Annotated in this window: 59 protein-coding genes (2 of these 59 only partly in view); 25 read left to right on the top strand and 34 right to left on the bottom strand. The window is 46.7% G+C overall.

Features of this window, described 5'->3' with window-relative positions:
- Positions 1-168 carry the 3' end of a DUF3014 domain-containing protein gene (locus tag ACW73I_RS10790; protein WP_458029325.1) on the top strand. The gene continues 690 nt to the left of window position 1, outside the view, so the window shows 168 of its 858 coding nt (coding positions 691-858); its start codon lies beyond the left edge, outside the window; the stop codon is at positions 166-168.
- A gap of 46 nt (positions 169-214) precedes the next feature.
- Here ACW73I_RS10790 and moaC read toward each other — a convergent pair whose 3' ends face one another.
- On the bottom strand, positions 215-697 hold the full coding sequence (moaC, locus tag ACW73I_RS10785) for a cyclic pyranopterin monophosphate synthase MoaC (RefSeq protein WP_458029323.1): 483 nt from the start codon (positions 695-697) through the stop codon (positions 215-217).
- Positions 698-745: 48 nt separating this feature from the next.
- Between moaC and ACW73I_RS10780 the strand changes: the two genes are divergently transcribed.
- Together ACW73I_RS10780 and ACW73I_RS10775 are read left to right on the top strand one after the other, a co-directional pair.
- On the top strand, positions 746-979 hold the full coding sequence (locus tag ACW73I_RS10780; protein ID WP_458029322.1) for a MoaD/ThiS family protein: 234 nt from the start codon (positions 746-748) through the stop codon (positions 977-979).
- 1 nt (position 980) lies between these two features.
- Complete coding sequence (locus ACW73I_RS10775; protein ID WP_458029320.1) at positions 981-1,436, top strand: molybdenum cofactor biosynthesis protein MoaE; 456 nt, start codon at positions 981-983, stop codon at positions 1,434-1,436.
- 102 nt (positions 1,437-1,538) lie between these two features.
- Here ACW73I_RS10775 and ACW73I_RS10770 read toward each other — a convergent pair whose 3' ends face one another.
- From ACW73I_RS10770 to trxA, 4 genes are all read right to left on the bottom strand, one after another.
- Complete coding sequence (locus ACW73I_RS10770; protein ID WP_458029319.1) at positions 1,539-2,654, bottom strand: glycoside hydrolase family 5 protein; 1,116 nt, start codon at positions 2,652-2,654, stop codon at positions 1,539-1,541.
- A gap of 14 nt (positions 2,655-2,668) precedes the next feature.
- Positions 2,669-4,369, bottom strand: a complete 1,701-nt coding sequence (locus ACW73I_RS10765) for an ABC transporter ATP-binding protein/permease (RefSeq protein ID WP_458029318.1) — start codon at positions 4,367-4,369, stop codon at positions 2,669-2,671.
- A gap of 172 nt (positions 4,370-4,541) precedes the next feature.
- Positions 4,542-5,798 (bottom strand): transcription termination factor Rho, encoded by a 1,257-nt coding sequence (rho, locus tag ACW73I_RS10760; protein WP_458029317.1) that lies wholly within the window; start codon positions 5,796-5,798, stop codon positions 4,542-4,544.
- Positions 5,799-5,976: 178 nt separating this feature from the next.
- Positions 5,977-6,303 (bottom strand): thioredoxin TrxA, encoded by a 327-nt coding sequence (gene trxA / locus ACW73I_RS10755; protein ID WP_458029316.1) that lies wholly within the window; start codon positions 6,301-6,303, stop codon positions 5,977-5,979.
- Positions 6,304-6,404: 101 nt separating this feature from the next.
- Between trxA and rhlB the strand changes: the two genes are divergently transcribed.
- A complete protein-coding gene (gene rhlB, locus ACW73I_RS10750; protein WP_458029315.1) occupies positions 6,405-7,742 on the top strand; it encodes an ATP-dependent RNA helicase RhlB in 1,338 nt (445 codons plus the stop codon).
- On the opposite strand, the gene yrfG is transcribed toward rhlB, so the two are convergent.
- Positions 7,672-8,337: a GMP/IMP nucleotidase gene (gene yrfG, locus ACW73I_RS10745; protein WP_458029313.1), complete on the bottom strand. Its 666-nt coding sequence runs from the start codon at positions 8,335-8,337 to the stop codon at positions 7,672-7,674. The genes rhlB and yrfG overlap by 71 nt on opposite strands.
- Before the next feature lie 118 nt (positions 8,338-8,455).
- Here yrfG and nudE point away from each other — a divergent pair, with 118 nt between their 5' ends.
- Positions 8,456-9,007 carry an ADP compounds hydrolase NudE gene (nudE, locus tag ACW73I_RS10740; RefSeq protein ID WP_458029311.1) on the top strand — a complete coding sequence of 184 codons (552 nt, stop codon included), beginning with the start codon at positions 8,456-8,458 and terminating at the stop codon, positions 9,005-9,007.
- 13 nt (positions 9,008-9,020) lie between these two features.
- Here nudE and ampD read toward each other — a convergent pair whose 3' ends face one another.
- A complete protein-coding gene (gene ampD / locus ACW73I_RS10735; protein ID WP_458029309.1) occupies positions 9,021-9,563 on the bottom strand; it encodes a 1,6-anhydro-N-acetylmuramyl-L-alanine amidase AmpD in 543 nt (180 codons plus the stop codon).
- A 96-nt stretch (positions 9,564-9,659) separates the two neighbouring features.
- On the opposite strand from ampD, the gene nadC reads away from it, so the two are divergent.
- Positions 9,660-10,493: a carboxylating nicotinate-nucleotide diphosphorylase gene (nadC, locus tag ACW73I_RS10730; protein ID WP_458029308.1), complete on the top strand. Its 834-nt coding sequence runs from the start codon at positions 9,660-9,662 to the stop codon at positions 10,491-10,493.
- A gap of 57 nt (positions 10,494-10,550) precedes the next feature.
- Here nadC and ACW73I_RS10725 read toward each other — a convergent pair whose 3' ends face one another.
- Positions 10,551-11,063, bottom strand: coding sequence for a hypothetical protein (locus ACW73I_RS10725; RefSeq protein WP_458029307.1), 513 nt, complete (start codon positions 11,061-11,063; stop codon positions 10,551-10,553).
- A 259-nt stretch (positions 11,064-11,322) separates the two neighbouring features.
- Between ACW73I_RS10725 and ACW73I_RS10720 the strand changes: the two genes are divergently transcribed.
- A complete protein-coding gene (locus tag ACW73I_RS10720; protein ID WP_458029306.1) occupies positions 11,323-11,925 on the top strand; it encodes a peroxiredoxin C in 603 nt (200 codons plus the stop codon).
- A 197-nt stretch (positions 11,926-12,122) separates the two neighbouring features.
- Here the strand turns inward: ACW73I_RS10720 and trxC are convergent, their stop codons facing one another.
- Complete coding sequence (gene trxC / locus ACW73I_RS10715) at positions 12,123-12,557, bottom strand: thioredoxin TrxC (RefSeq protein WP_458029305.1); 435 nt, start codon at positions 12,555-12,557, stop codon at positions 12,123-12,125.
- Positions 12,558-12,730: 173 nt separating this feature from the next.
- Here trxC and ACW73I_RS10710 point away from each other — a divergent pair, with 173 nt between their 5' ends.
- Both ACW73I_RS10710 and ACW73I_RS10705 read left to right on the top strand, forming a co-directional pair.
- Complete coding sequence (locus ACW73I_RS10710) at positions 12,731-13,462, top strand: PhoU domain-containing protein (RefSeq protein ID WP_458029304.1); 732 nt, start codon at positions 12,731-12,733, stop codon at positions 13,460-13,462.
- Between the two features lie 219 nt (positions 13,463-13,681).
- On the top strand, positions 13,682-14,476 hold the full coding sequence (locus tag ACW73I_RS10705; RefSeq protein ID WP_458029303.1) for a UDP-2,3-diacylglucosamine diphosphatase: 795 nt from the start codon (positions 13,682-13,684) through the stop codon (positions 14,474-14,476).
- 236 nt (positions 14,477-14,712) lie between these two features.
- On the opposite strand, the gene ACW73I_RS10700 is transcribed toward ACW73I_RS10705, so the two are convergent.
- On the bottom strand, positions 14,713-14,892 hold the full coding sequence (locus ACW73I_RS10700; protein ID WP_458029302.1) for a hypothetical protein: 180 nt from the start codon (positions 14,890-14,892) through the stop codon (positions 14,713-14,715).
- A gap of 203 nt (positions 14,893-15,095) precedes the next feature.
- Between ACW73I_RS10700 and ACW73I_RS10695 the strand changes: the two genes are divergently transcribed.
- The 3 genes from ACW73I_RS10695 to ACW73I_RS10685 all read left to right on the top strand — a co-directional run bounded on the left by ACW73I_RS10695 (position 15,096) and on the right by ACW73I_RS10685 (position 18,499).
- The gene (locus ACW73I_RS10695; RefSeq protein WP_458029301.1) at positions 15,096-16,019 is read left to right on the top strand and encodes a polysaccharide deacetylase family protein; all 924 of its coding nucleotides are present in this window, start codon (positions 15,096-15,098) and stop codon (positions 16,017-16,019) included.
- Positions 16,016-16,861, top strand: coding sequence for a GNAT family N-acetyltransferase (locus ACW73I_RS10690; RefSeq protein ID WP_458029300.1), 846 nt, complete (start codon positions 16,016-16,018; stop codon positions 16,859-16,861). Before ACW73I_RS10695 ends, ACW73I_RS10690 begins: the two co-directional genes overlap by 4 nt.
- A 63-nt stretch (positions 16,862-16,924) precedes the next feature.
- Complete coding sequence (locus tag ACW73I_RS10685) at positions 16,925-18,499, top strand: FAD-binding oxidoreductase (RefSeq protein ID WP_458029298.1); 1,575 nt, start codon at positions 16,925-16,927, stop codon at positions 18,497-18,499.
- Positions 18,500-18,721: 222 nt separating this feature from the next.
- Here the strand turns inward: ACW73I_RS10685 and ACW73I_RS10680 are convergent, their stop codons facing one another.
- Complete coding sequence (locus tag ACW73I_RS10680; RefSeq protein WP_458029296.1) at positions 18,722-19,120, bottom strand: TraR/DksA family transcriptional regulator; 399 nt, start codon at positions 19,118-19,120, stop codon at positions 18,722-18,724.
- Positions 19,121-19,383: 263 nt separating this feature from the next.
- Between ACW73I_RS10680 and ACW73I_RS10675 the strand changes: the two genes are divergently transcribed.
- Both ACW73I_RS10675 and ACW73I_RS10670 read left to right on the top strand, forming a co-directional pair.
- On the top strand, positions 19,384-19,974 hold the full coding sequence (locus tag ACW73I_RS10675; RefSeq protein WP_458029295.1) for a nucleotidyltransferase family protein: 591 nt from the start codon (positions 19,384-19,386) through the stop codon (positions 19,972-19,974).
- The gene (locus ACW73I_RS10670) at positions 19,971-20,759 is read left to right on the top strand and encodes an XdhC family protein (RefSeq protein ID WP_458029293.1); all 789 of its coding nucleotides are present in this window, start codon (positions 19,971-19,973) and stop codon (positions 20,757-20,759) included. Before ACW73I_RS10675 ends, ACW73I_RS10670 begins: the two co-directional genes overlap by 4 nt.
- Before the next feature lie 81 nt (positions 20,760-20,840).
- Here the strand turns inward: ACW73I_RS10670 and sodB are convergent, their stop codons facing one another.
- The gene (gene sodB / locus ACW73I_RS10665) at positions 20,841-21,422 is read right to left on the bottom strand and encodes a superoxide dismutase [Fe] (protein WP_458029292.1); all 582 of its coding nucleotides are present in this window, start codon (positions 21,420-21,422) and stop codon (positions 20,841-20,843) included.
- 118 nt (positions 21,423-21,540) lie between these two features.
- Here sodB and ACW73I_RS10660 point away from each other — a divergent pair, with 118 nt between their 5' ends.
- Positions 21,541-22,011 (top strand): CYTH domain-containing protein, encoded by a 471-nt coding sequence (locus ACW73I_RS10660; protein WP_458029291.1) that lies wholly within the window; start codon positions 21,541-21,543, stop codon positions 22,009-22,011.
- A gap of 120 nt (positions 22,012-22,131) precedes the next feature.
- Positions 22,132-22,764: a hypothetical protein gene (locus ACW73I_RS10655; RefSeq protein ID WP_458029290.1), complete on the top strand. Its 633-nt coding sequence runs from the start codon at positions 22,132-22,134 to the stop codon at positions 22,762-22,764.
- A gap of 23 nt (positions 22,765-22,787) precedes the next feature.
- Here the strand turns inward: ACW73I_RS10655 and mepA are convergent, their stop codons facing one another.
- Positions 22,788-23,648, bottom strand: coding sequence for a penicillin-insensitive murein endopeptidase (gene mepA, locus ACW73I_RS10650; RefSeq protein ID WP_458029289.1), 861 nt, complete (start codon positions 23,646-23,648; stop codon positions 22,788-22,790).
- A 440-nt stretch (positions 23,649-24,088) separates the two neighbouring features.
- Between mepA and mtgA the strand changes: the two genes are divergently transcribed.
- Complete coding sequence (gene mtgA, locus ACW73I_RS10645) at positions 24,089-24,808, top strand: monofunctional biosynthetic peptidoglycan transglycosylase (RefSeq protein WP_458029288.1); 720 nt, start codon at positions 24,089-24,091, stop codon at positions 24,806-24,808.
- Between the two features lie 9 nt (positions 24,809-24,817).
- Here mtgA and yjgA read toward each other — a convergent pair whose 3' ends face one another.
- The gene (gene yjgA, locus ACW73I_RS10640; RefSeq protein ID WP_458029286.1) at positions 24,818-25,408 is read right to left on the bottom strand and encodes a ribosome biogenesis factor YjgA; all 591 of its coding nucleotides are present in this window, start codon (positions 25,406-25,408) and stop codon (positions 24,818-24,820) included.
- A gap of 651 nt (positions 25,409-26,059) precedes the next feature.
- Between yjgA and rdgC the strand changes: the two genes are divergently transcribed.
- A complete protein-coding gene (gene rdgC, locus ACW73I_RS10635) occupies positions 26,060-26,968 on the top strand; it encodes a recombination-associated protein RdgC (RefSeq protein WP_458029285.1) in 909 nt (302 codons plus the stop codon).
- A complete protein-coding gene (locus ACW73I_RS10630; RefSeq protein ID WP_458029284.1) occupies positions 26,968-27,915 on the top strand; it encodes a L,D-transpeptidase family protein in 948 nt (315 codons plus the stop codon). The genes rdgC and ACW73I_RS10630 overlap by 1 nt, the downstream gene beginning before the upstream one ends.
- Before the next feature lie 63 nt (positions 27,916-27,978).
- On the opposite strand, the gene ACW73I_RS10625 is transcribed toward ACW73I_RS10630, so the two are convergent.
- Positions 27,979-28,257: an Lpp/OprI family alanine-zipper lipoprotein gene (locus ACW73I_RS10625; RefSeq protein ID WP_458029283.1), complete on the bottom strand. Its 279-nt coding sequence runs from the start codon at positions 28,255-28,257 to the stop codon at positions 27,979-27,981.
- Between the two features lie 82 nt (positions 28,258-28,339).
- Positions 28,340-28,894, bottom strand: a complete 555-nt coding sequence (locus ACW73I_RS10620; protein WP_458029282.1) for a L,D-transpeptidase family protein — start codon at positions 28,892-28,894, stop codon at positions 28,340-28,342.
- A gap of 73 nt (positions 28,895-28,967) precedes the next feature.
- Here ACW73I_RS10620 and ACW73I_RS10615 point away from each other — a divergent pair, with 73 nt between their 5' ends.
- Positions 28,968-30,602: an alpha-D-glucose phosphate-specific phosphoglucomutase gene (locus ACW73I_RS10615; RefSeq protein ID WP_458029281.1), complete on the top strand. Its 1,635-nt coding sequence runs from the start codon at positions 28,968-28,970 to the stop codon at positions 30,600-30,602.
- A gap of 269 nt (positions 30,603-30,871) precedes the next feature.
- Here ACW73I_RS10615 and hemE read toward each other — a convergent pair whose 3' ends face one another.
- The 9 genes from hemE to ACW73I_RS10570 form a co-directional block, all read right to left on the bottom strand.
- Complete coding sequence (hemE, locus tag ACW73I_RS10610; protein WP_458029280.1) at positions 30,872-31,936, bottom strand: uroporphyrinogen decarboxylase; 1,065 nt, start codon at positions 31,934-31,936, stop codon at positions 30,872-30,874.
- 63 nt (positions 31,937-31,999) lie between these two features.
- Positions 32,000-33,430: an AAA family ATPase gene (locus tag ACW73I_RS10605; protein WP_458029279.1), complete on the bottom strand. Its 1,431-nt coding sequence runs from the start codon at positions 33,428-33,430 to the stop codon at positions 32,000-32,002.
- 97 nt (positions 33,431-33,527) lie between these two features.
- On the bottom strand, positions 33,528-34,610 hold the full coding sequence (gene aroB, locus ACW73I_RS10600) for a 3-dehydroquinate synthase (RefSeq protein WP_458029277.1): 1,083 nt from the start codon (positions 34,608-34,610) through the stop codon (positions 33,528-33,530).
- Complete coding sequence (locus tag ACW73I_RS10595) at positions 34,591-35,136, bottom strand: shikimate kinase (protein ID WP_458029276.1); 546 nt, start codon at positions 35,134-35,136, stop codon at positions 34,591-34,593. The genes aroB and ACW73I_RS10595 overlap by 20 nt, the downstream gene beginning before the upstream one ends.
- Before the next feature lie 88 nt (positions 35,137-35,224).
- Positions 35,225-35,950, bottom strand: a complete 726-nt coding sequence (gene pyrF, locus ACW73I_RS10590) for an orotidine-5'-phosphate decarboxylase (protein ID WP_458029275.1) — start codon at positions 35,948-35,950, stop codon at positions 35,225-35,227.
- A gap of 110 nt (positions 35,951-36,060) precedes the next feature.
- Entirely contained in the window at positions 36,061-37,761 is a 1,701-nt protein-coding gene (locus ACW73I_RS10585) for a glycosyltransferase family 4 protein (protein WP_458029274.1), read from the bottom strand.
- A gap of 166 nt (positions 37,762-37,927) precedes the next feature.
- Positions 37,928-39,544, bottom strand: a complete 1,617-nt coding sequence (gene xrtD / locus ACW73I_RS10580) for a VPLPA-CTERM-specific exosortase XrtD (RefSeq protein WP_458029273.1) — start codon at positions 39,542-39,544, stop codon at positions 37,928-37,930.
- 365 nt (positions 39,545-39,909) lie between these two features.
- Complete coding sequence (locus ACW73I_RS10575; RefSeq protein WP_458029272.1) at positions 39,910-40,662, bottom strand: WecB/TagA/CpsF family glycosyltransferase; 753 nt, start codon at positions 40,660-40,662, stop codon at positions 39,910-39,912.
- A 4-nt stretch (positions 40,663-40,666) separates the two neighbouring features.
- Complete coding sequence (locus ACW73I_RS10570) at positions 40,667-41,476, bottom strand: glycosyltransferase family 4 protein (protein ID WP_458029271.1); 810 nt, start codon at positions 41,474-41,476, stop codon at positions 40,667-40,669.
- Positions 41,477-41,609: 133 nt separating this feature from the next.
- Here ACW73I_RS10570 and ACW73I_RS10565 point away from each other — a divergent pair, with 133 nt between their 5' ends.
- A complete protein-coding gene (locus ACW73I_RS10565; protein WP_458029270.1) occupies positions 41,610-41,894 on the top strand; it encodes a hypothetical protein in 285 nt (94 codons plus the stop codon).
- Positions 41,895-42,010: 116 nt separating this feature from the next.
- Here the strand turns inward: ACW73I_RS10565 and ACW73I_RS10560 are convergent, their stop codons facing one another.
- From ACW73I_RS10560 to ACW73I_RS10520, 9 genes are all read right to left on the bottom strand, one after another.
- Complete coding sequence (locus tag ACW73I_RS10560) at positions 42,011-42,577, bottom strand: serine O-acetyltransferase (protein ID WP_458029269.1); 567 nt, start codon at positions 42,575-42,577, stop codon at positions 42,011-42,013.
- Positions 42,578-42,744: 167 nt separating this feature from the next.
- On the bottom strand, positions 42,745-43,863 hold the full coding sequence (locus tag ACW73I_RS10555) for a glycosyltransferase (protein WP_458029268.1): 1,119 nt from the start codon (positions 43,861-43,863) through the stop codon (positions 42,745-42,747).
- Between the two features lie 51 nt (positions 43,864-43,914).
- Entirely contained in the window at positions 43,915-45,036 is a 1,122-nt protein-coding gene (locus ACW73I_RS10550) for a glycosyltransferase family 4 protein (RefSeq protein ID WP_458029267.1), read from the bottom strand.
- Entirely contained in the window at positions 45,002-46,180 is a 1,179-nt protein-coding gene (locus tag ACW73I_RS10545; RefSeq protein ID WP_458029266.1) for an O-antigen ligase family protein, read from the bottom strand. The genes ACW73I_RS10550 and ACW73I_RS10545 overlap by 35 nt, the downstream gene beginning before the upstream one ends.
- Positions 46,181-46,281: 101 nt before the next feature.
- Positions 46,282-47,634: a putative glycoside hydrolase gene (locus tag ACW73I_RS10540; protein WP_458029265.1), complete on the bottom strand. Its 1,353-nt coding sequence runs from the start codon at positions 47,632-47,634 to the stop codon at positions 46,282-46,284.
- On the bottom strand, positions 47,631-49,145 hold the full coding sequence (locus tag ACW73I_RS10535) for a lipopolysaccharide biosynthesis protein (protein WP_458029264.1): 1,515 nt from the start codon (positions 49,143-49,145) through the stop codon (positions 47,631-47,633). The genes ACW73I_RS10540 and ACW73I_RS10535 overlap by 4 nt, the downstream gene beginning before the upstream one ends.
- 27 nt (positions 49,146-49,172) lie before the next feature.
- Positions 49,173-49,661 carry a hypothetical protein gene (locus ACW73I_RS10530; RefSeq protein ID WP_458029263.1) on the bottom strand — a complete coding sequence of 163 codons (489 nt, stop codon included), beginning with the start codon at positions 49,659-49,661 and terminating at the stop codon, positions 49,173-49,175.
- A 606-nt stretch (positions 49,662-50,267) separates the two neighbouring features.
- Complete coding sequence (locus ACW73I_RS10525) at positions 50,268-50,555, bottom strand: DUF4351 domain-containing protein (protein ID WP_458029262.1); 288 nt, start codon at positions 50,553-50,555, stop codon at positions 50,268-50,270.
- A gap of 23 nt (positions 50,556-50,578) precedes the next feature.
- Entirely contained in the window at positions 50,579-51,460 is an 882-nt protein-coding gene (locus tag ACW73I_RS10520; RefSeq protein WP_458029261.1) for an Rpn family recombination-promoting nuclease/putative transposase, read from the bottom strand.
- A gap of 316 nt (positions 51,461-51,776) precedes the next feature.
- Here ACW73I_RS10520 and ACW73I_RS10515 point away from each other — a divergent pair, with 316 nt between their 5' ends.
- From ACW73I_RS10515 to topA, 4 genes are all read left to right on the top strand, one after another.
- Positions 51,777-52,817, top strand: a complete 1,041-nt coding sequence (locus ACW73I_RS10515; protein WP_458029260.1) for a LysM peptidoglycan-binding domain-containing protein — start codon at positions 51,777-51,779, stop codon at positions 52,815-52,817.
- A gap of 67 nt (positions 52,818-52,884) precedes the next feature.
- Positions 52,885-53,979 (top strand): DNA-processing protein DprA, encoded by a 1,095-nt coding sequence (gene dprA, locus ACW73I_RS10510; protein ID WP_458029359.1) that lies wholly within the window; start codon positions 52,885-52,887, stop codon positions 53,977-53,979.
- An 8-nt stretch (positions 53,980-53,987) separates the two neighbouring features.
- Positions 53,988-54,455, top strand: a complete 468-nt coding sequence (locus tag ACW73I_RS10505; RefSeq protein WP_458029259.1) for a DUF494 family protein — start codon at positions 53,988-53,990, stop codon at positions 54,453-54,455.
- Between the two features lie 16 nt (positions 54,456-54,471).
- Positions 54,472-56,676: the 5' portion of a type I DNA topoisomerase gene (topA, locus tag ACW73I_RS10500; RefSeq protein WP_458029258.1), read on the top strand. It continues 114 nt past the right edge of the window; only the first 2,205 of its 2,319 coding nucleotides appear in the window; the start codon lies at positions 54,472-54,474; its stop codon lies beyond the right edge, outside the window.

The following is a 56,676-nucleotide window of genomic DNA, read 5'->3' as shown; positions in this document are numbered from 1 at the left end:
CCGATTGCTGTGGTTCGGCCGTCTGTGTACTACAAATTTGCTAACGACAAGCTGGAAAAGTTAAGCCCCGTTAGCAAGCAAATGCTGCGCATGGGCCCTAATAACACCCGCGTCATCCAAGACAAAGTCAGGCAATTGGTTCAAGAATTAGTTAGCTTGAAAGATTGACTTCGAAATCCATTGCAAGCGATTAAGAGAACATCGCCGCGCCAGGCTATTCCGCTTTCCAATGGCCGGATTTACCGCCGCTCTTTTCGAGTAAACGCACCGATCGTATCACCATGCCGCGATCAACCGCTTTGCACATGTCGTAGACCGTTAGCAAGGCGATTTGGGTCGCCGTTAACGCCTCCATCTCGACGCCGGTCTGTCCTGTGGTTTTTATCGTGGTCAGGCAACGGACACGGTTTTGTTCCGGCTGAGGTTGTAACTGAATTTCGACGTGCGTAATCGGGAGCGGATGGCACAGAGGAATCAGGTCCGCGGTTCTTTTACTGGCCATAATGCCTGCTATACGGGCAATACCCAGTACATCGCCTTTTTTGTGGCTACCTGCCATAATCAAGGCTAGAGTATCCGGCAACATTTCGATGAAACCTTCGCATATCGCAACACGTTGCGTGGTCGCCTTATCGCCGACATCGACCATATGCGCTTCGCCGGCTGAGTTAAAATGGTTGAGAGCGGAATTGGCCATGATTTTAGTAGGTCTTAAAAAAGTTCATTGTATTTTGGGTAAACAAATATGTCGATAAAAGTCCGCTATTTTGCCAGCTTAAAAGAGTACGTCGGCCGCGCGGAGGACGAACTATCCGTTTCAACGCCAATTTCGGCAAGCGCCATTTGGAGCCGATTAAATCCCCATCTAGCTATGCCGGACAACATACTGGCCGCGGTCAACATGGATTACGTCAAACTGGAAGCCGAGGTGTCGGACGGAGACGAGTTAGCGTTTTTTCCGCCGGTGACAGGAGGTTAAGATGCTTATTCGGCTCAGCGAACAAAACTTTAATCCGTGGCAAGCGATACAGGAACATCAAAACAGCCGCTCCCTACTTGCAGGTAAATTTGGTGCCACTAGCGTATTCGTCGGCACCATGCGCGATTTCAATCAAGGTGACGGCGTAAAAAGCATGTTGCTGGAACATTACCCGGGCATGACCGAAAAACAGCTAGGGCGCATCGTCGAACAGGCCGAAAACCGCTGGCGGATTTTGGACTGTCTGTTAATACACCGGGTCGGTGTAGTGTGTCCGGATGACGTTTTGGTTTTGGTAGCGGTTTGGTCGGTACACCGCGGCGATGCTTTCGACGCGAGTCGTTCCATTATGGAAAATTTAAAGAAACAAGCCCCTTTCTGGAAAAAAGAAACCCTGGCATCCGGCGAGCAGCGTTGGGTCGAAAAAAATAGCGACGGCTACACGCATAAAAAATGACCGCTTACCGCGTTTGTTTCCGCCGAATTGGAAGCAGACTCCAAACCTATGAACAGTTCGACAGGCATTGCGCCAATGCCAGAGTAATCGGAGCATCCGATCTCATGTAAACTTAGCGGGTAACCAGCCACGCTCGACGCAATCGCGAAAACTCCAGTGCAGCATGGTTTCGGTTTTATAACTCCAAAAAAACCAGCCTAGATATTTTTCAAAACAGAGCAATTGTGCGGCGGCATAAGCACGATAGGCCATGTTCAATTGAAATTCGTCCATGCCTGCCTGCGGTGAGTCAAATGCGCCGTTGGCCCAGATTTCTGTCATTTTTAAATCCAGACCCAAACTCCATTCGCCGACGAAAGTCGGAATGCCGGCATGGGTGATGATGTCTTCGGCCTCGTTCTTCCAATCGATGACCGTTTTTCCTAGATGAGCAAAGATATCTAGCTCGATATCTTCTTTAACGAAGCATTGATAGCGATGAATGTCGAATATCACATTCCGAAACTCGGCCCCAGACATGAAACCTTCGTACTCGCGAAAACTACGAAACCCGTCATGGAATATCACCGCGATGTTTTCGGCGCAATGCTTGCGTATGCTTCGATACCCGGCCAGGGTATAGCGCTTCAGCAGACCGGTTTCGATATCCCAACGCGGCTCGTTCAAAACTTCTATGCCGTGCAAGGCGGGATGATGGCCGTATCTTCGCGCCAAACGCTCCAAGATGATTAGGGAATAGTCGATATAGTCTTTTTGAGTGTGCCACTCGCAAACATCTTGAATGCCGCCGTTATCGAAACCGTTTTGGCAACCCGGCGCCGCATGCAGGTCGACGATAACCGACAATCCGAACTCTTCCGCCCAAGCAAACGCTCGATCTAAAAACTCGATTCCGCCTTGCACGAAAGGGTAGCGGCGGTCGCCAAAACTGGCATGATAGGGATAGTCCGCGCTGAATAACCAATAGCCGACCGGGATTCTAACCGCATTGATGCCCAAATCGGCCAACCAGCTCAAATCATCGCGGCCGATAAAAGTCCGCCAGTGCCGTTTTAGAATAGCATCGGCTTTCGCGCCTAATTCCACGCACCAACCGGTTTCATCTCGGGCAGCAAGCCCGGCAAACAAGCTAGGCGTCATCCATTTTTCTAGAACCAACCACCCGCCAAGATTGACGCCGCGCAGATTCTTATTCGTCTGATCGACCTTGTCCGGCATCGTAACGGCTGTTCTTAGTCCAAAACGATCCTACGCTTATGCATCGCTTGTATCGTCGGTTGTTTGGTGATTGTCAACAACGCCGAGTCGGGCAATTTTTTATTTAAAATTTTAATCATGGTGACTTCGCCATCGGGATCCAGCGAATCGAAAGCCTCCTGCATCATGATCCATTTCGGCTGTTGCAACAAAACGCGAACCAGCCCCAAACGCTGCTGTTGTTCACGCTCCAAATTTTTTTCCCAATCGCCGGTATCGTCTAATTGGGTCAGCAATTCGGATACACCGGCCATGTTCAGCGCTTCTTCCAATTCGTCCGAGCTAAACTCATCCGAACCGGAAGGATAGCAAATCGCGTCACGTAACGGTCCTGTCGGTAGGAACGGCCTTGGAGGCATAAAGAATAACGGCTCGTCGTCGGGCAGCTCAACGATGCCCTCGCCCCAAGGCCATAAGCCGGCTATCGCTTTGAATAACTTGTTTCCGGTAAAAGCGTTACCTGCGATCAATACTCGTTCACCCGGCCTGATTTCCTCATTCAGATGAGAAATACAGATAATCCCATCCAAGCGAGTCAGGCATAAGTTGTTGAATCGCAGTAAAGATTGATCTTTTTTCTCCAGATGAATGCGATGAGGATCCGGTTTCGCAATTTCTTGCTCCAGCTGGTCCAACGCCTTCGTAAGACCAAGCACGCGCTCCACGGAAGCGCGCCATTCCGCTACGCGGCCCATGTTATCGACCGGCCACGACAACGCCGAAACCATATGCTGGAACGACTGTGCGGATTGCATCAATGCACCTAGGGTAATACTGCCAAGGATATAGCGAGGTGCCGCGACTAAAACGGGAAATGCCATCGATAACACGGAATAGCCGGAACTAAACATCATGATCCGCTCCCAGGCTTTGGTCTGTTGGTTCCAGGCGCCGATGATGTCGCTGAATAAATGATGAAAATGCGGGTTTTCATGGCGCTCGCCGTGAATCATGGCAATGGCCAGAGAGTTTTCACGCGCTTTAACCAAGGCAAAACGGAAATTGGCTTCGACCGTTTGCCTATTGTCTGTCGCTTCGGTCAATGGCCGGCCTATCCACCACCCCAAAGTCGACGCGCTGGCGGCGTAAATCAACGCAATCCAGACCAAGTGACCCTCGATATCCAGTTCCCAGAAACCCAGGTCTAGCGTTACGGTACCCGATAAGTCCCACAAAATTTCGGTGAAACTAATCAATAACAACAGGCTGTATACCAAGCTATGGATCAGGTCGATAGCGGACTCGGTAGCGATTCGGATATCCTCGGCTATGCGTCCATCCGGATTATCATGGTTGCCTGCAATATGAGTGACCAGATAATGGCGTCCATCGCGCATCCATTTTCCAATCAATTTGTCGGTCAGCCACCCGCGCCAATCCAGCTGAATATGCCGTTTGACTTTTAAATGAGTTGCGGTAACCGCGATATTGGCGATAAAGATTAAGATGATTAAGCCGATCTGGACAAAAAACGTGGACATTGAACGCTGATCGAGTGCGTCGAATAAATCGGCGCTCCAAATGGTGATCACGACCGAAATGACAATTTGCAAAATGGTCAATAAAAACAGCACCAGCGATAAACCACGTATGGTTTTCTTGTTTTCGGAATTCCAAAACGGTCCGGCAAGCTGGATGAATTTTATGAAAAAATTGCTGGTATTTTGCAAATCCATACGTATAACTTAAGGTCAATCAACGAAATTCCGGATACCTTATAACAATTCCGATAAAAGCGTAACGAAAAATCAAGGGCGGCGGGTATCAGCGTGGACTTGCGCTAAAATATATGCTCGAAAACCGATATGGGACTTGAAGCCGGTAGCCGGCTTCGATCGGTCGTTCGAATTAGCGTTTCATTGAATCGAAAAATTCAGCGTTGGTTTTAAAATCCTTCAATTTACCGAGTAGAAATTCGGAAGCGGCCAGCTCATCCATAGGCTGCAGAATCTTGCGCAAAATCCAAGTTTTTTGTAGCTCATCGGGGTCAACTAGATATTCTTCGCGCCGGGTACCGGAACGATTGATATTGATGGCGGGATAAATACGTTTTTCCGCGATCTTACGTTCGAGATGCAATTCCATGTTACCGGTACCCTTGAACTCCTCAAAGATCACTTCATCCATCCGAGAACCGGTTTCAATCAAGGCAGTCGCAATAATAGTCAAGCTGCCGCCTTCTTCGATGTTTCTGGCCGCACCAAAAAAGCGCTTTGGTTTTTCTAAGGCATTGGCATCGACGCCGCCCGACAGAAGTTTGCCCGACGAAGGCACCACCATATTGTATGCGCGAGCCAGACGAGTGATGGAGTCTAACAGAATAACCACATCGTGTTTGTGCTCTACCAAACGCCGGGCTTTTTCAATAACCATATCGGCGACTTGAACATGCCGAGTCGCGGGTTCGTCGAAGGTACTGGAAATGACTTCGCCGCGAACACAGCGCTCCATTTCCGTCACCTCTTCGGGGCGTTCATCGATCAATAATACAATCAAATAGCATTCCGGATTATTCTCTGCAATTGCATGCGCAATGCTTTGCATGATCATGGTCTTACCGGCCTTCGGCGGCGAAACGATCAACCCCCTCTGGCCTTTGCCGATGGGCGCGATCAAGTCGATCATTCTCGCAGTCAAGTCTTCGCTGGTGCCGTTACCTTGTTCTAGACGAAAACGCTTGTTGGCGAAAAGCGGCGTCAGGTTGGAAAAAGAAATCTTGTTCTTGGCATGTTCCGGCGACTCAAAGTTGATGCTTTCAACCTTCAGCATCGCAAAATAGCGTTCTCCTTCTTTCGGCGGACGGATTTTCCCACTAACGGTATCGCCTGTCCGCAAACCGAAACGCCTGATTTGGCTGGGAGACACGTAAATATCATCGGGACCGGCCAAATAGGAACAGCCGGGGGTACGCAAAAACCCGAATCCATCCTGCAATATTTCCAGCACACCATCGCCGTAGATGTCTTCTCCGCTTTTAGCCTGCTTTTTCAGGATAGAGAAGATCAATTCCTGCTTTCGGGCTCTATCAATATTTTCTAGACCTAAAGATTCTGCGATTGAGATAATTTCACTGACTTGTTTAAGTTTTAACTCGGTAAGATTCATATGAACAAAGAGAAATGAAGAAAAGCAAAACGGCGTGAAACCGTTTACGGCAGAGGTGTTTATTGGAATAAATGTCGGGGTTTGAGGATGCGAAGAAGCAAGCAGCTATGATTTTAGCGCAACAACCGGACTTATCAAAATGATTTTGACAAGCCCGGCAAATTCGGGTGAATAGACGTTAAATATTGCTATCGATAAACGCAGTCAATTGAGATTTGGTCAGAGCACCTACTTTAGTCGCTTCCACTTCACCATCTTTAAATAACATCAGTGTGGGAATGCCGCGTACACCGTAATGTTGAGGCGTTTTTGGGTTCTCATCGATGTTTAATTTAGCAATTGTCAATTTGCCTTGGTATTCAGCTGCCACTTCATCCAGAACTGGGGCGATCATTTTACATGGCCCGCACCATTCAGCCCAATAATCGACCAGAATCGGCCCGCCGGCTTTCAAGACGGTATCGTTAAAATCAGCATCAGATACATGAAGGACTAAGTCGCTCACGCCGCTCTCCAATAGTTTACAAAATAAAAACTATAGTTTTGTCGCCCAACAATTGTCAATCAATTTCAACGAAAACGTTTTTTACGATATGCTATCAAGCCATGAAAAAAACACATTTAACGGAAACACGATTCAGCAATCTGGAGTTATCCGACTCCATTATTGCAGGTCTTAAGGAAGCGGGCTTCATTCACTGCACGCCGATTCAGGACAAATCATTGCCGATAGCGCTCCGGGATAAAGACGTCGCGGGCCAGGCTCAAACGGGTACGGGTAAGACTGCGAGCTTTCTATTGGCGACTTTTCAACGCTTAATCAATGACGAAAGCGACAAGATTAAAAACCCTCGGGCATTGATATTGGCACCGACCCGCGAATTAGCCATCCAGATTCACAAAGATGCTTTAAGTTTGAGCAAATACCTTAATCTAAAGTTTGCGTTGATCTACGGCGGTACCGATTATCAAAAGCAGCTCGATAGAATTAAAACCAACGTCGATATCATCATCGGCACGCCCGGGCGCATCATCGATTTTTACAAACAAGGCTCATTCACCTTGGATCACATACAAGTCATGGTTTTGGACGAAGCCGACCGTATGTTCGATCTGGGTTTTATCAAAGACATCCGTTTTCTGCTGCGCCGTATGCCTCAGCCGGAAAAGCGCTTGAATTTGTTGTTCTCGGCGACATTGTCCTACAAAGTCACCGAACTGGCCTATGAACATATGAATAATCCCGTGCTGATTCGCATCGAGCCGGATGAAGTCACATCTAAGTCAATCAAGCAACTTGGCTACTGCCCGGCCAACGAGCAAAAAATACCGTTATTGTTGGGCTTGTTGAAAGTCCATCAGCCGATTCGCAGCATCGTATTTGTCAATACCAAACGCTGCGCGGAGCAATTGAACGACTATCTGCAAGCAAACGGCTATAAAACAGCGTTATTGAGTGGTGACGTACCTCAGGAAAAACGGCAGCGTCTACTAAACGACTTCCAAGAAAACCGCGTCACCTTAATGATCGCGACCGACGTCGCTGCGCGCGGTTTGCATATCCCCGATGTATCCCACGTATTCAATTACGACCTACCTCAGGACGTAGAAGATTACGTACACAGGATAGGCCGTACAGCGCGTTTCGGCGCCAGCGGAGAAGCGATTAGCTTCATTTGCGAGGAGTTTGCCTATTCGATGCCCGACATTGAAGCATACATTGGCGAAAAGATTCCGGTTGAACCGATCACTGCGGATTTACTGATCGAGGAGGTCGTAAAACCGGAGCGCCGCGAAATACGGGAGCGCGGACTGCCTAATGATAAACGCCGTCAGCAACGCAGGGAACGCAAGCCTCAGGCGTTTCAGAACTCTAAAGCCGATCCAGACCCGGCATCAGCGCCCGAAAATCCCGAATTGACGGAAACTCCTGAATCAGCCTGACGGGCGCTTGGCTATCAGGCTTGCTAATCGAAATAAGATAAGCGATTCCAAAGGCTCTCGCGGCACGCAGCACAGCCAGACTATCATCGACCAATAAAGTACTGCGTTTTTCAAAAATATGCTTTTGTTGTAACGTTTGCCAAAAACCCATCGCCTCTTTCGGCATGCCGAAATCGTGCGAACAGACAATTTCGTCGAAAAACCGGTGCAAACAGGTCTTTTCCATTTTTAGACTCAAACTATCGCGATGCGCATTGGTTACCAGCAGTAATGGCCTGCCGCTGGCCCGTACCGCATCCAGAAATTCGGTGACGTGCGAGTGCACCGCGATAAGACCGGCAAGCTCTTGCTTCAGGCCCGCAATATTTAACTCCAGCTCCTTGCTCCAGTAGTCAAGGCAATACCACTCCAATCGTCCTTCCATAGCCTTGAAGCGAGGCGCCAACTGACTTTTGGCTTCCGCCAAAGATAGCGCATGTAAATCGGCAAAACGTTGAGGCACAAATTCCTGCCAAAAATGATTATCGAAATTCAAATCCAGCAAGGTGCCGTCCATGTCGAGCAAAACGGTTTCAATTTCAGGCCAAATAAGCATCTTCGAGCTCTAGTTCTATCGAATGTGCCGCCGATAGTAACCAAAAAGCTAAGGCGCTGTCATTACAGCTCTGTTACGATGCCTGGATCACTAACCGTCTTTGCATGTTGCGTATACCATGTCTCGAAAAATGCCTATCATTCACAAGAAAACTGTGATCGCGGAAACCCATCAATTTCGCATCGAGTCTTTGGACTTGGAATTCGGTAGCGGCCAATACCGAAGGTACGAACGCTTGGCTAAGAACGGTTCATCCGGCGCGGTATTGGTCGTGCCTATGTTAAATAGAAAAACAGTCTTACTCGTTAAAGAATATGCCGCCGGCCTGCACCGCTACGAACTCGGTTTGCCGAAGGGCAAAATCGATGCGGGAGAGAATAATCTCTCCGCTGCAAACCGGGAATTGAAAGAGGAGGCGGGCTACGGTGCCAGACGGCTGCACTATTTGCACACCGTTTCGTTAGCTCCCGCTTACCTGGAACATACCATAGATATCATCCTGGCCGAAGACCTCTATCCGGACAAACTTTGCGGCGATGAGCCGGAAGAGTTGGAGGTCATACCCTGGAACATCGAGCAAATACCCGAATTGATCGCGACCGGCGAATGCAGTGAAGCGCGCACGATAGCCGCGCTGTATCTGGCTTTGGAATACTTGAACAAACGCTGAAATAGCCGCCGCGTCAATCCAACAGCGCCCAAAGCCTCCACCAATCGAACCATGGTCCGGGATCAGTTTTTCGACCGGGCGAAATATCGCTGTGGCCGACGATACGATCCTTGGTTAATTTGGGATAATGGGCCAACAATAAGCGGACGACTTCTGCCAGCCGTTGATATTGCTCTTCTTCATACGGCTGATTAACCGAACCTTCCAATTCAATGCCGATTGAAAAATCATTACAGCAATCCTTGTCTTGATAATGAGACAAACCCGCGTGCCAGGCTCGCTTATCGAACGGAACATATTGCACCAAGGAGCCGTCACGGCGAACCAACACATGCGCGGACACTCTCAGTTGCCAGATGCTCTGAAAATAAGGGTGCCGATCGGGCGACAAGCGGTTACAAAATAGCTGGTCAATATAATCTCCGCCGAATTGTTCGGGCGGCAGGCTGATACAATGAACCACCAACAAGGAAATATCCTCGGGATCGGGACGCTCATCGTAATTTGGCGAATCCAATCGGCTAGCGCTATCGATTCTATGGTTATACAGATGCATGAACGAATTAAATTAAAACTCACGTAATATCAACAGTCGGCAATCGAAGCAGCTTGATTTCTATCCGTGCTTTGCCTCCTTTAGGGTCAGACTATTATGAACTTAAAACCCACTCGACAAGAAATTGCGGCCTTTCTGGCCGAAGACATGGGAAGCGGCGACCTGACCGCAAACGTCATTCCCCAGTCCACGCAAGCGATCGCGCTGATCACGACGCGCGAGTCCATGGTTCTATGCGGCCAGGCTTGGTTCGACGCGGTTTTTTGGTACCTTAATCAGGATATCGGTATCGAATGGTTTTATAACGAAGGGGACGAAATCGAGGAAAATACCAAACTTTGTCGACTTCACGGATCGGCCAGAGCGCTATTGACGGGCGAGCGAACCGCACTAAACCTTTTACAAACTTTATCCGCCACCGCAACAAACGCCCGCCGCTACGCGAAGGCCGTGGATGGAACCGGCTGCAAAATATTGGATACCCGTAAAACCGTACCCGGCCTCAGAATGGCGCAAAAATACGCGGTCAAGTGCGGCGGTTGCGCAAATCACAGAATCGGCTTATTCGACGCGATACTCATCAAGGAAAACCACATCATTGCATCCGGATCAATCCAAGCTGCCGTTTCAAAGGCTAGACAAATCACGGACGTGTTGGTCGAGGTCGAAGTCGAATCGTTGTCCGAACTAACAGAAGCATTGGCCGCTAAACCCGACCGCATTATGCTCGACAACTTTTCAATCGCCGACCTTAAACGTGCTGTTGAATTAAACCAAGGTGCGGTCGAATTAGAGGCGTCGGGCAATATTACTCTGGAAAATATCCGCCGCGTCGCGGAAACCGGCGTCGACTATATATCGATCGGCGCGCTAACGAAAAACGTGTCAGCAATCGATTTATCAATGCGTATCGAATTGCTTTCAACATAAGCGCGCCCTCGAGGAATACGGCAAATACTACGCCACCTACTCGAAACCCTTGCTTCTTCAAAGAACGGCGTTTAAATTTTCATTCTCGTATAAGCGGGTTTTTTTCCAGTTGGCAAATTTGCTATCGTCAAAATAGGCGTCGTTATCAATCGCATGTTCGTAGCAACTGCGGAATAATCTCGCAGTACGGAAGGCGTGCAATTCATCGTCAGCGGTTACGATTTGAACATTACCGACTTGAAAGGTTTTATTGCGGGATTTGCCGTCTTTAACCCAAAACACCGTGTAGCATAAATAACTTTTATCCTTGCGGTGGTCGAACTTAATCGTTCTGGAAACGCCGGTTACGCCGGTCGTCGTTTTATTTTTCGGCGGCTTCAGAAATCGCGTTTTACTACCCTTTAACACCACCAGCATTTGGTCACGCCAAGTGATGGCGGCTTTCAAAGATTTGGTTTTACTTCCCCATAATTTATGAGAAAAATAACGGCTGCTCTCTTTACCTCGCCGAACAATACGAACCTGATAGCCGAATGCATCCGGTTCTGTAATATGTTTAACTTTTGCCATAAGTCACCAACCAACAATAAAGCAATCAAGCCTACATGTTCATCCTACAAATACCGTAAACACCGTCCGTTAGCCATGTAAGCATCGGATTACAAATTAACGTGAAATTATCAGTTGCGCAAGTAAAATTTGCTAGAAACGATAAATGAATCGCTAGATGATTCCCGACTAAATTGGTGTAGAATAGCCGACAGCCCTATCCGATAGGCGCAGACACACGCATAATCTTTTGTTTTTAATAACTTTGGAGAAAAAATCAATGAGCGTTTTAGTAGGCAAGCAAGCACCTGACTTCACAGTTCCTGCGGTTTTGGCAGACGGCCAAATTGTTGATTCGTTCAGCTTTTCTGAAGCGACTCGCGGAAAATACGCTGTCGTTTTCTTCTACCCACTGGACTTTACCTTCGTCTGCCCTAGCGAGTTGATCGCTTTCGATCATCGTATCGATGAATTCAAAAGCCGCGGCGTAGAAGTCATTGGTGTCTCTATCGACTCTCACTTTACCCACAACGCATGGCGGAACACTCCGGTCAACCAAGGCGGCATCGGTCCCGTCCGGTACACACTAGCGGCCGACATTTCGCACGGCATCTGTAAAGACTATGATGTCGAATCCGCCGGCGGCGTTGCTTTCCGCGGCAGCTTCCTGATCGACAAGGACGGCGTGGTTCGCCACCAAGTCGTAAACGATCTGCCGTTAGGCCGTAACATCGACGAAATGCTGCGTATGATCGACGCGCTGCAGTTCCACGAAGAACATGGCGAAGTTTGCCCGGCTGGCTGGAACAAAGGAGATTCCGGTATGGACGCTAGCCCCGCCGGTGTTGCCGACTACCTTAGCAAAAATGCCGACAAACTCTAAGCGCTAGTCGTTTTTATACAAGGCGCACTGCTCAGGCATGCGCCTTTTTTATGCGAGGCTATCTCGCCCACACGTGCTTATTCATCGGATCGGCCAGCCGGCATAAGCGCTCGGCGCTTGAAGGACCGTTTAAAGCAAATTCGTAGCGATCAATCGCCGGCCGACAACGAGGCTACAGCCGCCTAGCCGCAATACGTCTATAGGCTATTTTTGACCCAACGCACGATATCCTGCGCGCCCATGGCGCCCGATTGACGCGAAATTTCACGGCCATTTTTAAACAAGATCAAAGTCGGGATGCTGCGAATCCCGAATCGGCTGCTGAGAGCGGGTTCTGTTTCGGTATTGACCTTAGCCAACCTAAGCGATGGTTCCAGTAGTTGCGCTGCTTGCGCAAAAGCAGGCGCCATCATTTTGCACGGCCCACACCAGGATGCCCAAAAGTCGACCAGCATTGGAATGTCGTTGCCGGCAAGATGTTTATTAAAACTGTCGCCACTCAGCTCTAACGGATGCCCTTCAAATAAGGACAGATGGCATTTGCCGCATTTCGGATTTTGCTGCAATCGAATGGCCGGCAGTCGATTGACCGCCAAACAGCCAGGACATACCAAATGCAAAAAGTCGTTCATAAAAATCCCGTGTCAGCCCCGAGCGCCGGGGGTCAAAGTACACATTAATATTAACGTTATACCACGCATATCCTAACTTAAAACCCATAGATCCCTGTCATATTTCTGTAACTCTAAATATCTAAACTCCGTGATACTCCTGATTGCGGATTTATTTACCAAGAAAGGACAATATGAACATTCAAACCAACGAAATAAGCAGCCGACGTCCGCTTCATTTATTCGACGGCGAATTAGGTACCTTACATAGTCTTTTGCTGGAAATGACCGATTTGCTTATGTATCAAATTGAGCAAATTCTACACGCGCTGGACTTCGGCGATATCGAGCTGGCTTTAAAAGCAATAGGTAGAGACCGAAAAGTCGATAGCTGTCAGGCTCGCATAGAAACTGAAGTCCACAGCATACTCGCCCGGAGCGCTTCCTTGCCTAACGATTTACGTATCGTAATGATCGTTTCCAAAATGACTCAGGCCCTCGAAAAGCTCGGCAACGAATTTGTCGATCTTTCCTATCAAATAAAAACGATATTCGAACACGACAACGGCCGAAATTTCTCGGAAATGCTGGCGGAAATTATCAAAATCGGCGGCATGATTAAAATCATGTTGGACAAGATGACAGTGGTATTAGAAACACGAAATTCCAACCAAGCTTATAAGATCATTCAATATGGCTGGAATTGCGATACTCGTCTGCAGCAAGCCGTGGAGCAGCAACTGCTCGCGACGATCCAAGATACGACCGTCATTGAGCGCACGCTTAATGTTATGCACATTCTCAAAGTACTGGAGCGTAGTGCGAATTTGTGTAGAACCATTGCCGAATATCAAATTATGATGTTGGATAGCATCGATATGCGTCATCATGCAACCCCGGCAAAGATTAACGCCCACTCGGCGTGAATCAATATTGCATACGCCGAACTTGCTGAAATTCAATGGTCAAACAATAAATTAAGCTCGTTTATCTATTCGTGACAACACGACCGACAGGCACGCAGCTGAAGCAAAATGCGCGGTTTAGGTTTAACGACAAACCGACACCGGTCAAAGTTTGATAAACGACTTATACTGATTTGTCGAAAATTGATTAATAAGGCGAATTTTTAATCAAAATCTATTATGAGCACCCATCATTATCGAACCATTTGGATTTCAGACCTGCATATCGGCTCGACCCAATGTCAGGCCGATACACTGCTGGATTTTTTAAAATATAACGATAGCGAAAAGTTGTATTTAGTCGGCGACATCATCGACTTTTGGGCGCTATCCAAAAAAATGTATTGGCCCCGCGATCACAACACCGTCATCCAGAAAATCCTACGCAAGGCCCGGCACGGCACTCAAATCATCTATGTACCGGGCAATCACGACGAAAACGTCAGAGACTACGACGACTATATATTCGGCGACATCGTCATCAAAAAATCCGATGTCCATACCACGGCTATCGGCAAGCGTTTTTTAATCGTTCACGGCGACGAATACGACACTATCGCTCAGCATCACCGCTGGATGGCCAAATTGGGCAGCACCGGCTACGACTGGCTAATCCAACTCAATCGTCTTGTTCGTTATGTCAGGCGTGTGCTTGGCGTTCAATCGCATTTCTCTTTAGCCGCCTATATCAAATTCAAGGTCAAAAACGTCGTCCAATTTATGTCCGATTACGAAGAAACCATTATCCGGACATTGAGCAACGAAGGCGTGGACGGCGTCATTTGCGGCCATATTCATCATGCCGAGATCAAGGATATTCAAGGCTTCACCTACGTCAATACCGGAGATTTCGTAGAAAGCTGCACCGCTATCGTCGAACATCAAGACGGCCGGCTGGAATTGATCAGATGGCAAAAGCAGGAAACGCCGAAAGATCAACGCTCGGTTGAACAGGTGGCGTCGGAACTTGTTTAAAACCGCCAAAAGATTTTTTAAAAAATACAATTGATTAGTGCAAAAACTTAAAATTGTTCTACACTACCAAATGTACGATCGCTCCGCTCATGCCGCAGGGATGCAAATTTTGCCGACTGGCATTTCATCCTCTGCCAGTCGGCTTTTGTTTGCCCGCATCATCCCCCTCGATTAATGCCGCGCGTTGTAGATATCCGGTTTACCTCAATAACTCGATCGCGTATTACCCGTTCGAATCAACCCTGAGCGCTTGATTCAACAGCGCCCGTCATCTGGTTCAGCGTGTCTTGCACCGAACGCTTGTAATCGGTGTCGAAGCAGCAAGGCGCCAGCAACTGCCGTTGCGGCGTTGGATGATAAATCAGACACACGTTTCGATGCGTCCTCAACTGAATCGAGGGCGTTGGCCGGCGCATTATCGATTCCGCGAGACATTATCGGGGCCGGCAATTCGGCATAAAGTTTTTTGTCCGCATGGATGCCAATCTAAGGAATAAGGTTTCGCCCTCCGCCAATTTCCGGAAGTGAAGGCATGAATTCAGTAAAACAGCGTTCACTCCTGCCTGAGTTCCTGATATTCTGGCGATAATCATTCAAGTTGTGCATCGCCGTTTTATCTATGACTGTTTCTGAGCGCGATTTTATCGGTTACGGTAAAGCACCGCCGCACCCTAATTGGCCGAATGGAGCACGCCTTGCAATCAATTTTGTGGTCAATATTGAAGAAGGGGCCGAACGCAGTATATTGGAGGGCGACGGCAGTTCCGAAAACTATCTGACCGAATTGGCATTAAGGCCGGCAATATCGGACGAGCGCGATTTTTTTTCGGAGTCGGTATTTGAATATGGTTCGCGTTGCGGTATATGGCGATTACTGGATTTATTCGAACAACGGAACTTAAACGTCACCGCCTGGGCCTGCGGCATGGCATTGGAAAAAAATCCGCCGTTGGCGATTCATCTGGCAGCAAAAGGCCATGAGCTGGCCGGCCACGGTTACCGCTGGTTCGATTACCGGCATCTGCCGGTCGACGTTGAACGAGAGCATATCCAAAAAACCATCGCCGTGATCGAGCGCTATACCGGCAGCAAACCGTTCGGATGGTACACCGGAAGGAAAAGTGTGCACACGCGGGAGCTGCTGGTTGAGGCAGGTGTTCGCTACGATTCCGAAAGCTATGCTGACGACCTACCATACTGGGAACGGGTGCGTGGGCAGCCGCACTTAATCATTCCCTATACGTTTGATGCCAACGATGCCAAGTATTTTTTGACGCCCGGCTGGATGTCCGGCGAAGATTTCTTAGCGTATTTGCAAAACACGGTTCGCTGTTTGTATCGGGAAGGCCGATACCTGCCTAAAATGATGACCGTGGCCTTACATCCTCGAATCAGCGGGCGTCCGGGACGGGCCGAAATCGTCGCGCGATTCCTCGATTTTCTACAAAGCTTTCCGTCGCTTTGGATATGCACCCGCGAGCAAATCGCCCGTCACTGGTATCAATACCACTCTTATTCTTCCGACACCGGAGCCGGATCATGAACGATCACTATTCGATTCGCCGCATGCGGGCGGACGAGATTCAAATCGCTATCGATTGGGCCGCGCGGGAAGGCTGGAATCCCGGCATCCATGATGCTCAAACATTTTATCAGGCCGACCCCAACGGATTTTTCATCGGAGAACAGGACGGTCGGGCTATCGCTGTCGGCAGCGCCGTGGTCTATGACGAGCATTTTGCGTTCTGCGGCTTATACATCGTGCATCCCGATTACCGGGGTAGAGGTTACGGCATGGCTTTGACCCGAGAGAGATTGCGCCATGTGGGTCAACGCAACGCTGGCATCGATGGGGTCGTGGAGAACATTCCGATCTACGAGCGGATCGGCTACCGGCTCGCCTATCATAATATCCGTTTCCAAGGCGGCGCCACGGCCGGCCGGGTTACTAATCAGTCCATAATGCCGTTGGCGCAAGTGCCGTGTTCGATGCTGGAAGCGTATGACCGGCTTTGTTTTCCTTCTAAACGCAGCCGATTTTTGAATGCTTGGATTAATCAAGACCACGCTAAAGCGCTAGCCTACATGGAAAACGGACAATTACAAGGTTACGCCGTGCGCCGGCAATGTATCGAGGGTCACAAAATCGGCCCGCTGTTTGCCGACGGTTTCGCCGTCGCCGAACAGCTGTTTCAAGCTTTGCAGCAGGATATTCCCGGAGAAACCATTTATCTTGACGTCATGGAAACCAACACGCAGGCTTTGCGCTTGGTGAACGCATATCACATGCATGAGGTTTTCAGCACCGGTCGCATGTATTTGAAAGGCCGCCCCCAACTCAGCGAGCATAAAATTTTTGGGATCACGACTTTCGAGTTAGGATAACACCCCTTTTTAGCTGCGATCATAAGAATTGATCTAATTCCTAACCGGACACCCATAAATACCATGACCAAACCTGAGCGCTTGTTCGAACACATACTGACGCATTATCGCGGATTATTCGCCACTGTCTTTCTGCTGCCTATTTCGGCGGTCTACGGCGTTTACGCCAGCCTGCGGAATTGGTTGGCGTTTAGCCTGAACAGCGCTCCGGCTAAACACGATGCCAGGGTTGAAACGGTCATCCGGCAAATCGAAGACTGGAAGCAACAAGGTGCGGTGCAGAAGCTTTGTACCGCAAGATCGGGCTGGAAAACCATGAGTGAACTGGTGCCTAAATACAAGCTGTCTTATCGCAAGATCGACATCGGACTATACGACATACTCGACATCGATGAACAGCGACAAATTGTCCGTGTGGAACCTTTAGCGACCATGGGGCAAATCTCGCGCGATCTGATCTCCCGAGGCTGGACCTTACCGGTGGTACCGGAGCTGGATACTTTGACGGTCGGCGGTTTGGTTATGGGTTTTGGGGTGGAAACCAGCAGCCATAAATACGGGTTATTTCAAAATATTTGCCTGTCTTTCGAAATCGTCACTGCCGAAGGGAAATTGCTAAAGTGCGGTCCTTCGGAAAATGCCGAGCTGTTTTACCAAATTCCCTGGAGTCACGGCACCTTGGGATTTCTGGTTGCCGCGGAATTGAAAATCATACCGGTAAAGAAATATGTGCGGCTTTGCTACCGGCCGACATACAGTCTGGATGAGACGATCAGCGTGTTCGAACAGGCGTCCCGCGATACCGAAAATAACGACTTCGTGGAAGGCTTGGTTTACGGCCGCGAACATGCGGTGATCATGACCGGCCGATTCGCGGATGAGGTAAGCGCCGACGGTTCTTTGAACGCCATCGGCCGTTGGTATAAGCCGTGGTTTTACAAGCATGTCCAAACCTATTTAAAGCAAAATAAACAAGGTGTCGAATATGTGCCGGTTCGGCATTATTTTCATCGCCATACCCGTGCTTATTTTTGGGCGATGGAGGAAATCATTTCGTTCGGGAATCACCCGATCTTCAGGGCCTTGCTGGGCTGGGCCTTGCCGCCTCGCATCGAATTATTGAAATATACCGAAACCGAAACCACTCGGCGGCTCAGGGAAAAATATCACGTGGTGCAGGATATGCTGATGCCCATCCGGTATTTAAAGGAGTCTTTGATTTATTTTGACGAGCACTTCCGCTTATACCCCTTATGGCTGTCGCCGATGGCAATCAAAGATCATGGCGGACAACCCGGTTTTGTTCATCCGCTCGATATTAATGCCGGCGAAATCGACGAAATGTATGTGGATATCGGCGCCTACGGCACGCCGAGCAAGGGGGAATTCGATAATGCACTCGCCTTGCCCTTGCTGGAACGATTCGTTATCGAGCATTCGGGCTACCAGGCCTTGTATGCGAGAACGTCCATGAGCAGGGAAGATTTCAGGAAGATGTTCGACCATACCCAGTACGATCAGTTGCGGGAACGCCTACCTTATTGCCGCCAAGCCTTCGATGAGGTGTACGACAAGGTTTCTTCGAAAGGCAGGTGCTCGCCGGTGGAAATGCGGAAACTGGAGAAAGCCGCTCAGTAGGCGCTACTGAGCGGCTAAACCGAATGTGAGCAGGCAAAGAAGCGCCGTTTGGCTTAGGTTCCGTTTAAGAAGGCGATGAATATTTGCAAGGCTCACGACAACGTCGCTTTCCGGAAGACGTTCCGTTCCGGCGCGATTCGAGATTCGCAAATCAAGCTAAACAACTCAATCGACTTTTAGGCGCAACGAGAATGTGCAAGACCTTTGGAAATTCCGCGTACGCTATAGCTTAGGTTTCCCGCACTGGACAAAGGTGCGGTCATGAGATTCTTGACAGATCAAACAACGTCTGGCGGTTGGGCAAGCTTGTAATCGCTCGATGGGTATCGCATCCGCGCAGTCGCAACATTCACCGTAGCGGCCTTCGGCAATACGCGTCAAGGCGGTTTCGATATCGCGGATTTCCTGAATCAAGCGATCGACTGCGGCTAGTTCGATGTCCACCAATAAGTCTGCCAATGCTTCATCGCCGGTATCGTGGACTTGGCCGGCTAACTCGGCATATTGTTCCTCTTCACTTCTGGTCAACTCCTCACTGATTTCCAGTCGTAAAGCGATCAGGCGATCATTTAACTTCTTTTTAAATTTATTGATCTGTTTTTCGTTCAATCCAACGCCCATCTCATTATCCCCTCGTAATCCGATATTGTCTGAACCAGCGCCAATAGGGTTTACAAAACAAGTTACGCGATAAGTGATTATTCGGTACTATTACACGGCTTAATCGCCAATTCAAATCTCGTAGGAGAAAAACGCATCATAATTCAGCAGTTTGAGTTTCTGATAGTGACTTTGTTCAGGGTTTCTTTAGACAAAGTATTTGAACGTTCGGGAATGTGATGTGCTTAAGAGTCGAGTTCTTCGGTAAAGAAGGAATGTAAGCCATGTCGCCGGTTATCGGAGTCCTGCTAGCAGCGGGTTCTAGCAAAAGGTTTGGATCGGATAAGTTGATGCTATCGATGCCGGACGGTATTTCCGTGGCTGCGCGAGCGTGCCGTAATTTGTTAGAGGGCGTCGACCGCGTATTGGTTGTCGTGCGGCCCGGCAGTGATCGTCTGGTGGATCATCTGGTGGCTGAGGGCGCCGATGTCAGAACTTGCATCCATGCCGGTCAAGGTATGGGAACAAGTTTGGCTTTTGGCATCGGCGTTTGTCCCGAGGCGGCCGGTTGGTTGATCGCGTTGGCGGACATGCCCTGGATTTCCCCTGTTACGATTCGTAAAATAGCCGAAGCGATAAGCTCCGGAGCCTTGGTCGCCGCGCCGGTGTGGCAAGAGCGACGCGGCCACCCGGTGGGGTTTTCATGGGTTCTGCGTGATGAATTAATCGGCTTGAGCGGCGATGTCGGTGCCAAGTCGGTAATACAGTCCAATATAAACCAGCTGCGCCTGGTCGAATGCGACGATCCGGGAATTTTAACGGACATTGATTATCCGGATGATTTGAGGTACCTGAACGAAAAACGAAACCTGTGATCCCGGACATTCTAAATCTGCAAATTGAACTTCATCAGGCGCGCCGTGCTTACGCGGTTGCCACGGTGGTGGAAATCATTGGGTCGGCCTCGGCCAAACCCGCGGCTAAGGCGTTGATTGATCAGACGGGTGTGCTGTTAGCCGGTTGGATAGGCGGCGGATGCGCTCAGTCTATGGTCTGCCAAACCGCATTGGAATGTTTCGCTAGTGGCGAGCCACGCATGATCGATATTGATTTGACCGACGAAGTTTTCGGTGCGGGTATGCCTTGCGGCGGGCAAATGCGGGTTTACATAGAGCCGGTGATTCCAAAGCCTCAACTTTGGTTGATGGGGCATGGTCGTATTGTCGAAAGTTTGTGTGAATTCGCCAATCGGCTCGGTTTTGAGGTAATCGTAAACGATCCGCAAGCGGCACCGGAGCATTTGCCGGCGGCCGCCCGCATCATCAATGACGATACGCGTTATCAGCAGTTGTTGCCTCAAGCGGGTGATTATGTCGTCATTGCCACGCATCATAAAGGCGACTACGACTCACTGACGCAAGCCCTACAATCGGATGCGGCTTACATTGCTTTGGTATCTAGCCGTAAGCGTGCCGACTTGGTATTAAATCGATTGGCTAAAGAAGGTTTTTCCGAAGTAGGGTTGTCCAGGATCCGCGCGCCGGCCGGTTTGGGTTTAGGCGGCAAGCTACCGGAGGAAATAGCTTTATCGATAGCCAGCGAGATCGTCATGGTTCGGCGAGGAGGGCACGCCCAGCCGTTGAGCGGGCATGGCTCTTAAGCGGCAACCGGATTTATCTGCGACTGAAAAAAGGCCGGCAGGTTTTAACTTGCCGGCCTTTTTGGTTAATTCAAAGCGCTATCATGCGTCGTAATTGGCGCCGGCAAACTCCCAGTTAACCAAGGCCCAGAACGCTTCCAGATATTTTGGGCGCGCGTTACGGTAGTCGATATAATAGGCATGTTCCCAAACGTCGCAAGTCAAAATAGGCGTTTGGCCGGCGGTCAACGGACAACCGGCATTGCTGGTACTCACCAATTCCAGCTTGCCGTTGGCATTTTTTACCAACCAGGCCCAGCCGGAGCCGAAAGTGGTTACTGCGCATTTGGTGAATTCTTCTTGGAATTTTTCGAAAGAGCCGAATGTTCTTTCGATTGCATTAGCCAAACCGCCTGTTGGCGCGCCGCCTCCGTTTGGAGACAAGCAGTTCCAGTAAAAAGTGTGATTCCATACTTGGGCTGCGTTATTGAAAATGCCGCCGGAAGATTTTTTTACGATGTCTTCCAAAGACATACCGTCAAACTCTGTGCCGGGAACCAAGTTATTCAGGTTTGTTACATAAGTTTGGTGGTGTTTGCCGTAGTGATACTCGATGGTTTCGGCTGAAATGTGCGGAGCCAGTGCGTCGTTAGCGTACGGTAAAGCAGGTAATTCAAAAGCCATCTTTATTCTCCTGATTGAATGAACAGCAACTTTAGCGCAAGTCGAACTCTTACGCTAATAACCCAGTATTATAATAAAGAATTAAGGTAAATCACTATTCTATACGTGGAATAATTCTATGGCTATCGAAGTTGAACATAAATTTTTATTGGCGAGCGACGCTTGGCGCAAAGAAGTTGACCATTCTGTCCATTACAAACAAGGTTATCTCGGTGGTAGCTCGCTAAACTCCGTGCGGGTGCGAATTTCCGACATGCATGCTTGGCTCAATATAAAGAGCGCCACCATCGGCAATCATCGGCACGAGTTTGAATACGAGATACCCTTAAACGACGCAAATACTATTCTCGATGAGCTATGTCATAAGCCTTTGATCGAAAAAATGCGCCATTTTGTGCATTTCGAGGGTCATGTTTGGGAGATAGATGAGTTCATGGGGGATAACGCCGGCCTGATAGTTGCCGAAGTCGAGTTGTCGCAAATTGGCGAATCTTTCGCAAAACCGGTTTGGATTGGCGCAGAAGTAACAGATGATTTGCGCTACTACAACAATAATTTAACCAAAAATCCGTACAAGAATTGGAAATAATTACAATAAGTTAACCCATATATTGAAATATTGCCGGTAATGGATTATATTCTGTGTATGAATATAGCCACTATTGTTGTTTTTTTGTTACTTCTCATGAAGCCGGTGCAGGCGTCGGAGTTGAATGCTTCGATCGATAGCATCGAGAGCGCATGGGCGCTTGCGTATTATCAATCGGACGAGGAAAAGCAAAAGCAGACTTATCCAGTTTTATTAGACAAAGCTGCCCGGTTGGTTTTGCATTACCCGAATGCGGCGGAACCCAAAATTTGGTTAGCGACCGTTATGGCCACATATGCCGCATTCGAGTCACCGTTTGAGGCTTTGTCTAGCTTGGAAAGCGCCAAAAAATTATTGGAAGAAGCCATCGAAATTAATCCGAAAGCACTGGATGGGATGGCTTATGTTACGCTTGGTACCTTGTATTATATGCTTCCAGGCTGGCCGGTATCGTTCGGAGACGACGAAATGGCAGAGGAATTATTAAAGGCCGGTTTAAAGATCAATCCAAGCGGGATTGACGCTAATTATTTTTATGCGGATTTTTTGTTGCGCCAAGACCGGACGACAGAAGCGGAGGCCTTTTTCCGAAAAGCCACGCAGCTTCCTGTGCGCAGTCATCAAGTGTTTGCCGATACGCAATTACAAAACGAAGCTAAATTAGCGTTAGCCCACGCTCAGCAACGCAAATCGAATGTCGGCAAGAATAAATTTCAGGCGTTGTTTACTACGGCTTCTATTAGTATGAACTAATTTACGCTGATTAATACATTCAATTATTGATTAAAAATCCGCTCGCATAGCGCGGGTAGTTTCGGCGGTTTCGATGGCTTCGCCGCCGAAGTGATCTTGGCTTCCGCGCTAAACCACCATTCCAGGCTGGCGTCACAGCCGTCGCCTTCAGGCGCCGGGTCTTGCATCAAGCAATGGGGGCTCCGGTCCGGGCATTTCAAACGCACATGGAAATGATCGTCATGTTTCCACCAGGGGCGTATTTTCCGCAGCCATACTTTCGAAGCGGCATCGCGCCGTTTGCACAGGTCTCGCTTAATAGTAGGGTTGACAAAAATACGGTCCACGTCCGGGTTGCTTGCGGCGATTTGCAGGATCCTCTTTTGCGCCCGTGTCCATCGATGATAATCCAGATTCTCGGTTGTCGCGTCGAGCATTGAAGGGGCCGTCCAGTTTTCGCGTTCATTTTGACTGAGTAAACGGTTATTCCGTTCATCTAATACCAAGAACCATATATCGGCGTCCAGCCCTGTTTGATGACTGCGGTGGCCGCTAGGAGTCGGGCCTCCGCGCGGTTGGCCTAAGTCGCCGATTAATAGCGTGCCCAGTCCTTCTTCAACAGCGTCCTGTCCTAGTTGTCGAATGAATCGAATCAGCGATGGATGGCCATAAAAGCGGTTGCGCGAGATGCGCATAACTTGATAGCCCGTGCCGGATAACGGCAAGGCCACTGCTCCACTGATGCAGCCGTTAGAATAAGTGCCAACGCTTTCTGCCGTGGAACCGATCGTAGGCGCAGCAAAGTGCGACCAGCCTGCCGCGTTATCGTTGGCATGGCTTTTTGAGCTTAAAGCCGCCGCAACTAAGCTGAATAGAATCAACCGGGTTTTGTTCGTTGTCTGCATTATTGTCAACGTGCAATGGGAAGGTGGGTGAGGGCAGATGATACCGCCGTACGGGCACGAGAGAAAATCTTTTAGCCTGATTGGCTGGGCGAGCGTTTTATAAGAGGGGGCAAGGTCGTCCCTGCCCGGACAAAAGCGCTTTCCTTATGCGATTATCCGGGGTGATTCCTTGGCATCGTAATTTTCCATGTTCACGGGGGAGAGAACTTAAAATCCCTGACACCTATCCTCTTAAAGCTAGAGTCGTGCCAATTTTCAGTCGAGCCGACTTTCCTGGAATTTCGGGATGATGCCTGGAATTTTGTTATGAAAACTGTGTTATTTAATGGTTTAAATAGTGTTATTTGACGCAGTAATTTAAAAGGATGCATTGCTTTAACCGGCTTCCCGTCATTTCGGGGATAATAATTGAATACTTCAAGCTTCGCTGCTTTTCCCATATGTCGCCTAATCGACGCCAGTCTAAAAAACAGCCCAAATATTCTGTGCTAACGCGTATCAAGCGAACCATTGTTTATGGCTTTTTATTTGGGGTGATAGCTTCGGTCGCACTAGTGAGCTTGTTTCGATTCGTTTCGCCACCCGCTTCGGCTTTCATGCTATATGATCATGTCGATGATCTGGTTTCGGGCAAGAAATATAGAGCTGTCGATCAGCAATGGGTGAGCCGCTCGCAAATTTCAAAACACGCTTTTGTCGCAGTGATCGCGGCGGAAGATCAGCGCTTTTATCAGCACCACGGCTTTGACTTGGACGCTATTTATAAGGCGTACAAACACAATATGAAAGGTGGAAAACTGCGCGGAGCCAGCACTATAAGCCAACAGGTCGCAAAAAATTTATTTTTGACTCCCTCGAAAAGCTTTTTTCGAAAAGCTCTCGAAGCTTGGTTTACCTTGTTAATCGAATGTCTATGGAGCAAAAATCGAATTTTGGAGATATACCTAAATATTGCCGAGTTCGGCGATCATTTGTATGGCATCGAGGCGGCAAGCCGCCACTATTTCCGGATTCCCGCCAAACGGCTTTCGGCTCGTCAGTCCGCGCTGCTGGCGGCAACATTGCCCAATCCGGCCATGCTGAAAGCCGAAAACCCCAGTCCTTATGTATTGAAGCGTCAGAACTGGATTTTAAGGCAAATGCGCAATTTGAGTTATTAAAACACAGAGTTATTCGGCCTCATCATTGTTCTGATTATCCGTCTCTAAATTTTGCAGATAGCCCGATTGGTCGGAAATCAGCTCTTTTAAATATCTGTATAGCAGGCGGCACGATTTGGGCGGTTTGTCTTCTTTCAGTTCTTTTTGCGCGTTGCGCTGTAACTGCCGCAAACGTTGGCTGTCGGCTTCCGGATATTCGGCAATGAAAAGCGTTAATTGGCGGTTTCCGCCATCTTCGAGTAACAGGTCACGCCACCGCTCCGCTTGATGATGCTGTCTGACTGCGTGAGCGCTTTTATTCTTCATGCGCGCTAACGTTTCCTTTATGGCATCGGTATCCAGAGTCCTGAACTGCGCCGTAATATATTTTAATAGACGTTTACGCGCGGCGTTTTTGCCCATTTTTCCCGCATCCAATAATGAGTCCTCAATTCCATCGGGCAAATGAAACTCGGCGATTTGAGCGGGCGCTAGTTCGCATATTTCTTCAGCCATCGCAAAAATGGCAGCTATTTCTCTTTTTAGCTGACTTTTGTTAGGGCGGATAGCGTAGTACTCAATCTCCTCATCCTCGTCGTCGAAATATTCTTCTTCAATCATTTCAAACCATTGCGATTAAAAAAAACACAAATATTACAACCATACCGAGAGGCAAAGCGACGCTTAACCAATCGGTCGGCGATTCTTTACTCCTGGCAAGCGCTGACTTTATCCCGGGCCGCATCCACAGTAATAACAAAATTGCTAACGCGCCGAGAATGAGGTTTTCTAGAGTTGCCATAGCTACGCCATTTCAAGGAGTGGGGAATTAAGACAGGAAATAAAGAGCAAATGACATTCTAACAAACCTTTAGGCTTAAACGGGCAGACTTGCCGCGAAATATTAAAAAATGAATCTACAATGATGTCTAAATTATTCTTTTTGCGAGTTAAGTAGGTTGTGCACAGGGCTTGTGGATAACTCGGTGGATAAAGTGTCGAAACGAGTGTTAACACCTCGGAGTTTTCGAAAATTAGATAAATTGTATAAAGGTTGTAAAATGATATTTATTCATAAAAATCATTATGTTATAACTAATCCAACTTGAATCGATTCAGTCGGAATGCAAAGTATCTTATTATTTGAACAGTCAATAAGAAATTGTGTATAAGCTTCTGACCAACGATTAAAAATTCAACATTTTTTCGGCTCTAAAGTTCTAACTCTGCGTTGTATTTGCGATAATCCTGCGTTTTTTATCGAGTTGACACATGTGGTTTAAGAATCTCGCGGTTTATCGTTTTACCGAACCTTTTACACTGACTGCAGATGCTTTGCTGCAAAAATTGCAGTTGCAGCCGTTCCGGCCTTGTGAAGCGCATGCTGAATTTAGTTTCGGCTGGACTTCGCCGTTAGGCAAATATTCAGACGCACTCGTCCATGCAAATAACGGGTTCTTCATGGTCTGCGGGAAAAAGGAGGAGAAAGTCATTCCGGCCTCCGTCATCAATGAAATGTTGCAAGAAAAGGTCGAGAACATTGAAGAGCGGGAAGCACGTAAGGTCACCGGCAAAGAACGCACCCGTCTCAAGGATGAACTGATTTTTGAACTGCTACCCCGAGCCTTTTCGTTTTCGCGCAAGACGTATGCGTATATCGATAGCCAAAGGGGATGGTTGGTGGTGGATGCGGCGTCTCCCAAAAAGGCTGAAGACCTACTGAGTCTATTGCGTAAATGTTTGGGTTCGTTACCGGTTGTACCCATTGGCGCATCGGTAAAAGCTTCGCCAATTATGACCGATTGGTTATTGCATCATAATTCTCCGGATGACATCTTGATCGAGGATGAATGTGAATTGCGTTCGCCCGAAGATGAGGGCGCCATTATTCGCTGCAAGCGGCATGATCTGGCGTTGCCCGAAATCAAAAATCATCTCGATAATGGCAAACAGGTGATTAAGTTGGCAGTAACTTGGGCCGATAGATTATCATGCGTGCTAGACGAAAATCTTTTGGTCAAACGGTTAAAGTTTTTAGATTTGATCCAAGAACAAGCGGCCGAAATCGAAACATTCGACGACGCCGAACAGTTTGACGCCGATTTTTCCATAATGAGCGCGGAACTTGCTCAGTTCTTGCCTCGTCTACTTGAATTATTTAACGCCGAAACCAACGCCTGATGAAACGCATACTGGTATCTTCCATCTTAACATTTGTCACGACTTACGCATCGGCATTGACGCTGCCTGCACCGGATCGCCCTGGTGACGGCATCATCGGTGATCCGCCGCATAAGGCAAAATATGTCGCCGCCAAATATGAAGACACGTTAATCGATATCGCCGTAAAGTTCCATCTGGGGCAAGACGAAATCGTACTGGCCAACCCCAAGGTTGATCGCTGGCTGCCCGGTGCCGGTACGCCGGTTCGAATTCCCACCAGCTTCATACTACCTGATGCTCCGCGCCAAGGCATCGTAGTTAATTTGCCGGAGATGCGAATCTATTATTATCCGAACAGTGCCGAAGTGGTTACTTACGCGGTTGGCATTGGCCGAGAAAATAACTGGAAGACCCCGCTCGGCAGAACCCAGATTGCCGGCAAAATGGAAAACCCTTCGTGGACGCCGCCGCCATCGATAATTGCAGAACATTTGGCCGAGGGCGACGTGCTGGAGCCCTACTATCCGCCCGGGCCCGACAATCCATTGGGCTTGTTCGCCTTTCGCTTAGGCATACCTGGCTATTTGATTCATAGCACGCAGAAAACTAATGGGATCGGGATGCGTGTCAGTCATGGCTGCATGCGTATGTATCCGGCAGACATCGAACGATTCTTCCCTGCCGTCAAGGTTGGAACCGGCGTAAACATTATCAACCAATCCATTAAAGTGGGTTGGCACCACGACACGCTTTATATCGAAGTGTACCCGGAACTGGAAGAAACGCCGGCAACTTTCGAGCAAAGAATACACAAAGCGTTGGACTTGATTCAAAAGGCTAATGGCGGGCAAATGCCGGTCATTAAAGGTTCGATACTGAAAGCGGCTCTAGCTAAGCCTACCGGATTGCCTATTGCCGTTTACGAGCGGCCTACCCGCGAAACGGAGCAAGCAGCGCAAAACTGACAATAAAAAAGCCCGTGAGTCTTTCGACTCACGGGCTTTAATTTAGGCAACTACAAATAATGCTTATTTGTGTTGTGATCTTGCGAACATGCGGTCCAATTTGCTGTTGGTGTCTTGAGCATATTGGGCAGCACGGTTTGCAGCAGCTTCAGCAGCGGCAGCTTTGGCAGATGCTTCAGCAGCGGCAGCTTTAGCAGATGCCGCATCAGCAGATGCGGCAGCAACTTGTGGTTTCAATGAATCGATTTGACCTTGCAGGTTTTCGATATCACCATTGGTAGCGCAACCGGTAGCCAAAGCAGCAACAGCAACAAGTGCGGATAATTTTACAGCTTTCATCATGGTTTTCCCCTTGATTGTGGTTAAAAGACAAAAACAAACGTACGGTGGTAATTCTCCAACATTTGTTGGGAATTTTCCAATACTATTTCACCGTTACCAGCGTTCCTTTTTCAACGTACTGGCTTAGACGATCGATTTGATCGTTCGTTAAAGCAATGCAGCCATGTGTCCAATCAAAAACCTCATGAACACTCAAACTGCCGCTGCCTAGACCGTGTATACCAATTTGGCCTCCTAAATCAGTATTTTGAGGAGGCACTTGTCCAACATATTCAGCCCATACGATGTCATCGTAGGTTTTTCGGTCGATAGCCCCTCTCAGCAACGCCTTTTCGGCGTGTTCCCTATTAGGATACGTTAATCCAAAAAATTTGCGAAATGAACTCTTTTGGTTTATCCAGCCAATCCGATAATTACCTAGCGGCGTAATGTTGTCGCCGCGGTGCTGTTTAGTGCCAGCACCTTTACGCCCGATAACTACATGATCTAACACTTCGAGTGTTTTTTCACCTTTTTTTATCTCGAGGTTTCTGGTTTGAGTATCGATAAGCAGCCAAATATCACGATCGGCAATACTAACACTTGGTGCTAGATAAGAACATAAAATTAAAGTACGAATCAACGTCTTTATCATCATATCTTCTCAGTCTGTTAAAGATTTGGATTTTAGTGTAAGTTAAAGTTTTCAAATGTCGCATTAAAGGTAGACCATGCAAATAAAAACCAATAAAACCACGCCCTACGATGATCAAAAACCAGGTACTTCAGGTTTACGAAAAAAGGTTAAAGTTTTTCAAAAAAATGGCTATTTGCAGAACTTTGTCCAGTCTATTTTCAATAGTTTAGAAGATTTTCAAGGAAAAGTTCTAGTTTTAGGCGGCGACGGCCGATATTTTAATCGTAATGCGATTCAAACGATCATAAAAATGGCGGCAGCTAACGGTTTTGGCGAGCTGATTATTGGTCGAGGCGGCCTACTGTCTACCCCGGCTGCGTCAAACATCATTCGAAAGTATCATGCGTTCGGCGGTATTATTCTTTCGGCCAGTCATAACCCCGGCGGTCCCGATGAAGATTTTGGGATTAAATACAACGTTAACAATGGCGGACCTGCACCGGAAAAATTCACCGACGCCTTGTATCTGAACACCAAAACCATCGATACCTATCGCATTGCCGAATTCGATGATATCGACCTTGACACGATCGGAGAGATACAGCTCGACGGCATAAAAATCCGAATCATAGACCCTGTCGCGGATTACGCCGAATTGATGGCAAAGATTTTTGATTTCGACTTGATCAAGCAAAGTATAGCGGCGGGTTTAATCACCCTGCGTTTTGATGCGATGCATGCCATCACCGGACCCTATGCCAAATACATACTCGAAGACGTATTGGGTGCCGAGTCCGGTTCCGTATTGAACGCCACGCCGCTGGAAGATTTCGGCGGCGGCCATCCTGATCCGAATCTGGTGCATGCCCACGAGCTGGCAAGCATCATGTTCGGGCATAATCCGCCGGCCTTCGGTGCCGCATCCGACGGCGACGGCGACCGAAACATGATCATGGGTGCCAATATTTTTGTGACGCCAAGCGATAGTTTAGCGATCATGGCGGCCAACGCCAAGTTGATTCCCGCCTACGCCAAAGGCATTAGCGGTGTTGCGCGCTCTATGCCGACCAGTCAAGCCGTCGACCGGGTCGCCGACAAATTGAGCCTGCCTTGTTACGAGACACCAACCGGCTGGAAGTTTTTCGGTAACCTGTTGGACGCGGATAAGATCACATTGTGTGGAGAAGAAAGTTTCGGTTCGGGTTCTAATCATGTCAGAGAAAAAGATGGCCTTTGGGCGGTATTATTTTGGTTGAATTTGATCGCGCGCAAGCGTCAGTCGGTCGAAGATATCGTTCGAGAACATTGGGCGAAATTTGGACGCGACATTTATAGCCGACATGATTACGAAGCGGTTGATGCCGAGATTGCGAACGGAATAGTCGGGCATTTGCGCGACCAGTTAAGCGGTTTGCCAGGCAAAAGTTGGGGCGATTATGTCGTCAAATTCGCCGATGAATTCAGTTATACCGACCCCGTCGATAACAGTATCAGCCGTAACCAGGGCCTTCGTATCGGCTTTACCAACGGTTCCCGCATCGTATTCCGCTTATCGGGCACGGGTACCGTGGGAGCAACGTTACGAATTTATCTGGAGCGTTACGCTAAAGATGTGAGGGATCACGATCAAGATGCGCAATTTGCGTTAGCGGATTTGATCGATATCGCCGAACAGTTATGCGAGGTTAAACAACGGACGGGTAGAACCGAACCGACGGTCATTACCTGATTATTGATCGGCATACCCGCCACTGTGAATTTGGGTTGCGCTTAGCAATCCAAATTTTTCCCGGCAGCGAACCAGTGCAACATAGCTTTCGACTTGTCCCGTTTGTAAGCGAAACCAGCGTCAATTCGTTGATCTTTTTGTCGGCTTTTCGTCCGCTCCAGTGTCAGGATGTCTTTAGTTAAAATCCTGCCGGATTTAAACACCCGCATTCCCTCCAAAATCTTAAAGCTAAGCAAAAAGACGTTTACCAAACACCATCTTTTTGACACTTAGTCGTGATACCCCGGACTTAACTCGCGCACTGCGTCGACCATAGCCTTGACGTGCTCCGGATCGATATCAGGCAAGATGCCGTGCCCAAGGTTAAAAACGTGCCCCGAGCCCCGACCGTAGCTTTGCAAAATATGGCCGACTTTGTCTCGAATCACTTCGGGCGGCGCATAAAGAGTGATGGGGTCCATGTTGCCCTGTAATGCAACTTTATTGCCCACCCTGGCTCTGGCATGACCGATGTCGGTTTGCCAATCCAGGCCTAGCGCATCAAATCCCGTTTCCGCCATGGATTCCAGCCATAGCCCGCCGCCTTTGGTGAACAACACGGCCGGGACCTTGCGGTCGTCCTGCGTGGTATTTAACAGTTGTCGAACTTGCGCGGCGTATCGTAACGAGAATTCCAAATAGTCGTCGTGACTCAGCATACCGCCCCAGGTATCGAAAATCATTACGGCATCGGCTCCTGCGGCGATTTGCGCATTCAGATAAGCGGCAACGGATTGAGCTAACGTATCCAGCATCCGATGCATTAGCAGCGGTTGCTCGAACATCATGCCTTTGACTTTCTGAAAATTTTTGCTGCTTTTGCCTTCGACCATATAGGTCGCCAACGTCCAAGGGCTGCCGGAAAAGCCGATTAACGGCACGCGTCCCTTTAGATTGGTTTTGATCAAACGCACGGCGTCCACGACATAGCGTAATTCCGCTTCAGGGTCGGGAATCGGTAATTTCGCGACATCGGCACCGGTTCGAACCGGATGCGCAAACTGCGGGCCTTCTCCTTCGGCGAAGGACAAGCCCAACCCCATGGCGTCGGGGATCGTCAGAATGTCGGAAAATAAAATCGCCGCATCGAAATTAAAGCGGTCCAAGGGTTGTAGGGTCACCTCGCATGCTAGCTCGGGATTGGTGCACAGTTGCATGAAGCTGCCTGCTTTTGCGCGTACTTCCCGGTATTCAGGCAGATAGCGTCCTGCCTGCCGCATCATCCACACCGGCGTGCGCTCGATGGGCTGTCTTAAAAGGGCTCGAAGAAATAAATCGTTTTTTAATGGTGTCATTGCTCTAAAAGGTTCCGGACTTGGGCGTGGAGAATGGGGCCGCGGAGTTATTTGATATAAGCATTATTTGCGGCGAAGGCTTTCTTTTTGAATATATTTGAAGCGTTTGACTATGCCTTGATTAAATTCGTCCGGCATAGTCGATTTACTTTTTAAGGCATCGGTTGCCGATTGAAATGAGCCGAAAATCAACACATATTTTTCCTGGCCGCGCTTGCCTATGGTGTAGTACTTCAGGTTATCCCGATATTCGGCATGTTGGCGCATGAAGCGATCAACCGACTTTTTATATGACAGCACCATGAGTTGTACCGTGTAATTATTGGCGGGCTGCGCCATGATCCATTCGGTATCGCCGCGGTCGGTTTCCATCCGGGCCTGTTCTGCAGTGGAGTCGGCCGGCTTTGCTTGAACGATTGGTTTTGCAGGTTCCAAAGCCTCCGGCTCGGAGGGCTCGGTTTGTTCGGATGCCGAGCCGATTTCAGGCCGGCTTGCCGTTGCTTCTAACTCGACTTTGGGTGTTGCCGTTGTTGCGGTTTTTGCATCCGGTTCTATCGGCGTTTCGGTCAGAATATCGACTGCGATATTTTGGTCCGTGGTGTCGTCGGCTCCGGACGTTTCGGGTATCTCCGGGGCGATGGCCAATCTGTCTTCCTTCTGTGTCTCGATTGCAATGCCCGGCTCGGTTTCTTGGTAGATCGCAGGTGCCGGAACGGTTGTATCGGCGTAATTCCTTGCATGCCCGGAAACGGGACCGGGCGTCTGGCTAACGGCTTCGGTTGCGGTTTCTTCGCCTTGAGGCGGCAACAAATCTTTCGCAATATATCCGAAAGCACCCACGATGAGTCCCGCTCCTAGCCAGAACCCGAGTTTGCGGTTATGCCTGCTTTGGGATTGTCCGGCCTTAGGCAGCTCGGCGAGGATCTTTCCGGGTATACCTTGGGTCTTGCGATAAAGCTGTTCGACCAGTGTGTCGGTAATGGCATCGAACGATAACATCGCGCCGTGCCGGGCGGACAAATTCTGTAGATATTCCATACATTGCCGCTGGTTAAGGGGCGGCAATTCGATGAAATGGCAGGAGTCGACCGCTCGATCGGAATCGGTCTTATGCTGAAACTCGTCATAATTCATCGCAAAAACCAAGCGCAGGCCGGGCAATGAATCGGCAAAATCGATCAGTTCTCCAATCAAACCGGGAACCAGATTGCCGGCATCGTCAATCATCAGCACGACTTTTTGCCTTTCGCACAAGGCCCTCAGCGACTGGAGATCGAAGCCGGTAACGGCGCTGTTCAAATTTAGAAATTGGCTCAACAGTGTAAGGACGGTTTCGAAACTCAAAGCGGACGATCCCTGTAACAGGCAGACCGGCCAGACTTCTTCACGGCTGGCCCGCAGAGTCTTCAACAGCGTGGTTTTTCCGATACCCTCAGGCCCGCAAACGATTAACGATTGCCGTAGATTCGTCAGCAAATGAATCAGCAAATCCAATTTCTGCGAACGGTCCGTCGTCAGTAACGCGCGCCCCGATTGTATTGTTTCGCCAAATGGGGGAGGTCTTGTAATTCGACCGTAGCTTAGGTCGTCGTTATCCGGCATATTCGGTCAAAGTCGCTTGCAGTTGAGCTAGCTCGACGTTCACCGGCAAAGAAGCCTTGCCTAGCGCTTCGAGCAGGATGACACGGATCTTTCCGTCTACATTTTTTTTGTCGACCGCCATCAAATCGACATATTGCTCGGGAGCCATGTCCGCCGGAGGGGTGACGGGTAAATTAGCCGCTTTAAACAAGGCAACGGTGCGGGCGACGTCGGCATCGTTCAGCCAGCCGAGACGGCGGGACAAATCCGCGGCGAAACAAGTACCGATTGCCACCGCTTCTCCGTGCAAATAATGGCCGTATCCGCTGCCGGTTTCGATGGCATGCCCGAAGGTATGGCCTAAATTTAGCGTGGCTCGCACACCGGATTCGAATTCATCTTCACCGACGACTTGCGCCTTATTCATGCAGGAACGTTCGATCGCATATGCCAGGGCTTCTTTGTCGCGTGCCAATAATGCCGGCATGTTCGCTTCCAGCCATCCTAGAAAATCCGGATCGCGGATCAGGCCGTACTTGATAACTTCGGCCAGGCCGGCCGATAATTGCCTGTCGTCGAGCGTGTCGAGCACGTCGGCATCGGCGATGACGCACAGGGGCTGATAAAAGGCCCCGATCATGTTTTTACCCAAAGGGTGATTGACGCCGGTTTTGCCGCCGACGGAAGAATCCACCTGAGCGAGCAATGTGGTCGGAATTTGGATGAAGGCGATGCCGCGTTGATAACAGGCGGCCGCGAAGCCGCCCATGTCGCCGACCACGCCGCCCCCTAATGCAATCAACGTCGAGTTTCGGCTAAATTTTTTCGCCAGCAGTTGATCGAAAATTTTTTCGAGATATTGCAAGTTTTTGTACTGCTCGCCGTCCGGCAATATCACGGTTTCGACTTGGTAATCAGTCAAAGCCGCTTGAATTTTTGCTAAATATAAAGGAGCAATCGTTTCGTTACTAACGATGGCCACTTGTTTAGAGCGGATGTGTCGCTTGACTAGATCGGATTGCTCGAGTAACCCGGAGCCGATATAGATCGGGTAGCTGCGACCGTCATTCAGTTCAACTTGCAATACTTTCATGATTTTCCAGTGCGGCTTGATATTGCTGCAAAATAGTTTTTACCACGATTTTTCCGGGCAGGTTACCGGAATCGATTTTAAAGTCCGCGCATTCCAAATAGAGCGGTTCGCGCTGGGTCAACAGCGTTTGCAAGCGTTCGCGCGGGTTTTCGGTGCGCAACAACGGCCGCTGAGTATCGTTTCTGGTTCTATATAAAATTTTGTCTATAGAGCATTGCAGATATACGACAAAACCGTTGCTTTTCAAGGCTTCGCGATTTTCCGGTTTGAGTATGGAACCGCCACCGGTCGCCATGACGATGCCCGGGATCGCGGTGAGTTGCCGGATAACAGTTTGTTCCCTTAAACGGAAACCTTCTTCACCTTCATAGGAAAAAATGGTCGGAATGTCGACGCCCATGCTGTCTTCGATGACTCTATCGCTATCGTAAAACGGCCAACGCAGAGATTTCGCAAGCTGTCTGCCGATGGTGGTTTTTCCGACGCCCATCAGACCAATCAGATAGATGCTTTGCAGTTTTTTCATCGATAGCGGTTCATGGCTTGCAAAACCATACATTATGCCCAGTTTTTATTCAGGAATAAAATTGCAGCCCGGATAGCGATAGTCGATATCAAGCAAATTGCTCGGCAATTTGGGTTTGAATGGTCTCCGCCATGACTTTACGGTCGGCTGCATCCCGAATCGGTCTTCCTACCACGATGTAGTCGGCGCCGTTTCGAATGGCTTGTTCCACGCTGACGGCACGTTTTTGATCATCGTCTTCACGGTTGTCCACAGGGCGGATGCCGGGTGTGATCACCAGCAATTTTTGTCCTAATTCTTCACGGATCATCGACACCTCCAGACCCGACGAAACGATGCCGTCACAACCGATTTGTAGCGCCCGTTTGGCCCGAGACAATACTAGCGCCTTAACGTCGCAATGAAAGCCCAAGTCGTCCAAATCCCCTCTATCCAGACTCGTTAACGCGGTTACCGCCAATACTTTCAAATTGCCTTTGGCTTGAGCCGCCGCTTCCATGATCGAATCGTTGCCGTGTATCGTGGCCAAGTCGACGCCTTTCCCGCTCAGGGCTTTGATGGCGCGGCCCACGGTGGCGGGAATATCGAAAAACTTAAGATCGACGAACACTTTTTTGTTTCGCGATTTCAGCCATTCGATAAAGCCGAAATAATCGCCGGACATAAATAACTCCATGCCCACCTTATAAAAAATGACCGAGTCGCCCAACTCGTCTACCAATGCTTTGGCCTCCTCTATGCTCGGAACGTCCAAAGCCATGATCAGTCGTTCGCGACAGGGGATGGGTTTGTTGGAAATGAATGTTTCGCTCATGTGGGATATTCCGTAGGCACGCAAAAATATGAGCGATTTTAGACGATATTAGGTCTGCTCGTCTTGTCGAAGTCGATCATGCCTAGGCGCCGCGTTTCCGATTATTAACCTCAATAAGCGAAATTACCGGTCAAATCGAACAATGCGGTGTTGTTGGAATCGACTTGAAAATTTAACGCGTTGACGTTTAATTCGGAGTTGTGCAATACGAAGGCGAAAACCATGAAACCGCAAATCAACGCGGCGAGCTTGAGCAATCTGTAAGGCCTTAATGGAAAGTTAAATAAATACTCGATAGCGTACGCAAGACATAAAAGCCGGAATAAAAATATAAGCGGGAAGTGGGTATCGGATAACAATACTGTTGCTACTGCGAAAAAAGAAATTAAAAGATCCTGCGTGGAAAATGAAAATACGCTGCGGCGCGTTACTCTAATACCTATAAAAATCACCAGCATCAAGCAAGTCAAATAAATATTAACCGACAGGTCGATATAGGAATTATCTAAATGGTCGCTGGTTAAGATAAATCCTGAAAAAGTCGCGGTGATATAAATGCATAACTTAACGATCGACTTAATTAATGGCGCATTCAATAAAAAAACCAGCGACACGGATAAGCCTAAACTGATCCAAAAAAAGAGTTCCGCTTTGTTAAATAAATTGATCGATTTAAACATGACCAAAATCATCGCGCATAAATAGAGCAAAAGTGCAAACTCTATATAAAGTCGAGCTCCCCAATATAGCCAATCAAAGCGTCTTAATAGGCTTCTGCGCCGGTCATGGGAATTAACTTCCGGCCGCAATTGCCAGTCGGACTGGTCCGCCCAATAGAAAAATGCCAATATCAAAATGCAAATTAATACATAGGTACCGAAAACGGCAAAATCGCTTTGGTAGCGTAATGTAAATGCGGCGAGTAAAAAAATTGCTTGGGTAGCGTAAATGCAGGAGACGGCTTCGGCATGCGTGAAGCCATGCGCCAATAATCGATGATGGATGTGTCTTTTGTCCGGAGCAAACGGCGATTTGCCGATATAAAGGCGCTGCCCCATTACCATTACCGTATCTAAAACGGGTAAACCTAACAACAATAACGGCAAACCGGGGTTTAGCGTGATATAGACATTTTCGACTAAGTAAATGCATAAAAATGCCGCCATAAAACCGATAAACTGGCTGCCGGTGTCGCCCATGAATACGACGGCCGGATGACTGTTAAATCGTAGGAACCCCAAAATACCGCCGATTAAAGCTAAGGCAATTAACGCCAGATCTTTTCCTCCGACATGGTTCGAGAAAAAGGCAACTGCAGCCAACGTCATCAACATAACGCCTGCCGCCAAGCCGTCTAAACCGTCCGACAAGTTAACCGCATTGGTAACGCCAACCACAAAAATAACCGTCAAAGGATAGGTGATCCATAAAGGCGCGTCGTCCAAGCCGGCGAATGGCAGGCAACGCAAATAGATGCCCTTATATAAAACAAAAACGACGGCAATGAATTGACCGAAAAATTTCCATTTATAATTCAATTCGAATATATCGTCCAATAAGCCGAATAATACGATAACGGAACCGCCAACCAATAGGCTGCTGAACGGTTCGGCAAATGGCGCAAGAATGGCGATTGTGACTAAGGTTGCGAACGATAAGCCTAGTCCGCCGCAGCGTGGAGTGGATTGCTTATGGACTTTACGGTCATCCGGCTCGTCCAGCATGCCTAAATATCCCGCCGATTTAATCAAAACCGGCATTAACAGCACGCTGATTACGGTGGCTAAAGTAAAACTTAAAAATAATTCCATTTCGTAATGCCTGTATAAGCCGCTATCGCTATACCTGATATACCGAGCGGAAAATTAGCTTCGCTCGTTTTGACGCGGTCAGCGTAATAGTCAAAAACTTCATTCTCTCGCGGAGGGAAAAACGGCTTTAACCTTTGCGGTCCTCCTCTAGACAGGAAATATAGTCTTAATCGGGCAAAATAACTTTAGCCGGAACGATTTCCTTGCCGGGTAGATATTCCGGTAAGACCTTAACTAAATCTTGCATAAACGCCTGCAAACGTTTGTCCGCCAACTCGATATTCTGGCCTTTATCCAGCGATGTAACCAAGCGAACCAACGCACCGTCGGTTCTGTGCATCGTCAGAGCGTCGTAGAACAAGTACCACTTCATTAAATACTCATCGGTAATCGAGCGGCCACGTTGTTGGAACCAGTAATAAACAAGTTGCTTATACTCGCCTTTCTCGATGACGGCCCTGTTGATCTGTAAAGGCGTACCTTGAATCCGCAAATCGGGAAAACTGCGTTGTTCGAAGCTGGTGATTTGCCAACCGTCGCCGGGAATGCAGCTACGCGGCGAATGAACCGAAGCGCCTTCACGTTGCGACTCGTAATAAGCGGAATACAGATTAACCGGAACGTTGGTATCGGGAGCCAGGTAATTGACCACAATGTAATCGGTCAATTTCAATGTGTCGATGTATTTCTGCTCGATATAATCACGTCGCCCTTGCCATGCATCTAGCTGCATCGGGAAATTAAGGAAAGCCTTGCGTTGCGGAATGATTTCCTCGCCGCCTCGAGCATATTGTCCGGCGATGCCAAATGCGACAATCAGGCCGAGTACTGCATATACGGACTTATTCAAATAAAAGCCCATTTGCGCTTTGCCGGCGTTAAGAAACCACTCTTCAGGCAATTGCACCAATTCGGAGAATCCGGTTTTTTGGCCATTTAAGCGTGAGAACAACCACATCTCGATAAACAGCAAAACCATGCACAACAAGAACACGGCCCAGCCTTCGAAATCGTGCAAAAAGCCTTCCGCCATTTCTGTGCCCCAGATATTCACCAGCAAACCGATTACGCCAATGCGGAAGCTGTTCATGAAAATGGTCAACGGAATCGAGGACAAAAACACCAATACCTTTTGCCAGAACGGGCCTTTAAACAGGTACGCGCATAAGAATGATAAGCTAGCGAGCGGAAATAGATAACGTAAGCCGCTGCAAGCATCGACAACCTGCAATTTATAGCCGCCTAAGTCGATCACGTTGCCTTCCAGATATACCATGATGTCGCAAGCGCGGATGAACTCGACGCCCAGCCAAGAGGAAATTAATTGCAGTTTGGAGGAAAGGTTGTTGATAAAGAATTGCGGGAAAGGCACCATGAATACCAAAAATAGAAGAGGTACCCAAAACCGTTTTAGTCCGTTAAGGCCAAATGCAGCTGTAAAAACACCTATCACCGCTATGATAAAAGCATAGTGTTGAAATGCCTGGATGGTTGCTAATCCGCCGAGCACGAACAACGCCATGCCAAATAGCAGAATCACTAAGCCTAAGATTGATGCGCGAAAATTTTTAACAAAACTAAGTTCTTGGCGACGAACCCAGATTAAATAGACGCTAATCAACGGAATAAAAAATCCGTGACTGTATTCTTCTTGGTTGACCCATATGTTGACCATTTCGGTCAAGCTTTCGTGAAATACTAAGCAAATCAATAAAAGAGATGCGCCCCATGACGCAAGAGTTATGAATATTTGATCATTCTTATTTTTTAATTGTAAGTCCATTGTGAGATGCTCTAATCGGCTAGACGAATAATTCCGAGGCTATTGATAAAAATATCTGATTACTTATAACCTTGAGTCAACTTAGTTCAAGTAAGCTCCCTACTCGAGTCATGATGCTCTGGTTTTGGATTAATAAATCTCAGACCTGGAAATCTGAAAACTTTCAAAGCAAACGTAATTATGCTTGGAAGCGACGCCTGGATTTGTTTTGTAACCATTTGATAATGACTGGTTTAAATTTTTTCAAGTTAACTGAGGTTCGTAAGTAATCAGATAAAAAATAATTGGCTGAATCATGTGTCGGTCATGGACCAATTACTTACGCTGATTGTTTTTTACATTCGTTTTAAAGTTAACAATATTAATCAAGAAAGCATTTGTCTAATCACTGCCCACAAGAATAATGGCGTAGAAACAAAATTCCGCTTCCAAAGCCGTCTGGGCTCTCTTAATAGCCGAGGAAGCCATTCCAATCCTAAACGACACATCCATAGCGGCGCTCGCTTTTTTGTGCCGGCATAGAAGTCGAATACAGCCCCTATTGCCCCTATGAAATTAACATCCAAGCGATTTTTATTAGCTAAAATCCATTTCTCCTGTTTGGGAGCAGTCATACCCACCCAAAGTATATTCGCTTTAGAGCTGTTGATGACCGATACCATAAGACTGTTATCAATATCGGAAAACTCCGGTTTAAATGGAGGAGAGTAGGTGCCACAGATCTCGATATTTTGAAATTCATTTGCTACACGCTTAACTAATTTGTCTAAGACATCTTGAGTGGAGCCAAGGAAAAACATTCTGACATTACCTTGCGCATTACATCGTTTTAAAACCTCAAGAAAAAATTCAGAGCCAGCTACTCTTTCACTCATAGGCAAATGCAAAAGTCTTGCAGCAAGTAAAATTCCTGCTCCGTCGGGAGTTAATATGTCCGCCTGATGAAGTGCCTCAGCGAATTTTCGGTCCGACTTTGCTTCGACGAGCGAATGCGGATTGGCGCAAGCCATATAATGCGATTGAGCGTCGCTATTTATAATTTGCATTGCAAGGTCCGCGTCTCTTTTTAAACCCGAGTTGCTAATCAAATAACCCAAGATATTAATTGTCGAATTCATAAGTTTATTTTACAGATTCCCGATAAGCTTGAAATAGCGGTTTTAAAACGCTAACGGGTATATAATTTTTAACAGCATTTAAGCAAGGTACTCCCTTGTAAATATCTAAATTTGTAAAACAATCAATTAAGGCATCAGAAAAACCGTCAACGCTAAAATCCTTTGAAATTTGACCGTTGACGCCGGGTATGACGATTTTACCGACCTCGCCAGTGTTAGTGGTGGCGACGGGAATACCGCAACCTAATGCTTCTAAAACGCAACGGGGCATTCCTTCGTAATCGGATGAAAGGACAAGAAGATCGCTTCCTTGAAGATATCTTGCCACTAATTGATTTGGCATTATCCCTGTAAACGTTATCGCATGAGATATCCCAATACGTTTAGCTTCGTCCTGAATTTGCTGTTTTAATACTCCATCGCCAATTATTAATAGATGTGCATTTCCATGTATTGCCAACGTATTGCGGAAAGCATTAATAAGTCTTAATGGATTTTTTTGACTATCTATTCTACCGACAAATACGGCGAGTTTGACATTTTCAGGTATTTCGTATTTTTCTTTTAGTTCTTTACGTATTAATAGTTTTTGATGAGTGTCGGCATAAAAAAAAATATCAGGGTTCATCCATGTTGGTAGAAATTCAAATCTATCCGAGATTGACGGAAATCGTGCTTTATAATTTGCAACGCCTTTTTCATGGACACAATATAAACGGTTAAACTGAGGTATTAACCAATTCTCTAACTTAAAATAAATGCTTGGTATGTGCTTCCACCGAATATCAGAGTTACCGTTTTTTATTACATTCATATTCTGATGTATGATACAAAACTTCGGGGCAGTGATACTTATATAGGGTATCAATGGTTCGATTCTATGGAATTGCAATATATCGAATTTATGACTTGGTTTTTTTAATAGCAATGGTATAAGGTGCTTTAATATGGCTGGAAAAAATGATTGTTTTCCAGGTTTTTTTAGGCAAAGGACCGGAAAAAAATTAAAGGGTTTATCGCTTATTTTGCAGATAGTCCATTTACCAACTGGTCGCGAAAGAGGGTCGGTAGTTGCACCTAATATTGAAAACTCGAAATCTGCCGGGGCGGAACGTATTATGTCTCTAATACAGGTATCGATACCACCGGGAATTATTCCGACTGGGTCGGCTGGATATATTATAGAAACCTTAATCATTCGTGTTGTTGATATGTTTAAACAGGCACATTAATTATCATCTACCAAAAAGTTAATCAGCAATTATCACAAAGTATGACAAAAAGCGTTCAGATATTGCAAATAAATACTGAACTGTTGCCAGCACCTATCTAACTACGTAGTTTACGCCTACAGCTTTGCACCTTTAATGTGTAAATCTTGTGAACCAGAGTTCGATATGATCTTTGCCGGAATGCCGGCAACAGTGACTCCAGGCTCTTCGAAGCTTTTATTAACAACCGCATTTGCCCCGATTGAAATATCATTAGCTAACCTTATGGCTCCAAATATTTTTGCTCCAGGCCCTATATAGCAGTTATCTCCAATGACAGGAACTTGTTCCGGTCTGCCGGCTTGTGCACCTATGTTGACACACACATGTATGCGGCAATTAGCGCCGACTCTTACTCCTTTGTTGACGACAATAGTTCCTCGATGAGCAATTGATAAACCTGGGCCAAACACGTTAATAGGAATTGTAAATCCTAACTTCACAGATAGCTTTACAAGCCTGTATTTCGCAAATGCACGTAGGAATTTGTTACAGTTACAATTGGTCAAATATTCCGTTTTACGAAGCAACCTTTGAAATCGCCAAATGTCATTAAATAGGTAGTTCTTTAGTGTTTTCTCGCAATTAAGCGATACTCGGTCTGCTTCAATATAATATAAATAATCGGCGCGGCTTTTTATCATGGCAAAGGAATGTCTTTTATCATTGCTTTTATTAAAAAATTAACAATACGTGGCTATAAATAAAAAACGACCTTGTATAATTTTCAAGTGACCTTTCAATATTTTATAACTATCGGTTAGTTAAATTTGATAGCGGCGAAAACACATATTATCCTATGTTTTTAAAATTAATTAATTTTTTCTGCTTTCTTGTATAAATTGTTGTAGTCGTTTACGTATCGTTCCAATGAGTAATGCTCACAAGCGAATAATTGGCCTCGTTTCGCTATTTCTTTAGCAAAACTATTGTCTTCAATAAGAGATATAATAGCCAGTGCCGCTTGTTCCGGGTTTGCCGGTTCGACCAAAATGCCATTTATTCGGTCCTCTATGATCTCGTCAGTTCCGCCTCCTCTGCTGGCGATAACCGGTATGCCAGCGACCATGCTCTCAATCACTGCATTGGGTGAACCTTCTCCGAATTTTTCCGCGGTCAATAAAATGCTGATATCCAGTAACTGTATGAGTTGATCTACATCGCTACGGAATCCTGTTATTAAGATATTGTCATCTAATCCTAGAGAATGGATATGATTTTCGAGTTGTGTTTTAGTGGAGTCCGGCGCGTCACCGATTAAAAGAAAAACAGCAGACGGATAATGCGACAAAACCAGTTTTGCAGTTTTAATAAGCGTGGCGTGGTCTTTTTTGGGGCTAATTGAAGCGATCATACCTATTTTATAGCTCCATCGATTCAATTGTAATTGTGTCGCTATTCGCTGTTGAATTTCCTGATTTTTAACAAATCTATTGAAATCAACACCGTTACGTATAATAAAAAAATTTCTCCGCATCTTATCAAATCGATTATCGAATCCTATCTTTGAATTTGATACAAAAAAGTCAGAAAAATAGGAAAAAAATTGATTGCATGCCCAATAAATCATATTTTCGTCTCTGGCTGTACGCAATGACGAGCAAATAATCGGTGTGTTGGTGATTATTCCTGCAAGAATGCCAATTAGGCTCCCTAAGTTAAGAAACGTGTGAATAATGCCGATATCGTTTTTTACTATAAAACAAATGGTTTTGAAAATGGGTGATGCATCAAATTTGAAACGCCGCTCGAAGCACGTTACCGGAATGCCGAGAGCTTCGATAACAGGATAATATCCGTTGTCATTGCGTTCGGCTGTGATAATAAATATGTTATAAATACTGGTATCCAAGCCTTTTATCAATTCTACAAGCTGTCTTTCAGCGCCGCCCGGTCTAAGACTCGGCGTGACAAATAACAAGTTTTTCATAGCGGAGGCCAATTACAAAAAATGCCATAAGGAGTATTATTGAGTGAGCTGTTATGTGTTTTTTATTTTCGAAATAAAACTTATCAATTCGTTGCTTAAGATTTTTGGATCGTGTTTAATGCGCACATAATCAAAACAGTTTTGACTAATTACTCTATACGCTTCTGAAGGCATCTCCCAAAACTCGGTAATTGCAGTGATTAAGTCGGAATCAGATCTACCGGAAAAACCGAGATTGTTATTTTTAATTATTTGATCAGGATCGACTTTTTCTCGTGTTATCACAGGAGTACCGACTGAAAACGCTTCCAAAAAAGTGTTTGAAAAGCCTTCCACTTCCGAGGTGTTTACAAGTGCGATCGCCGAGTTTAAAAAATCTAAAATATTACTGTTATTAATGTGACCAACAAATTCAACATTTTGAAGTTTCGTTAGCTTGTCATATGCTAATTGCGTATTTTTATCCATTCTAGCGTTAGGAGCTCCAGCAACTTTGAAGCGTACATGCTCAATGCTGCTAGCCAAAAAATAAAGAAGCGGTAAGTTTTTCTGCCATCGAAAATTTCCGACCCATGCGATATATGACCGAGCTTGTTTGTTATTTGGTTCAATATTCGTTTTACAAAAAAAAGGATTGTATAGTTTTAGATTCGGCTTTGACGGGTATCTTTTTGATAAAGTGTCATATTGATATTGGTTTTGACATATATATCCGCAAGCGAATTTTAAACCGAGATGGAACGAGACTAGCTCATAGCGTTTTAACGATCGATTTTGTTCTTCAACATCCAAGTCACTTACTACACGGTATAAAAATGGCACATTTAATAGCTTGCATATCAATGAGATAAGGCCTGTATCGAGGCTGGCGCAGCCTTGAATGAATATATCTGGCTTAAGCCTTTTTATGCAAAAAAATAGTTTCGGCATAATATAGTAAATATATTTTATATACTTTATGCCTTTGTATTTTTGATCGTACGCGCCAACCATTTTGAAAGATGTGCTGTGTTTTTCATTCGCAGACTGTTCATCTGTAAGCAAATAGATATCAATATAGTTTAATTCTAAACCTGTTATCCAATTAAGAAGTTCAACTGGCCAGCCGCCGATGGCAGTATTTTCGTTTCTGATAATTTCAGGTATTCGAAAGTCTATAAATGCGATTTTCATTGGCTCGCTTTGATGATGTTGTTTTAATGGATAATTCATGTGCGAAGGCGTGGCCTACAGCAATGTAAGACCAAGCAAAGAACCATGGTTTATATAAGTTCACGAAGAAGAGGCCTACCATAAGTGCTACAAGGCCGGAAGCGAATCCGCAAAGTATAATTGCATCGGTATTTGTATGACAAAACTTTCTCGCTTCCAACAGGAACTTAAAGCTTTTGTACCAAAAAAGTATAAATAAAAATGCCCCAATTACACCCAGTTCAATTAAATATTGTAAAAACGTGTTATGTGCCGCCAATCCCGTAGCGCTCTTAAATGCAGTCCAGCCGGCACCAAATATCGGTGCTTTTAACCACATCTCATAACCTAAAGTCCATAAATAAGTTCTTCCGGCGCTTGCTTGCGTTACGTTTATTTTTTTCTCCCCGAGAAAAGAGAAGCGTTGAACAATTAATTCGGTATAGTTGTCAGGTAATACATTCCAAAATATTATTCCGCACAAAGGTATGCTGATAGATAAAAGTATTTTGTATCCGGTTCCCGTGTGCTTTCTTATTAAGAATAAAAAGGTCAATAAACCAATTGCCAGCGCCAGAACCCCGCCTCGTGAGGATGTAATTATGATTGCTAATATTGCAGCGAAAGCGCAGCAAAGATAGATTAGCTTATATTTTGTTTTAGAAATTAAAAACGATGTAATAAGCGGGGTATAAAGTGCAAATATCAGGGCAGTTTGGTTTGGCTCACCAAACGCGCCTCGAGGCCTATTTTTTTCTTGTTCATCAAACCCAAACAAACTTATTGAGTTTGATATGCCATCTAATACGGTTAGCGATCCGGCAATGCCAATTACTATAACCATAATGAAAATTAGCGGTCTGCCGCCATTTTTATAGAAATAAAAATAATAAAAAACGATATAACAGGCTAGGCTGTCGAGCAATATATTCTTGATGCTAATTATGGCTTCTGGGTAATTAAATTTACGGGTGTTTTCTAGATAAGGTATTGCTATGGAAATTGCGCCATAAAAGACGATTAATACCAATATTATTTTGCATGATCTTACATTTGCGCTGGAGGGAATCTTTCCTGGTCCAAACAGACCTGTAAGTGACATAGAAAATAATAGGTAAAGAATCATGTTTTTAAAGCTGAGTCCTTGGCTAAATGCACTCTCTAGATGTATTCCAGATTCAAGAACCAATTCAATATATAGTGCGCATAATAAGAATGTGTACTTGTTCACTTGTGAATTTTAGAAATAAAAAGAGAGGAGTGTGGTTCAATCGTGATTTTGTCTTTATTGGTGAGCGACTCCTCTGCGATTGTCCCATTTGGGTTTAATTTAATTATTGATCGATAGTCAGGGTGGTGGTCTATATCGTTTTTTTCGGATGTGGGATTTACGAACACAAAGCCACGTTCGAATTCTCTAGCGTATATGTTAATTGATATATTTTTGTTTTTGCCGAGCGGCTTACCAAAGTCGAAGTTTTTATATATATTAAGCCATGATATTCTTTTATAGTCGCCATTTTGCCTATTGTAATCAAAACCAAACAGTGTAAATGGCGGCGTTGATCGCTTGGCTAGCAAATATGATCCTAATGCATATTGAAGGATTTGATTGAAGTTTACGGAATTACCCTTCGAGTCGTATCCGGATTCATTTTCGTTTAAGTCGGTGTGGCTAAGATAAGCGATGGAAGAGTTATGTATTTTTTCAGGTAAATTAATTTGTCTTAGCCAGTCTTCGATTGGGAAAAACTGAGCATCACCTCGCCCCCAACTGACTACAAAAGCGCCCTCATCGAAAACAATATCAGGAGGGTTTTTCGATTTGTCTAACTCAATCCATGCTTTTTCTCCTGTCGAAAGGCGAGAGTTAGTTCTATTTGGCATAACTAACTGGCCTTTGCTGTGTAATTCTTCAGTTACTTTAGCTAAGAACTGATTTAATGCAATATCCCAAGAGCTTGCATCAGGATATTTCTCGGACTGGACGTATAACATTTTCTTTAATGTGCTTGTGTTAAAGGTTGCACAATTGTCTATCATTAGTCCATCCGCTTTCCAAGGCCTGTTTATTATGTCGGCCGATGTAGCATTAAGCCAGAATTGCTGAAACTCTGGATTACCAAAGTCTAGCTGATAACTGTGATAATTTACTGTGCTTCGGAGTCTCATGCCAACTTTATTGACTAAGAACCAGTCTTCGTGTTTGTCTATGCTGTCGCTATTACTGCTATTTATCGTATTTAACCTTCCAATGTTATTGAGATAGTAGGGAGATAAGTGGTCGGTGTTATCTGAAACTTGGGGGCCGTTTTGATATAACAGAATTGCTAAGTCTTTGTTATGTGCTTTTAATGTGGTCCATGTGTTATCGGTGATGTTTTTATATCGAAACCGGTCTACGACAATTAGATCGAAATTCGATACAGGAATTGAATCCATAGGAGTTAATTTTTTCCCACCGCCCAAGTAAATTAGAAATGTATTGATAAACTTGTTGTTAAGAGTTGACAGAGATAATGCGTTGATGGGATTAATTAATAATAGTATCGTTATAACTATTTGTGAGGTCTTATTCATTTGTGTCCCCCGTTTTTTATTCTCATGAGCAATAATATGTCAATAATAAAATTTAATCTATTCGGCACTAGCTTACAAAATAAAAATCGTAAAGCGTTAACGTTAACAACGTTTACAAATAATATAATATATATAAATAGCGCCACGGTCATTGCCGCGATCGAATTTAATATAGGATTTGAACTTATCCATATTTTGTAGTTAGAGGCATATAATGAGATCGTAAATGAAGAAATGAGAAAGAATATTTCTGATATAGGAAATCTTGCGTTTATTTTTTTCTTCAGTAAAAATATGCCATAAATACCCGAAATAATAGCACTGGTGATTGGCGCTAAGGCTACCAGGTTAATATCACCACTCATAGCCGCGCTTATAGATAGAGGAACAAGAACAATGGTTTCAAAAAAAGTCATTTTAAACCGCGCTATCGATGAGCAGGACACAAGTACGGTTCGACCTATTACGATTGTTCGCATAATGTCCGGGATTATTTTAAAACATAGAATTGCGGCTGGAATACTTGCGCTTTGATAATTGTTGTCGGTTACCACTTGTATGTATACTGGAACTAAGCTAATCGAGATTAACGCAATAGGCGTGCTTATATACATTGCGCTTCTGATTAATAAGTCAAACGTATCTTTGAGTGCAGTTTTCGAAACGGCCGCTTTTTGAGATAATTCTGGAGTTAGTACCGCATCTATTTGTTGAACAAACGACCATATCATTTCACCAAGTCGTTGTGCAACATAGTAAATACCTAGTGATTCGGTACTCATGAACGTAGCAATGGCTATTTGGTCTCCTTGCCTGCGAAGTAACATCAATCCGCTTTCCAGGTAATAAGGCCACGATTCCTTTATAATTTCAATAAGTTTTACATTAGGTAATGGAGATATATCTTTTACAAGGTTGCCTTGCATGAATCGCGTAAAAATAAAAGATAGGAAAGAGACAACTGAAAGAGCGCTTGCAATCTCATCTGCGCGGGTATTTAGATTTAAAATTAATATTAAAGATGGCAACAGTATTGCTTTTCCGATATTCAAATAAGTTATGGCTTTCACTTTTTTTGCGGCCAATAATATTTCTCTTTGCGAAGCATTCATGCACTCAAATGCTGCTCCAATTGAGAACATTAATATACCTGTTTTTGTCAGCAGTCTTAATTCGTTTGTGAAGCTATGGGTGTATGATATTAAAAAGAAACATATTCCAAATAGAAATCCGGAGCTATAAGCTAGTAATAGAATTTTTCGGATCAGTGCCTTAGCATAAAGTTGATCTGTACACAAGAGAGCTGGGATTTTCTTCATTATGTAAGCTTGAATGCCAAATCCAAAAAAAACGTGCGATAAATTTGTTACTAAATAATAAATAGGTATTATGGATAACTCGTCCGGAGAAAAATTTCTCGTATAATAAAAAAGCGCTCCAAAGGTGATTATCTTTTGGAGGATGGTTCCACTAAATAATATGGTTACATTTTTTACGATTAAGGGTTTCACTCGGAGCTTAGGCTGGTAGTAGGGTAGTTAAATAACTATTTTTACGCCGAGTTGGACAGCGAGTTCCGCAAATAACTCTTGCTGCCAGCTAATCAGATGGGCTTGCTTCAATTTCGCGACTAATGCGGCGATTATGGAAATCAGCGGCGGGTCGGTCTTCGCGATTAATGTATCGCTTTTATATGCGATTTTGATTAATGCGAGAAAGAATGATATGTAAAAACTGAGGTAATCGATCGCTCGGCCAAGAAGGTTTTGTCTTCCAAATCGGATTGTTGCTATGCGGTAAACATGGACGTTTCCGACCATTTCGTAAGCTGGTAAATTGGCCGAGGCATTGTCATAACGCTGCCGGCTAGTAACTATCTGGATTTTGTGTCCGGTTTGTATTTCGCCTAGTCCAAAAGCCAAATCACTTAGCATTTGGCTAGTAGCGGAGTGATCGGGATAGAAATGCCGATTGATAAAGATCAGCTTTGGTAATTGGCTTTTTTTGATGATTTTTGCATTATCCATTGCTCTTTCCTGTGATTTTTCGATAATCGACAGACAGCCGGTTTAGTTGATGGCGGCAGTATAACAAGACTCAGTGATTGTTCAACCTGAGCCAAGCATACCAGTTCGGTATTTCTGACGCCAACTTCTAATATTTGCCCTCTAGGCCGATGACGCTTTGGTCGTGGCTTAGCAATGTTTCCAAAAGGTTGGAGCCATTGAAGCCGGCAATGCTGGTTATTAGCTGGGTAGTTGATCCTTGTTTCAGGCTTTTCAGGGCTTGTGGCAGTGGGTCAATGCGGGGTGCGCTTCGATGATCGGATTGAAACGGGTGTTGGATTATCACTGGGTTTGCCATGGCGGGCGGTCATGATGTTATCCGGCTGCCGATATCGGGTTAAACATAGCAGTAATCGGCCGGTTGGGTGAAGGCGGGCTGTTGGGCTTTTCTGTCGGAGGGCGTTGGCGTGTCACTCGAGATATCTTCACGTTTATTTCAAATTCGCGGTTGTCTTGGGCGTATAGCATGGGTTTGGCGGTCGATTCTCCAGAGGGCGAGGCTTGGTCATTTTCGCCTATTTGGCTTCGATTCGCGTCCGGGAATCGAAGCCAAAGTGGGATCGCGGCTCATTGGATGTCAAACCAGTTTTGCAAGTCAGCCAGGTTTGCAAAATCCAGCAATGCGTCAGCCAGGTCTTCCAGCGTCGCTATGTCCATACCGGGTAGTCGTTGCAGCGCCGTTTCCAGTTCCGGCTGCAAGCCGAATTTGCGGCGAAGCTGGCGGGTGACTAAGGCGATGCTTTCTTCTTTGCGCCCTTCCAGTTTGCCTTCCAGCCTCCCTTCACGCCGCTCATCCTCGGCAATTTCCTGATAAAACCGGGTTTGTTTCAGTTCTATGTCTTCTAGAGCTAACATGGCTTTTATCTGTTTTTCCACAGTCAGGATTGAGCGGCAAGCCAGTTTTGCAAGTCAGCCAGGCTTGCAAAATCCAGCAATGCGTCAGCCAAGTCTTCCAGCGTCGCTATGTCCATACCGGGTAGTCGTTGCAGCGCCGTTTCCAGTTCCGGCTGCAAGCCGAATTTGCGGCGAAGCTGGCGGGTGACTAAGGCGATGCTTTCTTCTTTGCGCCCTTCCAGTTTGCCTTCCAGCCTGCCTTCCAGCTTGCCTTCGCGCCGCTCTTCCTCGGCAATTTCCTGATAAAACCGGGTTTGTTTCAGTTCTATGTCTTCTAGAGCTAACATGGCTATTATCTCCTCTCGCGTGAGTTGCGGCAGTTTGTAAACGAGGACGGTTTCGACAAAGTTAAGGATGTCTATGCCGTGTATGATACGTTGTTTTACCAGTTTTTGCGCAAGCTCGATGGCTTGTCGGTCTTGGCTGGCAATCAGGCTCAGCAAGGATTGCGCAGGGCTTTTTGCGGAAGCTTGTTGATAGTCTTCCAGATAGATTCTGTGCAGTTGCGGCAGGTGGGTAAACGGTTCGAATTCAATACTGGCAAGTTTTTCGGTGCTTCGGCTGGGGTATATCACCATGGCTATCCAGGGGCTGGCCGGTTTTTGCCGGTAGAGATACAACGTTATTTCACTGAAGAGACGTCCATAGAGTTCGCTGTCGGGTTGATATTGCACTTCGGCAAAGATCAGTGGCTGCTCTAAAAGTGGGTCGGTGGGTTTAAATAGTCCGTCGATTCTAAAGCCGGTTTGTTTGATTTCTTCCGAGACAAAGCAATAGCTGTCCCCACTGTAGGGCAGCTTCAGCAACTCCAGCGCCAGCTGCGGCCATTCTTGAAACAAACGGTAGAAAAGACTGTCGGTTTTCATGAGTACAATATCCTTTGCGGGTGAAGATCGAAGCGCTAGGTTAATCGACTATCAGGCCTTAACTTTGTCTTCTTCCCGTTAACTATACATTCACTGACAGTGTTAGTCTTTAACAATACCGATTTTCCCTTTAGTCTTGTTATGCTGGGTGTCTCGAAAAAAGTTCAAGCGTTTTGATCCTGGCTGATTAGTCGTGCGGCTTTTGCATTGATCTAACAATCTGAATTGTGTCGAGCTGGGTGCTAGCTTTCTAGCCGAATTCATCTAAACTTTGAACCCACACAGACTCTTACCTATGGCTGGCAGGAATTACGATATGGCTTTACGTGCAATGCTGGGATTGATCATTCCCATGCTTTTTAGTGCTTCTATTTCGGCTGATATGCTAAAAATTAATCCGAATCACCCGGATCAATACACTGTTGTTAAAGGCGATACCTTATGGGATATTTCGGGTAAGTTTCTTGAGCATCCTTGGCAATGGCCCGAATTGTGGCGCAATAATCCACAGATAAAAAATCCGCATTGGATCTACCCTGGCGACACGCTGTATTTTTCCTACGTCAACGGCGAGCCGCGTCTGAGTCTGACGCGAGAGTGGGATGGTGTGCAAGAGCCCAATTTGACCCCGCACATTCGCGTGTCCGACACTAAAGACGCTATTCCGATGATTCCGAGCGATGCGATTGCACAGTTTTTGAGTTCGCCGAAAGTAGTGTCAGCCGAAGAAATTGGTAATTCGCCTTATGTGCTTGAGATCGCCGACGAGCACTTAGTAGCCGGCGCGGGCGATCGTATTTATGTGCGCTCGATTGAAAACCCGGAAGGGCTTGCCTATACCGTGTATCGGGAGGGTAAGCCTTATCTTAGCCCCGACAGCAAGGAAATTCTGGGTTATGAGGCGAAATATATCGCGGATACGATCATTGAAGAACCGGGCGATCCTGCCACTTTGCGTATCATGAAATCGGATGGCGAAGTGCGCCGCGGCGACCGCTTGATGTTGAGCGCCGAAAGCGGGCTTGCGCTGAATTATTTTCCAAGACCGCCGGAGCAACACATAGTAGGCAACATCCTGCGCGTCATGGGAGGCGTCACTCAGATTGGCCAACATGATATCGTGGTGATCGACAAAGGTATCGCCGACGGATTGGAAGCGGGACACACTCTGGATATATATAAAAGAGGCCAAATCGTTATCGACCGGCATTATTACGACGCACCGGAGGACGTAAAATTACCGGACGAATTGGCCGGACAAATATTGGTGTTTCGCCCCTTCGAGCGCGTGAGTTACGCGCTGGTAATGAAGGCTAAAAACGCTATTCATATTTTGGATATCGTTAAGACACCTTAAATAAAATGGAAAACCGCGCTTGAAATGGCGCGGTTTGGGGCGTACTCTTCTTGATTTATTGTATTTGATCAAAACACAAGACCCTCAACTTAAGTTTTGGCTCGCACTGGCGCGTATTTCCGGTGTCGGGCCGCAAACTTTCCAGCGCTTGCTCCAGCATTTTTCTATCGAGCATATTTTTCGCGCCTCTCGCTCTTCGCTGACGGCAATTGGTCTGAGCGACAAAATTATCGATGAGTTGCAAAATCCTCCTTGGGATCAAGTAGAGCAAGATTTGCAGTGGCTCGAATCGCCGGAGAATCATCTATTGATCCTGGACGATGAAGCGTATCCGGAACAGTTGCGGCAAATCACTGATCCGCCGCCGATTTTATTTGTCAAAGGTGACCCCGGATTATTGAGCCGTCCTCAGATTGCCATGGTGGGTAGCCGTAATCCGTCTATGTTAGGAGTCAGGACAGCGGTTGAGTTTGCGGAAGCGCTATCTGCGGCGGGGTTTGTCATTACTAGCGGTATGGCTCTGGGTATAGATGCGGCGAGCCACCAGGGGGCTTTGACCGTTGGTGGTTGTACTATTGCGGTAGCGGGAACCGGCCTGGATCGCGTCTATCCGGCCCGTCACAAACAGTTGGCAACCGATATTGTCGTAAAGGGGGCGCTGGTTTCCGAATTTCCTCTCGGTACTTCCGCTAAGGCGGGGCATTTTCCTAGGCGCAACCGTATCATCAGCGGCCTATGTCAGGGTTTGCTGGTAGTGGAGGCTGCTCAACAAAGCGGTTCGTTAATCACCGCCAAATTGGCGCTGGAACAAAACCGCGAAGTATTTGCCATTCCCGGTTCCATCCATAATCCATTAGCGCGGGGATGTAATGCATTAATAAGACAGGGAGCCAAGTTGGTCGAAACTGTAGAGGATATTTTCGAAGAATTAGGACAATATAATCAAATATATAAGGGTACTGAAACTCAAATTAATCAGACAGAGCTTGACCTGGAGCAACAAAATCTATTGAAATTGATTCCGTACAGCCCAATAACGGTTGATAATTTGGTCCGAGAAAGCGGTTTGTCGGTGGAAATTGTTTCGTCGATGCTGTTGGTTTTGGAACTACAAGGCTACATCGCCGCTGCGGATGGCGGTAGCTATTACCGAATTCAATAAAGGCTCTAATGAAAGAAGATTTATTTGACGTGCTGATCTATTTATTTGAAAACTATCTAGATGGAGACAGCGAAAACTATCCCGATACCGATGTGATCGCCAGTGAATTGCTGGAGGCGGGATTTCAGCAGCCTGATGTTAGCAAAGCGTTCGATTGGTTGGAATCATTGGCTGAAATCGAAAGTATTACGCCAAAGGTGCCCGCCTCGTTCCGGATTTTTAGTGCGGATGAAAAAGCGGTTTTTGATCTGGAATGCCGGGATTTTATAATGTTCCTGGAGCATGCGGGCATTTTGAATGCCGCCAATAGGGAAATTGCGATTGATAGAGCCATGGCATTAAAAGACGAAGGTATTACGCTCGACAAACTGAAATGGATCGTCTTAATGGTATTGCTGAGTCAACCGGGCGATAGCGCCGCTTTTTCACGTATGGAAGACATCGTTTACGATCTGATTCCGACCTCTTTACATTGATTCAACTACGGAAAGTATGGGTAAAAGTCTAGTCATTGTCGAGTCGCCTGCAAAATGTAAAACCATCGAAAAGTATCTGGGCAGGGATTTTCAGGTGCTTGCGTCTTACGGCCATGTTCGCGATCTGATTCCCAAGGAAGGCGCGGTCGATCCCGAGCACGGTTTTGCAATGAAATATCAGGTTATCGAACGCAATCAGCGTCATCTTCAGGAAATCGGAAAGGCCTTGAAAGCGGCCGATACCTTATATTTGGCAACCGACCCGGATAGAGAAGGCGAAGCGATTTCCTGGCATGTTTTCGAATATTTGAAAGAAAAAAAACTGTTGAAGGAAAAGCCGGTGCGGCGCGTGGTGTTCCATGAAATCACCAAGAAAGCCGTGACCGAGGCAATCGCTCATCCCACAGAATTGTCTACCACACTGGTCAATGCCCAACAGGCGCGGCGCGCGCTCGATTATTTGGTGGGATTCAACTTATCGCCGCTGTTGTGGAAAAAAATTCGCCGCGGCTTGTCGGCCGGACGCGTGCAAAGCCCCGCACTTAGGATGATCGTTGAGCGAGAACAGGAGATCGAGGCGTTTAAGACGCGAGAATACTGGTCGCATACGGCGGAAGCCAGCGCGCAGGGTCAGCCGTTCAAGGCTAAGTTGACGCATTTTAACGGTGAAAAGCTGAGTCAATTCAGTATCACGGACGAAGCCAAAGCCAATCAAGTAAAAGAAGCGCTGCTCGAGGCCGGCGATGGTCAATTAATCGTCGCTAAAATTGATAAAAAACAACGCATTAGAAATCCGGCGCCGCCGTTTACGACGTCCACATTGCAGCAAGAAGCCGCGCGCAAATTAGGTTTTACCACTAAACGTACGATGATGGTGGCTCAGCAGTTGTATGAAGGCATTGATCTTGGCGGCGAAATCGTTGGTTTGATTTCGTATATGCGTACGGACTCGGTAAACCTTTCCGACGAAGCGCTTGCCGACATTCGAGCGTTGATTGCCGAGAAATACGGCTCCGATAACGCGCCAAAAGATCCCAGGCAGTTCAAAACGAAATCCAAAAATGCGCAAGAGGCGCATGAGGCCATTCGACCGACCTCCGTTCAGCGTTTGCCGGATCAAGTTAAAGATCGGCTAACGGTCGAGCAGTACAAGCTTTACGATTTGATTTGGAAGCGGACGGTGGCCTGTCAGATGATACATGCCACATTAGCCGTGGTGTCGATAGACCTGAATTGCGGTAGCGATAAAAACGTGTTCCGGGCGACAGGCTCTACAGTCACCAATCCCGGTTTTATGATGGTGTATCTGGAAGGAGTGGACGATAGTAAGGAGGCTGCCGATGATCAGGATAGGCTGTTACCGGTCATGGAAGAAGGACGGCCGGTGGTTTTGCATGATATTTCAGCAAATCAGCATTTTACCGAGCCGCCGCCGCGCTATAGCGAGGCCAGTTTGGTTAAGGCTTTGGAAGAATACGGCATTGGACGCCCGTCGACCTACGCAACGATCATTTCGACCTTGCAGAATCGGGAATACGTGACGATAGAAAACAAGCGCTTTTATCCGACCGATGTAGGGCGCATCGTCAATAAGTTCCTAACCGATCACTTCACCAAATACGTCGATTACGGTTTTACCGCCCATCTCGAAGACGACTTGGATGCGGTAGCTCGCGGCGAAAAGGACTGGATTCCTCTAATGAACGATTTCTGGAGGCCGTTTACCAAGCTGATCAGTGAGAAAGATGAAAGCGTGCAACGCAAGGATGTCACGCAGGAAAGCCTAGACGAAAAGTGCCCTGAGTGCGGAAGCCCTTTGTCCATTCGCCTAGGTAGAAACGGACGTTTCATCGGGTGCACTAATTATCCGACTTGTTCTTACACGCGAAATTTGGGTGATGATAATGCGGCGGTAGGGATGGAACCGGAAGTTGTGGAGGGGCGCGTTTGCCCGAAATGTTCGGCGCCGCTAGTTATAAAGACCGGCCGCTACGGGAAGTTCATTGGTTGTAGTGCTTATCCGAAATGCAAGCATATTGAGCCTTTGGAAAAACCCCAGGATACGGGTATCTCATGTCCCAAATGTAAGAACGGTACGCTTCTGAAGCGCAAATCGCGCAGCGGCAAAATATTTTATTCGTGTTCCGAATATCCAACGTGCGATTACGCTCTGTGGGACGCTCCGGTCGCTGAAGGCTGTCCCGACTGCGGCTGGCCGATA

It is taken from the genome of Methylomonas sp. MgM2 (genome assembly GCF_054172045.1).
The sequence above is the reverse complement of the archived record's forward strand: the minus strand, read 5'-3'. Positions and strand labels throughout refer to the sequence as shown.

Bases quoted from the DNA above. Each gene is read 5' to 3' on its own strand.
- moaC (WP_458029323.1), bottom strand. From the start codon at position 697: ATGGCCAATTCCGCTCTCAACCATTTTAACTCAGCCGGCGAAGCGCAT.
- ACW73I_RS10780 (WP_458029322.1), top strand. From the start codon at position 746: ATGTCGATAAAAGTCCGCTATTTTGCCAGCTTAAAAGAGTACGTCGGC.
- ACW73I_RS10775 (WP_458029320.1), top strand. From the start codon at position 981: ATGCTTATTCGGCTCAGCGAACAAAACTTTAATCCGTGGCAAGCGATA.
- ACW73I_RS10770 (WP_458029319.1), bottom strand. From the start codon at position 2,654: ATGCCGGACAAGGTCGATCAGACGAATAAGAATCTGCGCGGCGTCAAT.
- ACW73I_RS10765 (WP_458029318.1), bottom strand. From the start codon at position 4,369: ATGGATTTGCAAAATACCAGCAATTTTTTCATAAAATTCATCCAGCTT.
- rho (WP_458029317.1), bottom strand. From the start codon at position 5,798: ATGAATCTTACCGAGTTAAAACTTAAACAAGTCAGTGAAATTATCTCA.
- rhlB (WP_458029315.1), top strand. From the start codon at position 6,405: ATGAAAAAAACACATTTAACGGAAACACGATTCAGCAATCTGGAGTTA.
- yrfG (WP_458029313.1), bottom strand. From the start codon at position 8,337: ATGCTTATTTGGCCTGAAATTGAAACCGTTTTGCTCGACATGGACGGC.
- nudE (WP_458029311.1), top strand. From the start codon at position 8,456: ATGTCTCGAAAAATGCCTATCATTCACAAGAAAACTGTGATCGCGGAA.
- ampD (WP_458029309.1), bottom strand. From the start codon at position 9,563: ATGCATCTGTATAACCATAGAATCGATAGCGCTAGCCGATTGGATTCG.
- nadC (WP_458029308.1), top strand. From the start codon at position 9,660: ATGAACTTAAAACCCACTCGACAAGAAATTGCGGCCTTTCTGGCCGAA.
- ACW73I_RS10725 (WP_458029307.1), bottom strand. From the start codon at position 11,063: ATGGCAAAAGTTAAACATATTACAGAACCGGATGCATTCGGCTATCAG.
- ACW73I_RS10720 (WP_458029306.1), top strand. From the start codon at position 11,323: ATGAGCGTTTTAGTAGGCAAGCAAGCACCTGACTTCACAGTTCCTGCG.
- trxC (WP_458029305.1), bottom strand. From the start codon at position 12,557: ATGAACGACTTTTTGCATTTGGTATGTCCTGGCTGTTTGGCGGTCAAT.
- ACW73I_RS10710 (WP_458029304.1), top strand. From the start codon at position 12,731: ATGAACATTCAAACCAACGAAATAAGCAGCCGACGTCCGCTTCATTTA.
- ACW73I_RS10705 (WP_458029303.1), top strand. From the start codon at position 13,682: ATGAGCACCCATCATTATCGAACCATTTGGATTTCAGACCTGCATATC.
- ACW73I_RS10700 (WP_458029302.1), bottom strand. From the start codon at position 14,892: ATGCGCCGGCCAACGCCCTCGATTCAGTTGAGGACGCATCGAAACGTG.
- ACW73I_RS10695 (WP_458029301.1), top strand. From the start codon at position 15,096: ATGACTGTTTCTGAGCGCGATTTTATCGGTTACGGTAAAGCACCGCCG.
- ACW73I_RS10690 (WP_458029300.1), top strand. From the start codon at position 16,016: ATGAACGATCACTATTCGATTCGCCGCATGCGGGCGGACGAGATTCAA.
- ACW73I_RS10685 (WP_458029298.1), top strand. From the start codon at position 16,925: ATGACCAAACCTGAGCGCTTGTTCGAACACATACTGACGCATTATCGC.
- ACW73I_RS10680 (WP_458029296.1), bottom strand. From the start codon at position 19,120: ATGGGCGTTGGATTGAACGAAAAACAGATCAATAAATTTAAAAAGAAG.
- ACW73I_RS10675 (WP_458029295.1), top strand. From the start codon at position 19,384: ATGTCGCCGGTTATCGGAGTCCTGCTAGCAGCGGGTTCTAGCAAAAGG.
- sodB (WP_458029292.1), bottom strand. From the start codon at position 21,422: ATGGCTTTTGAATTACCTGCTTTACCGTACGCTAACGACGCACTGGCT.
- ACW73I_RS10660 (WP_458029291.1), top strand. From the start codon at position 21,541: ATGGCTATCGAAGTTGAACATAAATTTTTATTGGCGAGCGACGCTTGG.
- mepA (WP_458029289.1), bottom strand. From the start codon at position 23,648: ATGCAGACAACGAACAAAACCCGGTTGATTCTATTCAGCTTAGTTGCG.
- mtgA (WP_458029288.1), top strand. From the start codon at position 24,089: ATGTCGCCTAATCGACGCCAGTCTAAAAAACAGCCCAAATATTCTGTG.
- yjgA (WP_458029286.1), bottom strand. From the start codon at position 25,408: ATGATTGAAGAAGAATATTTCGACGACGAGGATGAGGAGATTGAGTAC.
- rdgC (WP_458029285.1), top strand. From the start codon at position 26,060: ATGTGGTTTAAGAATCTCGCGGTTTATCGTTTTACCGAACCTTTTACA.
- ACW73I_RS10630 (WP_458029284.1), top strand. From the start codon at position 26,968: ATGAAACGCATACTGGTATCTTCCATCTTAACATTTGTCACGACTTAC.
- ACW73I_RS10625 (WP_458029283.1), bottom strand. From the start codon at position 28,257: ATGATGAAAGCTGTAAAATTATCCGCACTTGTTGCTGTTGCTGCTTTG.
- ACW73I_RS10620 (WP_458029282.1), bottom strand. From the start codon at position 28,894: ATGATGATAAAGACGTTGATTCGTACTTTAATTTTATGTTCTTATCTA.
- ACW73I_RS10615 (WP_458029281.1), top strand. From the start codon at position 28,968: ATGCAAATAAAAACCAATAAAACCACGCCCTACGATGATCAAAAACCA.
- hemE (WP_458029280.1), bottom strand. From the start codon at position 31,936: ATGACACCATTAAAAAACGATTTATTTCTTCGAGCCCTTTTAAGACAG.
- aroB (WP_458029277.1), bottom strand. From the start codon at position 34,610: ATGAAAGTATTGCAAGTTGAACTGAATGACGGTCGCAGCTACCCGATC.
- ACW73I_RS10595 (WP_458029276.1), bottom strand. From the start codon at position 35,136: ATGAAAAAACTGCAAAGCATCTATCTGATTGGTCTGATGGGCGTCGGA.
- pyrF (WP_458029275.1), bottom strand. From the start codon at position 35,950: ATGAGCGAAACATTCATTTCCAACAAACCCATCCCCTGTCGCGAACGA.
- ACW73I_RS10585 (WP_458029274.1), bottom strand. From the start codon at position 37,761: ATGGAATTATTTTTAAGTTTTACTTTAGCCACCGTAATCAGCGTGCTG.
- xrtD (WP_458029273.1), bottom strand. From the start codon at position 39,544: ATGGACTTACAATTAAAAAATAAGAATGATCAAATATTCATAACTCTT.
- ACW73I_RS10575 (WP_458029272.1), bottom strand. From the start codon at position 40,662: ATGAATTCGACAATTAATATCTTGGGTTATTTGATTAGCAACTCGGGT.
- ACW73I_RS10570 (WP_458029271.1), bottom strand. From the start codon at position 41,476: ATGAATGTAATAAAAAACGGTAACTCTGATATTCGGTGGAAGCACATA.
- ACW73I_RS10565 (WP_458029270.1), top strand. From the start codon at position 41,610: ATGGCTGGAAAAAATGATTGTTTTCCAGGTTTTTTTAGGCAAAGGACC.
- ACW73I_RS10560 (WP_458029269.1), bottom strand. From the start codon at position 42,577: ATGATAAAAAGCCGCGCCGATTATTTATATTATATTGAAGCAGACCGA.
- ACW73I_RS10555 (WP_458029268.1), bottom strand. From the start codon at position 43,863: ATGAAAAACTTGTTATTTGTCACGCCGAGTCTTAGACCGGGCGGCGCT.
- ACW73I_RS10550 (WP_458029267.1), bottom strand. From the start codon at position 45,036: ATGAAAATCGCATTTATAGACTTTCGAATACCTGAAATTATCAGAAAC.
- ACW73I_RS10545 (WP_458029266.1), bottom strand. From the start codon at position 46,180: ATGATTCTTTACCTATTATTTTCTATGTCACTTACAGGTCTGTTTGGA.
- ACW73I_RS10540 (WP_458029265.1), bottom strand. From the start codon at position 47,634: ATGAATAAGACCTCACAAATAGTTATAACGATACTATTATTAATTAAT.
- ACW73I_RS10530 (WP_458029263.1), bottom strand. From the start codon at position 49,661: ATGGATAATGCAAAAATCATCAAAAAAAGCCAATTACCAAAGCTGATC.
- ACW73I_RS10525 (WP_458029262.1), bottom strand. From the start codon at position 50,555: ATGTTAGCTCTAGAAGACATAGAACTGAAACAAACCCGGTTTTATCAG.
- ACW73I_RS10520 (WP_458029261.1), bottom strand. From the start codon at position 51,460: ATGAAAACCGACAGTCTTTTCTACCGTTTGTTTCAAGAATGGCCGCAG.
- ACW73I_RS10515 (WP_458029260.1), top strand. From the start codon at position 51,777: ATGGCTTTACGTGCAATGCTGGGATTGATCATTCCCATGCTTTTTAGT.
- ACW73I_RS10505 (WP_458029259.1), top strand. From the start codon at position 53,988: ATGAAAGAAGATTTATTTGACGTGCTGATCTATTTATTTGAAAACTAT.